Raw genomic sequence first — 54949 nt, 5'->3', positions numbered from 1 at the left:
GAAATCTTTGTTGATGGCCGCCTCAACCTTGTCCTTGGCGAAACCAAGATTCCTTCCGCCGTAAGTGGTGTCCGCGGCATTTTTGTCGCCATCTGGAAGGTCGGTGTTGGGCACCTCCAGCCACACCACGTCGCGGCCTTCGACAAGAATTCCGCCTACCCACTGTGGCAGCCAGGCATAGTAGAAAACAGGCTGACCTTCATTGAAGCGGGCAATGGTGTCAGCGATCAGGGCGGTGTAGGACCCGCGCACATGATTGATGGAGCCATTAAGGCCATAGGCTTTGAGGTGGTGCTCAATGACTAGCTCACACCCCCAGCCTGGGTTGCAGCCCGTGAGGTCAGCCTTGCCATCGTTGTCGGTGTCGAACAGCTTGGCGATTTCCGGCTTTTTCATGTCGGTGAGGTACTTGATGTTGTGCGCCTCAGCCGTTTTCTTGTCGATCATGTAGCCCTGCACCAGTCCTGGCACCATGTCGCCCACGCGCACCATGGTGTCGTCGCCGCCTGCGCGTTTATAGAAGCTCGCGTGCAGCTTTTCCCACAGGTTTACCGTGTAGTCTGCGTCCCCGTAGCTGACCGACAACAGCATGGTCGGGATCTCGGTTTCGTTCGGTGTTTTTACCTCGTAGCCCAGTTCCTTCAAGCCGGCGATGACCACTTCACCGAGAACGCGCTCTTCCATGGCCAGCGGGTACGATGGCCTGACGGTCACGCCATCGCCCGGTTTTTCATAGGAAGCATTGGCGTAGACCGAAGCGAAGCTGATTGCACAGACTGCGAGGCTCTTCAGGAATGCTCGGGGGAGGGTGATCTGAGACATCGTCGTATACCTTTTTATGATTGTTGTTGCGGTTCAACTGATCGAATCTGTTATTTTTCAGGCGGTCGTGCGAGGAGTTGGAACTGGGCCTGCGCCCACAACTCGCAGAACCACGCCGATTGGGCCGGTGTGATACCAGCGCCGGCTTGGGTCGCTGCTACTGCGTTCACCCATGGCCTGTGTCAGGCGATCAAGGAACACTGCGAGGAGCACCAGGCCGATTCCCCCAACAGTAGCTACACCCATGTCCAGCCGGCCAATCCCGCGCAAAACCATCTGACCGAGGCCGCCTACGGAAATCATCGAGGCAATTACGACCATCGAGAGTGAAAGCATCAGTGTCTGGTTAACGCCGGCCATGATGGTCGATGTCGCCAACGGCAATTGGACCCGCACCAGCATCTGCCACGGAGTGCATCCGAAGGCGCGAGCAGCCTCGATTTTTTCCTCAGCAACTTGCCGGATACCTAGGTTGGTCAGACGTACGAGCGGGGGGAGGGCAAACACGATCGTCACCAGCACTCCTGGCACGTTGCCGATCCCGAACAGCATCACCACTGGAACCAGGTAAACGAATGCTGGCAATGTCTGCATTGCATCCAGAACAGGCCGAACGATGCGTTCAGTTCTATTGCTACGAGCGCTGAGGATTCCCAGTGGGATACCAATCACCGCGCAGAAGAAAACCGACGTCAGGACCAATGCGAGTGTAGTCATCGACTCAGACCACACGCCGATAAGCCCTAGCAAGGTCAAGGTTACAAAGCACAGGGCAGCCATTCGCTTGCCAGCCAGCTGCCAACCAAGCAGTGCAGAAAGCAAGATCCCGATGCTTGGCGGGATGCTTTGCAGCGTCCACTCAATGCTGTTGAGCACTTGATCGATGGGCCAGCGGATCGCGCGGAACACATCGCGGAAATTGTGGACCATGTAGTTGAGGGTGCTTTGCACCCAGTCACCCAGGGGGATGGTCGCGGATTGAAACGGATCAAGAAGGCTGAACTCAGACATCGCGGCTTACCTTTTTTGTTTTTCAGTACACGCATCGCATGCTGACAGGGGCTTAGTTACGACTCAGGGTCTGGAGTAATTGGCTCTTGGACAGAGTCCCTGCCAGCGCTCCGTTTCGATCGAGGACGGGTACTGGGTAAGGGAGGTTGGCTGCAAGGCTCAACACTTCGTGTAGCGGGGTATCTGTGTAGATGGGTTGCTGCTCGTGCACTCGGCAGCGATCATCGATAACGCTGTGGCTCTCGACTACGCCCAGCAGTTGGTTGTGTTCATCAACCAGATAATTGAAGGGCACGCCAGCGTTGAGCTGTGGCGCCTTGCCGTTTACTCGGCACACGGTTTCTGGATCGAGTTGGGCGATATCGCCCGCTCGCAGGATCCGAGAGCTATCGAAGCCCTTGAAGAAGGTGCGGACGTACTCATTGGCGGGCTGACTGATCAGTTCCTGGGGAGTACCAATTTGCACGACGCGCCCGCCTTCCATGATCGCGATCCGATGGCCGATCCGGATGGCTTCTTCGATGTCATGGGAAATGAAAATGATGGTGCGCTGTTGCTCGGCTTGCAGCTTGATCAACTCGCCTTGCATCTCGCTGCGGATTAGCGGGTCAAGCGCCGAGAAGGCTTCGTCCATCAGCAGGATATCGGGGTCGTTCGCCAGCGCCCGGGCCAGACCTACCCGCTGCTGCATCCCGCCGGAAAGCTGATGGGGATAACTATTCTCATGGGCAGCGAGCCCGACCTGGCTCAATGCCTCTCGTGCCCGAGCGTGGCGCTCGCTAGCGGGCACGCCTGAGATCTCAAGGCCGAACGCGGTGTTTTCCAGCACGCTCATGTGCGGCATCAGGGCAAACGACTGGAATACCATTGCCATCCCTTTGCGACGTACGTCGAGGAGGGCTTTATCAGAGAGGCCAGTGATCTCGCGTCCATTCAGATGGATGCTGCCAGAGGTTGGCTCAATTAAGCGATTGAAGAGCCGTACCATGGTGGATTTGCCTGAGCCGGACAGGCCCATGATTACGAAAATTTCTCCGCGCTTGACCGAAAAGGTGGCGTCAAATACGCCAACCACATGCCCGGTTTTTTTGAAAATTTCGTCTTTGTTTGCACCTTGGCGGAGCATATCCATCGCGGTTTTAGGGTCGGGCCCGAAAACCTTATAGATGTGCTTTACCGAAAGGATTTCGTTGTTATCACTCATACGACCCTCTTTATTATATTTGTCATCAGCAAGCGTAACCCTCCTTGGCGTAAAACAGGTTACACGACTGGTAGGCTGCTCCATTTTTATGGAGCTGTTACAGAGTGAAGCATTTTTGTGCGGGGGTCGCACTCTATCGATAGATGGTTAGGTAGGTAAGAGGCGTTCGTCTCGTGTTGATGGAGAACTTTGCTGGCATTTACATCATTTACTCTAGGCTGCAAAAGCCCGGTGGAATTGGATGTTGCGGTCTAAAAATATAATGTTTAGGTCTTTGGTCTGTTTTTGGCTTTATAATATTTGTGGTGGAAAACTTAGGGTTATATCTGAATAACCTCGGGGTTATAGATAATGAAGGTATCAGTTGCTCGGATTCGAAATCGCATCTCTGCTAATGATTTTTATATCCAGAACGGTCAAAAACTGATTTTATCTTCAGCGGATTGGGCCAGCTAATCATGTGGGTGAGAATCATTATCCTTTGTCCCTGCTGGTCTTGAATTGGACACGCCTTGTCGAGATAAAAATGAATAATCAAGAGTCTGGCGCTAAGCAAAAAGGGTATCGGCGAATCATCCCGTCCATGACCGCCCTGTTGCAGTTTGAGTCGGTCGCCCGCCTGAACAGCTTTACCCTGGCGGGCAAGGAGCTTGGGGTGTCGCAAGCTGCTGTCAGCAAGCAAATCAAGGTCCTAGAGGAGAATGTGGGTGTGCAGCTTTTCCAGCGCATGCACCGCAACATCTACCTGACAGAGGCGGGTGAAACGCTGTTTGCGATCATCTCTGATGCGCTACAAAACATCGCCAGCGGCTTTGATCAGGTTGTTCAAGGGAGCGAGAAGGAAGAGATCGTGTTGGCCTCTACGGCGCCAGTATCCCAATTTCGAATCATGCCGCGCATCAACACCCTGGTAGACGCTTTGCCCCATGTGAGACTGCGGCTATCCACACAGATGTTCTCAGGCGGCCTACGTGCCCCTGATTACGACATGGACATCCGGTTCGGCAACGGCCATTGGCCGGATGGAGAATCCATTTTGCTGTTCGAGGAGGAGGTGTTCCCGGTCTGTTCGCCCGCCTGGCTTGCGCGAAATTCCATGCCTTCTACTCTTGAGGAGCTTGCCAAGGCAGGACTATTGGACGCTGACTCGACATCCGAGGGCTGGGTAACCTGGCCTAGCTGGTTCAAGGAGCTAGGGATGCCTTCAGGGCGCTTGAACATCAACTTGCGCAGTAGTCTATACACCGATGTGATTCACGCCGCCTTGAACGGCTATGGTATAGCGTTAGGCTGGGGAAGAATGGTGGATCACTATATCGACAGTGGAGCATTGGTAAAGCTGGAGCCATTTGTCGTGCGCCCGAAGGACTCCTATTATCTTGTTCTGCCCAACGGACATACAGTTACACCTAACGTGACGGCGATTGTGCAGTGGCTGCAAAGCAAGGCAGTGCCTGTTACCAATCAACTGGTCCGTGAATAACCTTAGGTTATGCATTTTGGAAAAATAGTGCTTTGACGTACCCCCCCATGGGCTCGAATAATTCAGTCGTTCCTGGCGAACTAAAAACAAGAGCCCGTGAGGATTATAATGAGCACTTCCCCTATTAAATCGCATCGCGAATTGCTGGATTCGCGCAAGCCTGGTTTTGGTATGCCTGGCGAACTCTACAGTCGCCAGGACGTATTCGAAAACGACCTTCAAGTTTTCTTCCATAACCACTGGATCCTCGTTGCTGTTACCGCAGACGTTGAAGAGCCTGGCGACGTCTATACCGTTGATATTGGCAAGGCTTCGATCATCGTTGTACGGGATGACGACGAGCAGGTGCGCGCCTTCCGAAACGTATGCCGTCACCGTGGTGCTCGTTTGAAAGAAGCGGGTAAATCAACGGTCGGCATGCTGGTGTGCCCATACCACCAGTGGACCTACGACCTGGATGGTAGCCTCAAGCATGCTAAGCACATGGGTAAGGCATTCGACCCTGAGTGTCGCAGCCTGATCCCCGTGCACTGCGAAGTCATCGGCACCCACGTGTTTGTGTGCCTGAGCGACAACCCGCCAGAAGATATCAACGTCATGGCTGAAGTCATGCGTCCACGCTTTGAACCGTTCGACCTTACCAACACCAAAATTGCCTACGAACTCGATTACGTCGAGAACGGTAACTGGAAGCTGGTAATGGAGAACAACCGCGAGTGCTATCACTGCGAAGGTACTCATCCTGAGCTGATCGTCTCCTATCAGTCGGAAGACCTGGGCGTCAGCCTTGAAGAGATGAACGAAGAGCAGCGCGCCTCTTACGATGCCTATCAGGTTCGCAAAGCTGGCATCGAAGCTAACTGGGAGAGCGAAGGGCTGCTCTATGAAACATACGAGCAGTTGGCAGACGATGCGCCTACCCAATTCCGCACTCAGCGCATGATCATTGCCGGAAGTGGGGAATCGCAGACGCTGGACACCAAAGTGGCCTGTACCAAGCTGCTCGGCAACCTGACTCGTCGTGATCTTGGCGATACGCACATGTGGGGCAACAACGCCTGGTCTCACGTGATGAGCGATCACGCGATGATCAGCTGGATTTTCCCTCTGTCGCCGGACCGCACCATGGTGCGAACCAAGTGGCTGGTGCACAAGGATGCCGTAGAAGGTGTCGATTACGATCTGCAACGCCTGACCGAGGTGTGGATTGCTACGACGCAGCAGGATGCAAGCCTGGTTGCCATTACTCACAGCGGTACCCAAGACCCTGGCTTCGTGCCTGGTCCTTATTCAGAATTCACCGAGCCGTACGTGGACCAGTTTGCTCGCTGGTATTCCACTCGTCTCGCAGCTAACGGGATTTGACGGTGATGGGTATGGTCGAGAATATTGCTAGCCTCCGGGCTGATCAGCGTTTTGCCGACACTGACCATTGGGCTGCCTTCGGTGTGCAGTGGGCAAGCGGCGAAAGCAAGCGGATTGAATGCCTAAACGTTGTGGATGAAACGCACGACGTGAAGACTTTCATCTTCCATTGTCCGGACTATCACGCTCTGGCTTATGAGCCAGGGCAATTCCTGACCATCTCCCCTGTGATTGAAGGTCAGAGCGTCTCCCGCTGCTACACCTTGTCGTCGACGCCTACAAGGCCGTTCACGTTCTCCATCACGGTTAAGCGTGTACCGGGAGGCGCGGTCTCTAATTGGTTGCACGATAACCTTCGTGCCGGGGATGCTCTTGCGGCGTCTGGGCCAGCGGGGATCTTCACGCCGGTCACCGCGCCGGCGAAGAAACTGCTGTACCTCTCGGCAGGGTCAGGCGTGACGCCGGTAATGGCCATGACCCGTGCAGCAGCTGATCTTCAAGCTGACCTGGATATTGTTTTTGTCCACAGTGCTCGTACGCCTAAAGACATCATCTTCCGGGATGAGCTGGCGCGGCTTGAGCGCTCCATGCCAAGCCTTCGCACCGTTTTCTTCTGCGAAGGGTTGGGCGATGAGCCCGATTGGACTGGTCCCGTCGGCCGACTCTCGGTCGAAGAATTGCAAAGGTTGATCCCTGATTTCAAAGATCGGGAGGTGTTTACCTGTGGCCCTAAGGGCTACATGGATGCCGTGAAAAATCTGCTTGGTTCCGCCGGGTTCGACCTCAAGCGTTATCACCAAGAAAGCTTTGATATCAATGCCGAGGAGGTTGTCGAGGCGCTCGCCGAGCCGGCAGCACCTGGCGTTGCACAAGACACCTTCACCGTGCGACTCGCCCGATCTGGAAAAGAGTTCACCATGACTCCCGACCAGACCGTACTCAGCGCAGCTAAGAAGGCAGGGGCAGTCGTTCCGTCTTCTTGCAGCCAAGGCGTATGCGGGACCTGCAAGACAGCCATTCTTGAGGGTACTGTCGAAATGAAGCACAACGGCGGGATTCGCCAGCGGGAGATCGACAAAGGGCTGCGTTTGCTGTGTTGCAGCCGGCCGACATCAGATCTGGTGGTCGACCTCTAACTCTATAAGCGGCGCCCGGCTACGAAGGCGTGGGCGCCAGTCAATATGAAATTCCTAAGGAGACGTCTGCGTTGTTCTCCAGGTGCTAATTACCTGGTTGTTGGCTGGTGCATGGCTTGCGCCTAGCACCGGCCTTTTTTCATTCGTAAATAGCTGTCATCGAATACGCCGAGCTGGGCTTACCAGCGCTTCAAAAATAAGAAGGATATAGCCGATGCGTGCAAAACAAGGCCTGTTAAAGGGCCTGAACCCGACCGTGACCTTGTGGTCGCTTTCTATCGTCATGGCTTTCGTCGCCTTCTGCGCCACCTATGGAGTAGAAGCAGCCGGGGTTTTCAAAACCGCTTCGGACGCCATCCTTGATAACTTCAAATGGTTTTATCTCGCACTCGTGAGCGGTGTGTTGGGTGTGCTGATTGTCATCGGCTTCAGCCGATACGGCTCCTTGAAGCTTGGGCGGCCAGAGGAAAAGCCGGAGTTCAGCTTCCCTGCCTGGATCTCCATGCTTTTCAGCGCCGGAATGGGTGTTGGTCTGATCTTCTGGTCGGTGGCCGAACCTGTACTTCACTATGCCAATAACCCTTTTGTGCCGGGCTTCACCGACGAAGCCGCCACCGTGTCCATGCGCATTACGATGCTGCACTGGGGACTGCACCCGTGGGCAATCTTCACCATCATCGGCCTGGGATTGGCTTACTTCGCTTACCGTGAAGGCTTGCCGCTGGCGCTGAGGTCGATTCTTTATCCACTGATCGGCAATCGAATCTATGGCCCTATCGGGCACACAGTCGACATCATCGGTGCTGTGGTGACCGCTTTTGGTGTTTCCCAGGCGCTGGGGCTGGGGGTCGAGCAGATCAACATGGGCCTGAACCACGTGTTTGGCTTCCCAGTCAGCCTTTCATTCAAGCTTGGCATCATCGTGGTCGTAACGCTCGTCGCCTCTGTATCGCTGCTGGTTGGCGTTTCTAAGGGCATGAAGCGCATGTGCACGCTGAACATGTGGCTCTCGCTTGCTCTGATGGGAATTGTTCTGGCGCTGGGGCCGACCAACTACATCATGAACCTGATGTTCGAAACGACCGGTGACTACCTTCAGCACATCGTGGGCATGAGTTTCTGGACCGATGCCCAGGCTAATACTCCATGGCAGAAGACTTGGACGGCGTTCTACTGGCCGTGGTGGATGACCTGGGGGCCATTCGTAGGGCTGTTCATCGCGCGTATTTCGCGCGGCCGTACTGTCCGTGAACTGATTGGTGGGGCATTGGTAGTGCCTACCTTGGTAACCCTGATCTGGATGTCTGTATTCGGTGGTACTGCCCTGAAGGATGAGCAACAGGCACGTCATGCTTACGCCAGCCTTCCAGTTGCAGAGCAAGCCGTCGCAGGTCCTTTTCAAGGTGGCCCAATCCTAGAGGAAACTCGCCGAGAAACCACCACTGCGATGTTCACCTTCCTCGGCAGGTTGGACGGCCCGTTGATAGGTGGGATCTTGAGCCTTGCGATCTGCTTCTTGCTCGCCGTTCACTTCGTCACGGCCGCTGATGCGGGCACTCAGGTGATTTCCACACTCAACTCATCCGGGGCGATTAATTCACCGAAATGGAACCGGGTAATGTGGTGTGTGTTGGAGGGCGCGATTGCGGGCAGCCTTATCGTGGCGGGTGGTTTAACAGCGATTCAGCTGGCAAGCATTGTGGTTGGATTGCCTATCGCAATTTATATGATGATTACAGCGTACAGCCTCACCCGTAGCTTGTTCTCGAATGCAGATTTAATTTCACCAACCGCTGTCATGGAGTCTCAGGCATCCTCCCAGCTAGAAAGCGTCCATCCATGAGAAATACCGTAGAAAATAAGTGATTTAGGCGTGCTACCCAAATGAACGATAAATATGCCGCTCTCATTTAAGACATTATTGAAGTACGCATATCAGGAGTAGCCAGACAGAGCCTTGGCTCCCGAAGGGGGCCAAGGAAGCTGTCACTGGCCATGTCACACTTCCAGCGCTCGCCTCCCTCCTCACCGCGGCGGGTCTGCTGGCCTTGAGCCTGTGGCTTACGGGAGGCGACTGCTGGGTGGCCCAAGCTCCACTCTCGGCGAATCTTTAGACTCTTCTAATGGAAAAACCTTATGACTAAGGTTTGCGTGTCTAAGCACCTTCTGGCAACGTCATGTCCAAAGCTTGCCGCGACAAGCTTTAGCATCATCGCGGAGCACTGACGTCCGTCTGCCCGGAGGCGAGCAAAGCGCCACGAACGAACCCCTCTCGGAGCCTTCGTTCAATGAAGTCCCGAACGTATTCGGCACCTGCTGGCTTGTTGCAAGGAACTGCCATTGCCTGGCGGATGGCCGTGAAAGCATCAGCTAGAACGCGGTAGCGTGGGTCGCGAGCCGCGAACTGCTCCAGGGGCTGGCGGACTCCGGCCGCAGCATCGAGATGCTGGTGAATGAATAGATCGACTGCCCCGATCGATGTCTCTGCACGCTCCAGTGACGCATGCTTTAACGTCCTGGTCAGATATAAATCATATGCCGCGCCTTTGCCTACGCCGAGTCGCAGACCGGGGCGATCTAGCTCCTCTACTTGTTGAAAAGGCGAGTTCTGCCCAACTAGATAAGTGCCTTCGATGAGCACATATGGAGCACTAAACAGGATCTGCTCTTCGCGCACCGGCTCGATTGCTAGGAAAGCCACTGTCCAATGCTCCTCTTCCTCCAAGGCAGCGAACACCTTTCCCGCTGCATCGTAGGTGCGCATCTCTAGCCTGCTGCCCAGTTCTTCAGCGAGAGATTTGGCTAGCGCGACCGATACGCCTCGCGCTTCACCATCCTCACCATCCTCACCACGTTGAGCCAGAACAGGGTTACCGTAGTTGATCGCAGCGCGCAGGATACCGTCAGGTGCGAGGTCGGCGAGCACTTGCTGGATGGTGAAGTTCATCGTTACTCCAAGGTCAGAAAATGGGCAGGGTGTAGGTGAGGATCAAACGGTTTTCGTCGGCGCCGCGTGCAAAGCTTGAACGGTAGCTCGCGTTACGCCAACGCACGGCGAGGTTCTTCAGCGACCCGGACTGGAACACATACTGGATTTCTGTATTGCGTTCCCATTCATGGCCATTGCCATTACTGATAGCCGCGTCTGCGTGGTCACCGCTGACATATCGAGTCATGAAGGTCAGTCCGGGGATGCCCATTGCGACAAAGTTATAGTCGTAACGCAACTGCCAGGACCTCTCATCTGGTTCAGCGAAATCGTTGATCTGAATGTAGTTGGTCAGGTAGGGGTCAGTACCGTTGAGATAGGGCATTGAAGTGCCGCCGAGCATCTTCTGTAAACCCAGTCCAAAGGCATGGCCACCCAGGCTGTAGGTGAACATACCGGACAGTGCGCGACTGTCGATGTTGCCTCCCAAGGCACGGCCCTTGTCATCACTGTCCATGAATCGCAGATCAGTTTTGAGCGTGCCTGGACCAATCGAAGCACTATGATTCAGGCCGAGGAAATGCTGACCGTACACCTCTTCTAGCTCAGCGTATTGATAACTCAATTGCAGGTTTTTGCTTGCTTGATAGTCGGCACCCCCAACCCAGAATGCATCCCCCTCAGCGTTGCCAGCGAAGCGACGATTCTTGTTGTTCAGCGTGATCGGCACGGCGTCGGTGGAGTCGCGATCGGTCAGTCGATCGAAGCGCGCGGCCGTGAAGCTCAGCGCATCGAGTTCCTTGACGGTGAGCACGCCTCCTTCGAAGGTCTGAGGAAGTATCCGACCGGTGTTGGCTTGCACAGTGACTAACTTGGGAATGTGTGTGCCGTATTTGAGTTCGCTCTGCGAAATGCGCACCTTGCCAGTCAGCCCGAGTCGACTGAACTCGTCGGCGGCACGTCCATCATCGTGAGTAGGCAGGAGGCCTGTACCCGTTCGGTCAGGGCTGGAGTCTAATTTGACGCCGAGCATAGCCAGCGCATCGAGGCCAAACCCAATGGTGCCTGCGGTGTAGCCGGAGCGAGCATCCAGGGTGAAACCTTGAGCCCATTCTTCTCGCTTGTTTTGCCCTGCACCATCGCGGAAGTAGCGGTTTACGTAGAAGTTGGTGGTTTGAAAGGTCAACTTTCCTTCGTCTATGAACCCCTCTGCACTGGCACAGGCTACGACCAGGGTAGGGGACACAGCGAATAGCTTACGTGCAATTTTGTTTTTGTTACGCACGGTCAACTCCAGTGAGTCACTGATGTGTTTTAGAAAGGTAAGGAGTAGATGGCGGTAACAGGTGGTTACCGCCAGATGAGTCACGTCAGGACTTGATCAGTCGACGGAGCACCAGGGTCAACAGGGCGGAAAGCAGCAACATGCCACCCATGAAGAGCGTGCCAACAGTGAAGGAGCCGGTGAGATCTTTCAGCCAGCCCACCATGAACGGGCCAACGAAACCACCAAAGGTGCCGACTGAGTTGATGAAGGCCAAGCCGCCGGCAGCCGCAGCGCCGCTGAGGAAGCTGGTGGGAATGCTCCAGAAAATTGCACGAGCGGTGGTCGCCCCCAATACCGCGATGCAGATCCCGAGCAATGCTGGCACCAGTTGAGAGAACATCGCCGCTGCGCCCATGCCAACTGCGCCCAGCAGGCAGCAGAGCATAAGGTTCAGTGTCTTCTTCCCGTTGCGGTCGACTTTCTTTGCCCACAGCAGCATGCCGATGGTGGCAAAAATGTACGGTACCGAGGAAAGCATCGCGGTGCTGGTAACGTCTAAGCCATGCGATCTCAGAATGGTCGGCAGCCAGATACCGATGCCGTAGGAACCCAAGACGAAGCCAAATTGGATCACGGTCAGCAGAAGGACTCGCGGATCTTTGAATGCGCCTAGGAGATCTTTCTTTTCTTTCTGCCGGTTTTCGGCAGCCAGCATTTTCTCCAGTGCTTCACGTTCATCGTTGGTCAGCCAGTGTGCTTCAGATGGCTTGTCTCGCAGTTTGAACAGAACCACTATACCGATCAGCGACGCGGGCAGACCTTGAATGATGAACATCCACTGCCAGCCATGCAGGCCGCCGATGCCTTGCATGTTCAGCAGAAGAGCCGAGAACGGTCCGCTGATGATCGACGACACCGGAACGCCGACCATGAACCAGGCAAGGATGCGGGTGCGGTACTGAGCCGGGAACCAGCAAGCGAGGTAAAAAGCCACTCCAGGGAAGAAGCCTGCCTCCGCCACGCCTAAGATGAAGCGGGCAAGATAGAACGTGTATGGGCCGATCACGAAGGCAGTAGCGGCAGCAGCAATGCCCCAAGTGATCATGATTCGGGCGAGCCAGCGGCGGGCGCCGTAGCGATACAGCGCCAAATTGCTTGGAACCTCCAACAGACAGTAACCTGCAAACAAGATCCCTGCGCCCCAGCCAAACTGGGTTGCGGTCATGCCGAGGTCAGCATTCATGGTTAGAGCGGCAAAGCCAACGCTTGTCCGGTCGATGTAATTGAACACAAAAGCAAGAATCAGCAGGGGCAGCATTTGCCACGCGCATTTGTTGACGGCGCGACGTTGCAGTTCTTGCTCATGCGGGGTGGCCTGGCCGGCAGGGGCGGCCTGAATTGTTACGCTCATGATGCATCTCCAGGGCGGGCTCGTGGCCCGCCAAGTTTTTATAATTGGAATCTGTGATGAAGCGTCGGAAGCGAACTCCCGTTAAAGCTGAACTGCCTCGGTCTGCGCGGCATTGGCCTGCTGTGCAGGGGCCAGCAGGCTGTCGAGTACATACGGCAGGATGCCGCCATTTCGGAAGTACACTGCCTCGATCGCAGTATCGATGCGTGCGAGCAGGGTTACGTCCTGTTGGCTGCCATCCTTGCGGGTGATGCGCAGGGTCACGTTTTGCCCGGGCTCGACACCGTCCTCGATGCCCAACAGGTCAAATGCTTCCGAACCCTCTAGGCCCAAGCTACGGGCGTCCTCGCCCGGATTGAATTGCAGCGGCAGCACGCCCAGCCCGGCCAAGTTATTGCGGTGAATGCGCTCGAAGCTCTTGGCAATCACAGCGCGTACTCCGAGCAGGCGGGTTCCCTTGGCTGCCCAGTCACGGCTGGAGCCGGTACCGTATTCTTCGCCGGCGAAAATCAATGCCGGCACGCCTTGCGCCAAGTAGTCGCGGGATGCTTCGAATAGGCCGGTACGCTCCCCGGTGGGTTGCAGCAGCGTATACGGGCCCTCGTCTGCCGCACCGTCGGCCTTGACCGGCAGCATCAGGTTCTTCAGTCGGACATTGGCAAAGGTGCCCCGTACCATCACTTCAAAGTGGCCACGACGTGCACCGTAGGTGTTGAAATCGTGCGGCTCAACGCCGTGCTCGGCCAACCAGCGGCCCGCGCTGGAATCGCGCCCAATCGAACCGGCCGGGCTGATGTGGTCAGTTGTGATTGAGTCGCCGAGGATAGCCAGCGCGCGAGCATTCCTGATCGGCTTGCCGGCGTCCTTCGTGTCAAAGAAGTCCGGCTCGGCGGCGTAAGTGGAGGCCGGCCAGTCATACACATCGCCAGTAGCGGCAGCGATGTTGTTCCACAAGTCGTGGTCGCGGGTCAGGTCGGCGTACCATTCCTTGTACAGCTTCGGATTGGCAGCGTTGACCGATAGAGCCTTGATCTCATCATTGCTCGGCCAAAGATCATTCAGCATGACCGGCTTGCATTCAGCGTCGAAACCAAGCGGCTCACGTGCCAGGTCACAACGAGTGCTCCCGGCAAGGGCAAAAGCGATCACCAGAGGCGGGCTGGCCAGGAAGTTCGCGCGCAGGTTGCTGTGGATGCGAGCCTCGAAGTTGCGGTTGCCAGAGAGCACGGCGCTGCACACGAGGTCGTTGCCGACTACGACTTTCTCCAGGGCCGGGTCCAGTGGGCCGATATTGCCCACGCAGGCGCCACAGCCGTAAGCAGCGATATCGAAGCCCAGCTGGCTCAGCGGCTCGGTCAGGCCGGCGTCCTGCAAATAGGCGGTCACCACACGCGAACCAGGAGTGAACAGAGTCTTTACCCAAGGCTTGGCCTTCAGCCCGCGGCGCGCAGCGTTGCGGGCCAACAGGCCGGCCGCAATCAGCAGCTCCGGGTTAGAGGTGTTGGTGCAAGAAGTGATGGCAGCAACTAGCACGTCGCCGTGGCCTACTTCATAGGTGTGGGCATTACCCGCAGCGTCGTGGGCACTGACAGGGTAACGCTCTTCGAGCTGCTCGGCCTGCTTGGAGTAACCGCCGCTTTTCGCGTCTTGCAGCATGACTTCGTCGAAGCGCTGACCCAGTGCGCTCAGGTCGACACGGTCCTGAGGGCGCTTGGGGCCCGACACGCAGGGGATGATGGCGTCAAGGTCGACTACGATGACCTGGGAATAGTCGATCGAACCGCTGGCCGGCGATCCGAATAGCCCCTGGGCTTCAAAGTAGCTACGGATCAGCTCGACCTGCTCGGCGCTACGGCCGGTTTGGGCGTAATAATCGAGGGTCTTTTCATCGACCGGGAAGAACCCGGTGGTGGCGCCATATTCCGGTGCCATGTTGGCGATCGTGGCACGATCGGTAGCACTCAGAGAACCGGCGCCTGCGCCGAAGAATTCCACGAGTTTACCCACTACTTTAGCGGCCCGCAGTGTCTGAGTGATCTGCAATACTGCGTCTGTCGCGGTGACACCTGGTCGCAATTGCCCTTTCAGTTCTACACCGACCACATCCGGCATCAGCATGTACACCGGCTGGCCGAGCATGCCGGCTTCGGCCTCAATACCACCTACGCCCCAGCCGAGCACGCCGATGCCATTGATCATAGTGGTATGGCTATCGGTGCCGACCAGTGTGTCGGGATAGACGAGACCTTCTTTTTCGATCACGCCTTGGGCCAAGTATTCCAGGTTGATCTGGTGGCAAATCCCGATGCCAGGTGGAATCACCTTGAATGTCTCGAAGGCCTGCATACCCCATTTCATGAGTTCGTAGCGCTCACGGTTGCGACGGAACTCGACCTCCATGTTTTTGCGCAATGCGTTCGGTACGTTCGAATATTCGGTCTGGACAGAGTGGTCGACCACCATGTGAACAGGCACCAAAGGTTCGATCGCCTTCGGGTTAGCTCCGCGTTTTTCAGCTTGGCTACGCATTGCGGCCAAGTCTGTCAGCAGTGGAATCCCGGTGAAATCCTGTAGCAGCACTCGGCCGACAACGAACGGAATCTCGGTCTCGCGTACAGCGTTCGGTTTCCAGGTGGCCAGATCCGTCACATGCGAAGTCAGAACTTTTTTGCCATCACGGTTGCGCAGCACCGACTCGAGCAAGATACGGATGACCACTGGCAACCGGCTGATTCCGCCAAACCCCGCATCTTCGATTGCGGCCAAGGCATGGTAGGCATAGAGACGGCCATCGGATGTGTTGAATGTCCGCAGGCTGGAGAAGTGAGAGGTCTCGTTCATCGTTTATCTCGGCAGGCTAATTCTTGTGGGGTTCAAAACTGGAACAGCTTGGCAGGGGTTTTCCAAAGCACTGCATCGCGCAGCTCCTCGCTGTTGAGCCAGGTGCGCTGTCGTTCAAGCTGTAATGGGTAACTTTCGGTACTCTCATGCTGGGTAAATGGCCAGTCACTCGCCCAAAGCAGCCGTTCACCTCCAAGCGCCTGTATCAGCATGGGTGCAGCCTGGTCGGCAGTCTCGGGGCCAAAACGAAAAGCGCCGGACAATTTGACCCAGACCAGCCGCGAAGCTGCGGCATCAAGCAACCATTGAAATCCAGGGTCTTCAATGCCGAGCTTTGAATCCGGCATACCGAAATGATCGACTACGACGAAAACGCCGGCGTCGATGAGTGGCTGTACGCTTTGCGATAAGCGTGAGGCACGGTCGTTGATCTCGATGTGCCAACGGTGCTCTCGGCAGAAAGCGATGATTTTGTTCCAGGCAGCGGAGGTGAAGTCTGGGATGGGTAAATTGCCCGTGAGGTTGATGCGAATCCCAACGACGCCTGCTGCGGCATAGTCTTCGAGCCGGTTGAAATCCGTATTCGGATTGATAGCCACCACACCTCGCAGACGACCAGAGGCTCGGCGCAGGCAGTCGAGCAAGTAACTGTTATCCGTGCCCAGAATGCTCAGGGCAACCAGAACGCCATGCTCAGTGCCGTTGTCGTCGAGCTGGGCGATGTAATCTGAATAGCTTGCGTCATAGCGCGGCGTGAACCGTCGGCTCTGAATGAGCGGCAGGCCACGATGGAAAGCGTGAGCGTGCGTATCTACGGTGGGGCGAGCGTTGCGGATCATCAAGGCTACCTCTCTGTCGGCATGATTGTTTATTTTTCGACGAAAGCGCAATTAGATTAGACGCAACAAATTGTGTTTGTCAACGCACAAGCGCAGAGGTGTCTTTTGGCCGCAAAAAAAAGACCGCCTGGGCAGGCGGTCTTTTTGAGAGATTCTAGGAAAATCAGTGAGTAGGGGCTGGGTGCTCGAAGATTGTGGACACCGCCTTCTTCCGACGAGCTGCCTCGATGTGCTGACGCATGAGGCTTGCAGCAAGCAGGTTGTCGCCTTGTTCGATAGCGGAAAGGATGTCCAGGTGCTCACGGGCGAGGGCCTGGCGCGGCAGATCATGGCGAGATTGCCGGTACTCGGCCAGCCGGCGCATTTGGTCGAGTCGACGCAGTGTTTGCAACGAAAAACGGTTGCCGGACCATTGAGCAATGGTTTCGTGGAATCGCGCGTTCGACTCGAAGCGCTCAATGCTGGTCATGGTTTGATATCCGCCGTCCAGGATGGCTTGCTGCTCCAGGCGCAAGCCTTGCAGTTGCTCCATATCCGGTGTGAAGCGGGCGCTGAGGATACCCGCCGGTTCGATTGCCAGACGCAGGCTGTACATATCGTCATAGGCTTCCAGCGAGTCGATCATGGGCAAGAATTTCCAGCCATAGCCCACTTCCTTTTCAGCCCATCCCTCGCTTTGAGCGCGGCTCAGGACTTTGCCAATCTCCGCTCTGGAGGCATCCAGAAGTCGAGTGAGATCCGCTTCGGTCACTGAATCGGGAACCAATCCATCAAAGCGCGCTTCGGCCAAGCGCAGATAGAGAGGATCGTCCACCTCTTGCAAGTGGACCTTGAGCGTATGAGGGAGGTTATCAACGTCCCCTTCGAGGTGGTATCCCCGATTGCGGTCATAGCGCATAACACCAGCATCCACGAGGCACTCCAAGGCTACCTTGACCGGTGAGCGCGACGTACCGATCAGTTTTGCCAAAGTCCATTCGGGCAGGTGCGTTCCTTGCGCGATGCGTTCACGACGCACGTAATTGATGATCTCGCGTAGCGCTTTGCGTTGGCTGGTTGTGAGGTCGAGTGTCATGGCGGGACGTTCAGCAATGGTGATGCTGATGAATATACACAGGGTTGTTCATTTTGTGGCGACCCGACAAAGCTACGAATTTGTTACTTGATCTGAGATTGCCTTTGCGCTTGAATAAACGCAAACAATGTCCAGCCAGTCTGAGGTCGTACCATGTCCCAACAGTCTTTCAAAGCCGTGTACATGCGCGGCGGTACCAGCAAGGGCGTTTTTTTCCAGCCCGATTGGCTACCGGCTGAACCTGCTTTGCGGGATCGCATTCTCCTTCGCGTCGTGGGGAGCCCTGATCCGTATGGTCAACAAATTGATGGCATGGGCGGCGCAACTTCGAGCACCAGCAAAGTGGTCCTGGTTTCGCGTTCGGAGCGAGAAGACTGTGACGTCGACTATCGCTTTGGTCAGGTCGCCATTGACCGCCCGGTGATCGACTGGTCTGGCAACTGCGGCAACCTAACGTCCGCGGTCGGGCTGTTTGCCATTACTCAAGGATTGATTGACGCTCCCCGCGATGGCCATGCGGTCGTTAGGATCTGGCAGGCCAACATCGGAGCGAAAATTGTTGCCCATGTGCCAATGAAGGACGGTCACGCCCAGGAGGAGGGGGATTTCATACTCGATGGCGTGTCGTTCCCTTCCGCCGAAGTGAAGCTGGAATTCATTGATCCCAGTGGGGACGGTGACGATGACGGTGGGAGCATGTTCCCGACTGGGAACTCCATCGATTTGCTGGAGGTTCCGGGTGTTGGACAGGTCGAAGCAACCCTGATCAATGCCGGTAACCCGGCTATCTTCATCCGGGCCGCCGCCCTCGGCCTGCAAGGTAATGAGCTGCAAGCTCAGGTCAACGGTAATGCTGTGCTGCTGGCGCAGGCCGAAGCTATTCGGGCTCATGCGGCGGTGCGCATGGGTTTGGCCGCCACGCCGGAGCAAGCTACGGCGGAGCGTCCGCACACGCCTAAGTTGTCCTTCGTCGCGCCGGCCAGCGCCTATGTAGCGGCCAATGGTGAAGCGATTGATCCAGCGACCCTGGATTTGAACGCCCGTATCTTCTCAATGGGCAAGCTGCACCATGCCATGACTGGGACTGGTGCGGTGGCCATTGCCGTTGCTTCGGTCATCCCGGGTACGCTGTTGAGCGCTCTGGTGCCTGATGCCGCTGGCCGGCAAGTGCGCTTCGGTCACCCCTCAGGAACCTTGGCCGTGGGCGCCGAGGCTCACCAGGAACAAGGCACTTGGAAAGTGTCCAAGGCCGTCATGAGTCGCTCAGCACGTCGCATCATGAGTGGCGAGGTACATGTGCCTGCGCAGCTGCTGAACAACTGATTCATCTCCCCAATCCTTTGCGTTTTGAGGTCGCTTCGCCAGTCCCACACTCCTGGCGAACCGGCCTCTTTTTTTACGACATCGCTGTTCATCAAATAAAGGAAACAACAAGATGATCTCGAGACGCTCGATTCTACGTGCTTTGCCTGTCGTTGCCGGGTTGGCGATTCTCGCTCCACGCTTTGCTATTAGTGCCGTGTCACGTTCACTGGCATATGCAGCCACGCTGCAAAAGCTGCCAGCGCTCTCCTGTGACTGCCATGTCCATGTGTTTGACCCGGATCGGTTTCCGTACGCAGAGTCGCGCACGTACATGCCTGACAAATCGCCGGTGACCGTCCTCGAACAGCACCTGAAGGCGCTAGGCCTCGATCGTGTCGTCGTCGTTCAGCCGAGCCCCTACGGTACTGATAATCGCTGTTTGACCGACGCGCTCGCACGGCTGGGAACACAACGTGCAAGAGGAGTCGCAGTGGTTGAAGAGGGCATTGAAGATACGAAGTTGGCAGAGCTACATGCAGCAGGCATTCGTGGTGTGCGTTTGAATCTAGAGGTCAAAGGTGGCGCTGACCTCACCGCAGTATCCGCTAATTTGGACAGCTTGGCTGAGCGCCTCGCTCCATTGGGATGGCACATTCAGATGTACGCCAACCTTGAAACCATCAAGGCTCTGGCGCAAACCCTACGCAAGCTGCCGGTACCCGTAGTATTCGATCATTACGGGCATCTCGATGCTGCCAAGGGCCTACACCAAGAGGGCTATGAGGAGATGGTTTCTTTGCTGAGGGAAGGACGGATCCACGTCAAACTATCAGCGCTGTATCGGGTGTCTCTCCAGGATGACTATGCAGATGTGGAGCAGTTCGCCAAGGCTTTGGTCGCCATCCGCCCCGATAGGCTTCTGTGGGGTAGTGATTTCCCTCACACCATGCCACCTGCCGGTACGACACGAAGCAAGGACAAGCTCGAACTCTTCCGTAACGAAGATAATGGGCGTGCCCTCAACTGTCTGTTGAAGTGGGTCGACGATCAGGCGGTGATACGCCAGATCCTTGTCGACAATCCTGCGCAACTGTACTGGAAGGTTTGATCGAACAACGCCCATGATCAAGAACTTCAAATTCTGGTGGGCCACACCATTCGTTGGCGTGGCTGGCGCCTTGCTAGCGTTGTCCGTGAACTGGCCGCTGCCTTGGATCATTGGGCCCATGCTGATCATGATTGTGGTCCGCTGCACTGGCTGGATGATCATTGAGGTGCCACACGGTCGGCCTGTCGGTCAGTGGCTGATCGCAACATCAATCGGATTGCACCTTACGCAGTCTATGGTGGCCGACATTGCAGCTCATTTACCGTTGATGCTTTTTGCGGGCTTACTCACGCTGCTTCTAGCGTTGCTCGGTATCGCTTTAATGCGGCGTCTCGGTATGGATCTGACTACTGCTTATCTTGCGTTCATGCCGGCAAATTTTGCTGAAATGGTCCAGATTGGTATGCGCTACGAAGCTAATGTAAGTCACATCGCCGCGGCGCACAGCATTCGCATCGTGGTTATCGTACTGACTGTGCCCGCAGTGATGTTCTTTCTGTCGGGCGCCTCTCCGAATGCATCCCGGCATCAACTCGCGACTGATTGGCAATGGGTGGCTCCCATACTGCTGGCCGGGCTGGCGTCGGCAATCGCCTGGAGGCGTGTGGGTTGGCCCAATCCGTGGATGTTCGGCCCGCTGGCATTAACGGCCTTGGCAACGGCTAGCTTCGATCTTCACACAGCGCTACCCATAGACTTCGGGCACTTTGCACAGTTGATGATCGGTTGCTCTCTGGGTAGCTTCATCGACCGTCAGTTTTTCAGTCGTGCGCCAACGTATCTGTTGAAAGTATTTGCGTTCACGCTCTGCATGATCGCCGGAACCTTTGGTTTCGCCTGGACGCTTGGTTCACTGACTGATTTCGCAAGGCCGACACTGGCGCTTGGAATGATGCCTGGGAGCAGTACTGAGATGTATCTCACCGCGGAAGCATTGCATCTGGCAGCAGGCATGGTCACGGCCATTCAAATAATGCGGTTGGTGGTCGTGATGGCCTGTGCGGAACCGGTGCTGAAGATGTGGCTGCGGTACGAAGCGAGCAAGGGTGAGTAAGGCGCGGCTAACGGATCATGCTTTGTTGGAGCTGAAGTGAAAAAGCCACCGAAGGACATCGGTGGCTTTTTTCATTTTGCTTGGCTCACAAGCCTCTATACAAAGGGAAGGCGCCAAACAGTATGCCGCCCACAAGCAGTGCGAAACTAGAGAGGCATGCCCACTTCAAAGCGAATCGCTGGTGGTCGCCCAGTTCGACCTTCGCGAGTGCTACGAGCAAGTACAGTGAGGGTACCAAGGGGCTCAAAAGGTGAACAGGTTGGCCGACCACCGATGCCCTGGCGATCTCGAGCGTGGTGAATCCGTAGTTGACGGCAGTTTGAGCGACTACTGGCAAAATGCCGAAGTAGAAAGCGTCGTTAGACATGAAGAAGGTGAACGGGACGCTGATGACCGCAGTGAAGAGCGCCATGTAAGGACCAAAGCTTTCAGGAATCACTCGAAGCAGGCTGTTCGCCATCGACTCGACCATGCCGGTGCCCGAAAGGATGCCGGTGAAGATACCCGCTGCGAAGATGACAGCGGTCACCGCGAGAACGTTTGAGGCGTGCGAAGCGATACGCTCTTTCTGTTCTTGTAGGCGAGGATAGTTGAGCATCACAGCAATACCGAAGGCCACCATGAACAGGACCTGTAGCGGCATCAAGCCCGTGACGAGGCAGACAAGCAGGCCAGTTGTAAGCAGTAGGTTCGGCCAGAACATTTTTGGACGGCGTGCGGCAGCACAAGCTTCTGCATCACCATTACCCAGCGCAAGTTCACCGTGGTGATGATCCCCTAAATCAATGACCCCCAGCCGCGAGCGTTCACGCAAACCAATGAGCATCGCGGTCATGAGCAGGGTCACGATCGCCAGGCCCATTGCCGGAATCATGGGCAGGAAAATCGCCTGTGCGTCGACTTGCAATGCCGCTGCTGCCCGAGCAGTTGGACCACCCCAAGGGGAGATGTTCATGATGCCACTCGCGATATTCACCACGCAGGTGAGCCCGAGCACGCTCATACCTAGCTTCTGATAAAGCGGAAGGAACGCTGCGATGGCAATCATGTAGGTTGTCGAACTGTCGCCATCCAGTGACACGAGTAGCGTCAAGATTGTGGTGCCCATGACGACCTTCAGAGGATCGCCTTTGACGATCCTCAGAATGAAGCGAACCAACGGATCGAATAGTCCCGTGTCGATCATGATCCCGAAGTAGAGAATGGAGAAGGTGAGCATCACACCCGTTGGAGCGAGATTTTTGATGCCGTCGAGCATCATCTGACCCAGGTCCGACCAAAATCCTCCCAAGAAAGCGAACAGTATCGGGACCAGTATGAGAGCGATCAGCGCTGTCATGCGCTTGGTCATGATCAGGTACATGAAGCTGCACACCATTGAAAAGCCCAGGATGGTCAGCATGGCTGGACCTCCTTGGATGCGGACTCAAATGGGGAGGGGTGATCGCTACCAAAATCAGGGTAGTGGATGAGCATGGGTTACAGCCTCAGTTCTTGTCTTTGTCGAGGTCCGGGCTACCGATGTAGCCACCAATTGTGTATTTGCGCCAAAAAACGCACCTTTACTATATGCCTTGGTATGCTTATTTGCGCTCAAAAACACAATTTGTCATAAAATTTCATATCTATAGCCCAGTTTTATTGGGGGTCGCCCCGGCATAGAAAACCCGGCAAAGATTTTTTTTGTGAATATGCGCATTTCATGCTTGGTTTAGACGGCGTCTGGCGGGCAGGGCGGAGCGAGTCGAGCAGAGAGATTGCTTTCCTTGGGGAAGGGTAGAGCTGCTATAGAGGGCGAATGGGGAGTGGTATGAGGGATCGATTTTCTGCGGCACTTTAGTGAGGAGATATGTGCTTGCGGGCGAGGAGAGTTTTCGAGCCCCCTGGCGCATATCTGCCGTAGGATGAGTGGACTGCACATGAAATAGCGCGGAGCACCATGCGGCTGGGTGTCGCTCGATAAATCTGACGAGCATTTTTCCTCAGTAGTTTCCGCACCGATTCCGAGACTTTTGTCTCGCATGGCGAGAGCAGTCATGATCGCTCGTCACATCCTGTCATACTGACGCTGCATAATCCGCTCGCCGGTAATAGTGCAGCCGCTTCGCTGCGCTATGGTGAGAGCACCCCACAAATAAGACTAAAGTCGAAGGAGGTCGGCATGCGGATTCGCGGTGACGTTTTCTGGAAATGGTCAGATCCAACGCTTCACCACAGGTCTCACGATGAAGCCCTGGACGATGGCACTACCATGGATGTTCAGGTGCGCCTGTCGCGTACAGGTGCCACTCAGTTATTCATTGGGGTTTATGCCGGAGCGGGTATGGCAATGTATGAAGAGGCTTTCCTATCGCGCCCAGGTGAGTCAATGACTCGGGCCCTGGCATGGGGCGTGGGACGCGCCCGGTGCCTTGCAACTAATCAGCAGCCTGCTGAACGGCAGGTAGCTTAAGACTCGGGTTAAGGTGGCGGCGACGACTTAGTGGTCGCCACCCATGTGACTCCAATCGCTATACGCCGACTTCAGCACTTGTGGAAGACGAGGCAGCTCGCGCTTGATTTCGCTCAACGCTTCAGGGCTTCGAATCCATTCAGTCAACCAGGCGATGAGCATCGGTCGCGTAGTGGGGCAAGGCGCGATTTGCTGTTCAAGCTGGTCCGCTATATGGGCAAGCAGCTCCAAGTGCGCATCAAGCTCTGTAATCTGATTTGCCATCCACACTGACCTATTTCAATTTCTGGCGGAAGCTAGCACCACCGTTTTCTGCTCCAATCTCAGCCAAGGCACGTCCTCTGCCGGCGCCCCATGCCATCGCCCGCGTAACCGTCTCCCCAGGCCGCTTGGCGTAAGCCTCTTCAGTCCGCGCCAAGCCGGAGCGCTCATAGATCCCAATGAACAATTGCGTGTCGCCGGTACGAGAAAGCCTGACCTGGACATCCAGTCGTGCTCCGTCCGCGAGCACCTCTTCATAAGAATGGTGTTCCAGACTCGGATCTGCCCAAGCCCAGAATACTGATTCACGATGTCGCATCCTTGCCTCCCTGAATACATCTCCATCAGGACAGCCTAGCTCGTATCGCCTGTACCAGGATTTTCAATCATCTCGGGACATTTCATGGCCAGTCCGCCACGAGTTTCCTTGATGCTTTCACATAGCGGAACTAATACTAAAGGACTGCTGCGAAGAGGGATGGTCATGCAGACACGCTTTGTTGTAGTTCCCGCCGTACCCCAAGAGAAAGAGCAATTTCCTCGCCGTATAGGTGTCCCGGCTGCCATCGGCGCTGGCTACGACCTCTACGATACCCATGGCAAAACACGACTGGCTTTGAACTATCCCACGCGGGCGGAGGCAGAGTTCGACTGTGCGAGTCGGAATACCCAGGAAGGTGCAGGTGATGCTTGCTTGGTCGGGCAAGGCTAGAATTAGCTCAACCAGCCAAATTGGCCTGTTGCTGCCATGCCTGGGGCGTCGTACCTTCGGATCGCATAAACGTCCGACAGAAATGTGGCTGATCATAGAAGCCACACTCAAGGGCGATCTCGGCGAGCATCATCGTCGATGCCTCCAGCAATTCTTTACTCTTCCTGAGCCGCTGCTCACGCAACCACTGCTGCGGTGAGACATGTGTGGATTCCTTGAACAATCGCGAGAAATGGCTGCGCGACAGTCCGCAGGCTTCGGCCAGTTCGGTGACCGATATGCCGGTATCCAGATGATCCAACATCATTCGCTTGGCCGTTGTTACTTGCCAGGGTTTGAGCCGCCCCGTCGACGGAATCGCGACGGTGGCTATAACGATGCCGTTATCACTGTTCATGGGGATCAATTCATCCTGAAAAATCTGAAGATGGTTTGATCCGGGCAGCACGGCATAGCTGATGCCTCTGCTAAAGCCTCAGTAGACGCCGTCTTGATTGTCTAGCCCGGACCAGCTCGTGCCAGCCCCTGCTTGTTGATAAACCAAGCCTGGGGCTGAGGAGATCTCAGATCGATGCGGCTACAGGTGCCAGGGTGGGGCCGTGCTGGACGCGCTCTGGCGCTTTGTGCACCATGGTGTAGGCATAGTCGACGCCCATGCCATAGGCGCCGGAATGCTCCTTAACCAGTTCCATCACAGAATCGTAGGTGTCGCGGTTCTTCCAGTCGCGCTGCCACTCCAGCAGTACCTGTTGCCAGGTCACCGGCACCACGCCTGCCTGGATCATGCGCTGCATGGCGTAGTCGTGAGCCTCCTTGGTCGTGCCACCGGAGGCATCGGCAACCATGTAGATCTCATAGCCTGCATCGTGCATGGCGGAGAGTGCGAAGGTGGTGTTGCAGACCTCAGTCCACAAACCCGAAACGATGATCTTGTTCCGACCGTTCTTCTTTAGCGTGTCACGCACCTTCTGATCGTCCCAGGAGTTCATCGACGTGCGCTCAAGCAACGGAGCGTCAGGGAAGACCGCGAGCAGTTCGGGGTAGGTATGCCCGGAGAAACTCTCGGTTTCTACCGTGGTGAAGATGGTGGGCACATTGAAGATCTTGGCCGCTTTGGCCAGGCCTACGGTGTTGTTCTTCAGCGTCTGCCGGTCAATGCTCTGCACGCCAAAAGCCATTTGCGGTTGCTGATCGATGAAGATCAGTTGGCTGTTGAGCGGGGTCAGGACTTCAGTGTGTGGATTGCTCATTGTTCTTCCCTTTTGCTGAACGGTGGCGAGATTTTTTTTGCGGCGGGTTGTCGCCGAGTGCCAGCAGAAGATAGCGAATCAATCAGCGAAGCGGTGGCGCACTTTTGCGCCCTTAGCGTTGCATTAATGCACCGCAGATCTCGTCCAATCCGATGCTAGGATCTCGGCCAATCGGATCAGGTCGATCCATTTTTCGCTAGGGAGATTCCAATGGCTGCATCAAGACCTTTCAACGACGACACCGCCTACTGGGGCGTTCCATGGGAAGAGGGCTACGGCTATCCGCAGGCGCGGCGAGTTGGGAACGAGATCTTCATCTCGGGACAATTCAACCATGACGAAGAGGGCAATCTGGTAGCGCCGGCGCCACTGGATGCTGACGGTCGTCCGAGCGATTTCTCGTCGATGGGCGAACAGATGCGGGTTTCTTACGACAACATCGCCAAGTTGCTCACCCTGTATGGCGCCACGATGCAGGATGTTGTTGAAGAGACACTGTATGTGTTGGACATGGACGCGGCCTTTGCCGTTGTCGGCAAGGTACGCAAGGCGGCGTACGGTACAGAGCGTCCGCAGGCGGCCAGCAATATCATCGGTGTGTCGCGGCTCGCCCAGCGTCCCCAGCTAATCGAGATCGTGTGTCGTGCGGTGATCGGCGCCCAGGCCGAAAGACCGGCTGTCCCGGTTTCAATTAGGGAACCGGGATAGCCTGCTGACCTTCGACCAGCGGTTTGAGGTCTGCTACGGCAGCTGCACAGAACGTCATGAATGCTTTCACTCGCCAGGACTTCCTGATGTCCTGGTGGGTAAGCAGCCACAGCTCATCCTGAAGCTCCGGCACCACCGGGCCGACCCGAACCAATCCTGGGGTAATGTCGCCCAGCATGCAGGGGAGGAAGCCAAAACCCAGGCCCGCCGCAATGGCGGCACTTGCTGCCGCAACTGAATCGGTGCGGTAGGAAATGTGCTCCGGGGGCACGCGACATTCGACGTAGCTCGTTGCCTTCAAACCGCACAGCCCTCCCGAGTAGGATACCCACGACTGTCCGGCAGCGAAGGGATCGGCAATCCCCGCGTGCTTGACGCTGCGAAAGGGTGCCCAAGCGATGTTGGCGAGCTTGCGACCCACCAGAGTATCTGCCGGTTTTCGCGTTGCTCGCACCGCGATGTCCGACTCGTCCCTCGCGAGGCTTAACGTCTGGTTGCCAACCAACACTTCAATGGTGATCCCTTCATTGAGGGCCTTGAAATCCGCGATGATCGGCGTGAGAAAGTACAGCAGCAGCGAGTCGCTGGTGGTGATTCGCAGTTTCCCCAGCGGGCCCTGACCAGCACGGGAAACCCTGCGGGTGACGCTTACGATGTCCAGTTCGACCCGTTCGGCTAGCTCCCGCAACTCTGCACCTTCGGCAGTGAGCAGATATCCGGCCTTGCGATGATCGAACAGCGCAACCCCGAGCGCCGTCTCGACCTGTTTGACCCTGCGCGAGACCGTGGAAACATTAATGCCAAGCTGTTTGGCGGTGTCGGCGCGGCTGCCGCAGTCACTCAGGGTCTTGATGATCCGCAAGTCGTCCCAGGAAAGCTGGCTGACAGCCTCGCCGACATCCCACTTCGGGTCATTGGTAACAGCAGGGATCGGAGGGGCACTTCCAGGTGGCGGCTTCACGAAGATCATTCCAGGTGGGGAGGGCTGATGATACGAGAAGGGGCGGGGTCAACCAAGCTAGCGTTTGTAGCGAATGCCTGCCTTCTGGGCACAGGAATATTGCCGTTAGAACGAGCTTTTTGCGGCTTGCTAAATAGATCATCAACAGTTTTTTAACGCAAAAGAAAGCCCGCTGCTAGGAGGCCAAGGTCTATCACGTAGGGAAGCTTGAGTGTGGCTGGCTGTTTGTGAAAATTGGGTGAATGAAAAAACCGTCATGATTTGATCTGCGTGGTGCCTGAATGGCTGTCAACAATTTAGGTCGTCTCGCCCTGCTAGACACGCTGGCAGAAGTAAGTAGATGATATCCTACGGCGCGAACACTTCATGGTAGCTATTGATCCAGGCTGTGTGAAAATCCAATTGATTCTTGAGGGGCGCGGGTGTACTTTCAATCTTGAGAAGATTGGCTGTTCATGTAATCCAGAATTTACGTAGGACGCAAAATCTGATTTTTCTGGCCAAGCGTCTCGCGCCGCTTTTTCACTCTGCCTATACCGGAAGCGAGCACTCTCCTGCGTGTTCAGAGAGTGACAGCAATCAGGCGACTTTAAGAACGACGACCGCATAAACACATAGATCACTGCTGTCGTTGAAAAATGCGCAATCTGTAGGCGGACCTAACTCTAGGCAGTCACCTTCGCTCATGCGGTGTTGCACGGTGCCCTCCGTAAATACTAGCTCTCCTTTAATTACCCATATCAGCTGCCGTGAAAACGCATAGGCGGATGCCGGCATCGGTACTTGTTTACCCGCCGGTAGCTTCACTTGAACGAGATCCAGCGGCATTTCGGAGCGTGGAGAGACATGCCTGCGCTCGTATCCGGTATCGGGGTCAATCCAAAGCGGTTGATCTGCTGCTCGGAGTAGCTTCCCCTGGCGCAGTTCCGCGCGCGCCATGAGTGTAGACATGCTCAGGCCGAAGGCGCCGGAAAGCTTCCCCAACAGGTTGGCTGTTGGACTGCTTTCTCCACGCTCTACCTTGTAGATCATCGCCCTCGATACACCAGCCTTGGCTGCCAGGTCTGTTAGAGACCATCCACGGCTTTCTCGCTCGATCCTCACCCTATCGCCAATTTGCAGGTCAATGTCATTACTCATCAAGGAATTCGCTTCAGAAGGTAGGGGTGACACTATAGTAGTACGATAGGAATGCCGCCACAACGGCGTTGAGCCGGGTTGACCGCGCATTACCAGATTCCATGAGCAATCTGTCGGACTTTGTTCGGTTCTGCGAGTAAAATATATTGCCAAATCGTCTACTATGGTGTCACAGTCTGTCCATCATAGTGACGCCGTAGACTGAGGGTTTGCCATGGAAATTGTAAACGCAGCAGAAAGCCATATTGAGGGGATCACTGCCATCTACAACGAGGCGGTGGAGCACTCTACTGCCATCTGGAATGACGTAAAGGCAGATGCTGACAACCGCCGGGCTTGGGCTGCTGATCGAGCGAGAGCGGGCTACCCGGTATTGGTAGCCATCGATCCTGATAACAGCGTTTTGGGCTACGCATCCTTTGGTGATTGGAGGGCGTGGGATGGCTACCGTCATACCGTTGAGCACTCTATCTATGTTCGTGCTGATCAACGTGGCAATGGCATCGGCAAGCACCTGCTGATGGCTCTCATAGACAGGGCACGCAGCATTGGTAAGCATGTCATGGTGGCAGGCATAGAGGCGGAAAACGTTGCCTCGATTCGTCTGCATGAACGGCTTGGATTCGAGCATGCTGGTACCTTGAAAGAGGTGGGGGTGAAATTTGGCACTTGGCTTGATCTGACCTTCCTCCAATTGAAGCTGGATGCTCGCCCTGCCGACTAACCGGTGATCTCAATGCCATGACCTTTATAATCTTGGGGCTACTCATTGCGGCAGGTGCAGCTTTAGTCGCGCAAAACTTGCTGATGGTGCAAATCATGGGAGGCGTATCCACTGCCCTCATTGCGCTGTTAATCAACTCAGCTGTCGGCTTTATGCTTCTACTGCTTCTGCTAGTTGGCAAATCTGGGCTATCTGGCATCAGTGAAGCCTTAAATGGGCTCCGCTACTGGCACTTGTTGCCAGGCGTACTGGGATCGTTTTGTGTATTTGCCAGTCTCCTTGGCTATCAGCGTTTGGGACCTGCAACAACGGCGTCAGTTTTGATTGCAAGCCAAGTGCTCGTTGCCTTGCTAGTGGATGTGTTTGGCGCAGGTCGCATCGCCACTCAGGACCTACTTGTGCCGTTGATTGGTATTGCATTTCTTATAGCGGGAGTACTGCTAATTGCGAATCGAGGCTTCTGAACTCACCTGCTATACCTCACTGAAAGATAACGGGAGGACAGGACTTATATGAGAAGTGCAAATGGTGCGCAACAGACCAGCGAGCAGTCATGGCTGTTGATTGCCGCGACGATCTTCAGCTTGATCGCCTTTGCAGCGAATTCTGTCTTTTGTCGTTTGGCGCTAAGGGGGGGCGATATCGACCCTGACTCTTTCACCGCTATTCGTTTGCTGGGCGGTGCACTTGCTCTGCTGCCGCTCTGTCTCAAACCCATGAAAACCGGTTCCCCCAACGGAACTTGGCGGGGTGGTTTCTATCTATTCGTGTATGCGTATCTATTCTCGCTTGCCTATGTGCAACTAGACGCAGGCGGAGGTGCACTGATCTTGTTTGGCGCCGTGCAGATCACGATGTTCGCTCTGGGCATGAGAGGAGGGGAGAAGCTTCAAATTTGGGTGGTGTTGGGAATGTTGATGGCGTTCTCTGGCCTTGTCGTACTGCTCGCCCCAGGTGGCAGTGCGCCAGATCTTGAGAGCGCGCTGTTCATGGCAGTTTCCGGCATTGCCTGGGGCTGCTACTCGGTATTGGGTAAACGCTCAGAAAGCCCTGCCCAGGTTACCGCAGGAAACTTCCTGCGCAGCCTGCCACCAATGGTAGTTGTCGCTGCAATAGGACTTGCCAAGGCAAGTCTGCATATCACTCCGGCGGGGGCCATTTACGCTATTGCTTCAGGAGTTCTTGCCTCCGGGGCAGGTTACATCGTGTGGTACGCGGTCGTGAAACGGATTCGCGCGCAGACGGCCGCAACGCTACAGCTGAGCGTTCCGGTGCTTGCCTCGGTTGCGGGAGTGGTACTGCTCAGCGAGCCACTTTCTACTCGAATGGTGGCCGCCTCCCTGATTGTGCTGGGAGGAATTGCACTTGCTCTCCTTAGTGCTAAGCGCTGAGGGAGGCGGGAATGCCGGTCGCAGGCGTCCGCCTTGAGGGCAGCTGACTCTGTGAATGGGTCGATAGCTGCCTTAGGGCTGGGCGTTTGCATCACGAATTGGCTTTAGCACTAAGCTCCCGTCTATCAGTTCTATGCTTAGGGAATCACCAATTTTGACACCCATGCGTTCGAGGATATCGTCCGGGAGGTCAATGATGGAATCCCCAGAACCATCAACGGGGTCTTGGCATTTCACGGTTGTCCGCATGGATTCATTCATAAGGGGCGGCTCTTTCTGAACTGATGGGAAAGCCTCCATCCTACGCCCACATCCCCCTACTGACAGCATCCGACCCACGGCGAACGCTGGATATTGGGGCCGGCGCCGGCAAGCTCGGCTTTCGCAAGTGTGAAGGAGTTTAGTGGTAATCCTTTGGTTTCCGGCTTGCGGCGATGGCGCTGGCAACTCAGCTTTGGGCGGTGTCTGCTTGGGGTCGGAAGCTGTCCTTCGATAGGACCGCATCCGACTCTAAGTTGCCTTCCGCAGATAACTGCTCTTCCTGGTCATTGGTAGTCCAAGTACCGGACACGAATAGTCAGGCTTCGGTAACCTCCAGCACCACTTCCAGCGGATGTCTTAGTTTCTTGTCCGTCATCCGCTTCACCTGACTGCGGCATGAGTACCCGGTCGCAAGCGCCTCCTCTTCCTTGTCCAGCTTGGTCGCCCAGGACTGCTCGAAGATGGTCCGCGAAGTCTCCTGATTGCGCGCTTCGTGCCCGTAAGTCCCGGACATACCGCAGCAGCCCGTCGCCTCGGTCACCAACTTCAGCCCCAACCGAGCGAACACCTGTTCCCACTGCCGGGTACTGGCCGGCACGTTGGTCTTCTCGGTGCAATGCGCCATCAGTCGGAAACTGCCTGGCTTGGTCGGCGCCTGCTCCGGTAGCACATTCACCAACCACTCCTGTGGCAGCAACACCTGCGGGCTCTCCTCCAGGCCAGGCACCTTCTTGTACTCCTGTCGGTAAACCAGGGTCATCGCCGGGTCCAAGCCCACCAGCGGCACGCCACAGTCGGCCAGGGTTTTGAGCTGGGTGGCGTTGCGGATAGCCGCCTTGGCGAAGGCACCGAGGAAGCCTTGCACGTGCAGCGGCTTGCCGTTGGCGTTGTACGGCGCCAGGAACACCTGGTGACCCAGGCGGTGGGCCAGCTCGATGAACGCAGCCAGCAGCGGCGTCTCGAAATAGCGGGTGAAGGCATCCTGCACCAACACGATGCTACGCTCGCGCTCTTCCAAGGTCAGTTTGCTCAGCATGCGCACGCTGGCAGCACGCACGCCGCAGCGAGTCAGTGTTGCCTGGAAGTTGAATCGGCTGATCAGCGGGCTGTCGACCATGCCAACCTGCTTCTCTAGCAGGCGGCTGACGAATTTGGAACCCATCACCGCGTTGTACAGCCTTGGTGTGTAGGCCATGTATGGAATGGTGAACTCAAGCGAGCCAATCAGATAATCACGCACCGGACGCTGATATCGACCGTGGTAAAGCTCCAAGAACCGCGAGCGGAAGTCGGGTACGTTGACTTTGATCGGACACTGTCCGGCGCACGACTTACATGCCAGGCAGCCAGCCATAGCGTCGTAGACTTCGTGAGAAAAATCTTCTTCACCGCGGTCGCGTCCAGCATTGTTGCGCAGTCGTGCTGGTAATCCTTTAAGCCAGGAGACCTTGTTACGTGCTGCCGCAAGAACGTCGATATCCGCAGCGCCCTGGAGGCGCAGCCATTCACGGATCAGCGATGCACGACCTTTCGGAGAGTGTTGGCGCTCCCGGGTAGCTTTCCATGATGGGCACATAGCATCGTTGGGGTCGTAGTTGTAGCAGGCTCCATTCCCGTTGCAGTGCACCGCGCTTCCAAAACTCTGCCATACGCGCTCATCGATGGTTCGATCTAGGTCTCCACGCATAGGCGCTTCGTTGACCTTGATGAGGCTTTCTGCACTATCTTGTGGAGTGCAAATCTTGCCTGGGTTGAGTTGGTTGTGTGGGTCGAACGCGCCCTTCAGCGCCTGAAGAGAAGGGTACAGTTCGCCAAAGAAGTCCGGTACATACTCTGAGCGCAGGCCCTTGCCATGTTCGCCCCAGAGGAGACCCCCGTACTTGTGGGTCAGCGCCGCCACCGCGTCGGAGATCGGTTTGACCAGCGCGGCTTGCGCCGGGTCCTTCATGTCCAGTGCCGGGCGAACGTGTAGCACACCCGCATCGACGTGGCCGAACATGCCGTAGGTCAGGCCGTAGCCGTCGAGCAGCGCGCGGAACTCGGCGATGTAGTCGGCCAGTTGCTCCGGTGGCACTGCGGTGTCTTCTACGAAGGGCTGTGGGCGCACTTCGCCGTCGACGTTGCCTAACAGGCCTACCGAGCGCTTGCGCATGGTGTACACGCGAGTGACCGCCTCGGCGCCTTCGGCTAGGGTGTGGCCGAGGCGCTCGACGCTGTTGTCAGATTGGAGGTGCCCGACGAACGCCGCCACCTGCGCATTCACTTCGGACGGATCGTCACCGCAGAATTCCACCAGGTTGATACCCAGGGTCGCGCGCTCGGGATTCTCCGGGAAGTATTCGGCGACGCTGTGCCAGACGATGTCCTTCATCGCCAACAACAGTACTCGCGAATCCACCGTCTCGATCGATAGCGGCTTTTTGGCCATGAGCGCATTAGCGTCACGCAGCGCGTCCATGAAGCTGGCGTAGCGCACGTTCACCAGTACGGCGTATTTCGGAATTGGCAACACATTCAGCTTGGCTTCGACCACGTAGCCCAGCGAGCCCTCGGCACCGCACAGTACGCTGTTGAGGTTGAAGCGGCCCTGGTCATCTCGCAAGTGCGCCAAGTCGTAGCCGGTCAGGCAACGGTTGAGTTTCGGAAAGATGGTCTCGATCAGATCAGCTTTGGTTTCCTGAATTTCACGTGCCATACGGTAAATGGCACCCACGCGGTCTGCGCGCGCGCAAGCCTTGTCCAGCGCCGCGTCGTCGATCGGCTGGCTGTGCAGGCGTTCGCCGCCGAGCAGTACGGTGTCAAGTTCCAGCACGTGGTCGCGCGTCTTGCCGTATGTGCAACTGCCCTGACCACTGGCGTCTGTGTTGATCATGCCGCCGACGGTGGCGCGGTTGGAGGTCGACAATTCCGGGGCGAAGAACAGCCCGTGGGGCTTGAGCGCGGCGTTGAGCTGGTCCTTGACAGTACCGGCCTGGACCCGCACCCAGCGTTCCTCAACGTTGATTTCGAGGATCTTGTTCATGTGTCGCGATAGGTCGACGACGATGCCGTCGGTCAGCGACTGGCCGTTGGTACCTGTGCCGCCGCCCCGCGGGGTCAGCTTGATCTGCTGGAAGCGTGGCTCGGCCATTAGCGCGGCGACTCGCGCTACGTCGTCTGCGTCCAACGGAAACACCGCAGCCTGGGGCAGGCGCTGGTAGATCGAGTTATCGGTCGCAAGCACCGTACGAGTGGCGTAATCGGCACTGAACTGGCCTCGGAAGCCGGCGGCACGCAGGGCGTCGAGGAAAGCGGAATAATCTGCCGCAGGTGCATTGGTCGAGAGCTGGGCGATCATCAGGGGATGGCCTCTTGTAGGAAACTAATCACGGATGCGTTGAACTGTTGCTGCCGAGACATGATTGAATCGACCCTTAAGCAGCAGTGACACCGATGATCTCGGACCTTCAGGCATGATACAAACGGATATTCTTGCCGCTATTAATGACTTTTATGAATGTGTCAAAGCCAATGTTGTGGCCTTGGGATTGTCAAATCTACTCGCTGAACGCACTGACCTAGCGGACTTTCTGTTTTTCGGGACTGTTGGCTGAATGTATTCAGTTACCCTCGTAGCGCCCGAAAGGCGGGTAGGAAGTGAGGTGGGATACTCATTTTTTTGACTACGACAAGCTTCGATCTACAGTGATGGCCAAGCGCTTTCAGGGCAGGGAAATCATGCGGATCGAACGAGTCGAGATTGAGAATTTCAAGCTGCTCCAGAATGTGAGTCTAGGTCTTGAAGAGCGCACAACGCTGATCGTTGAACGCAACAACTGCGGAAAAACCTCTATCGCTAAGGTTTTTCGCAGGTTGCTACCTGCCCATCCCGGATAGCTAGCTGGACAATTAGGTTTTGGAATCGCTTCTTTCAGGGCAGTGAGGACGTCTATGTAATAATGAGACCGTCCTTTCCTGCCCGGATCACACCAGTGTTCGATTTCAATGAGCTGTACTTCTTTGCCCAAGTGGTTGAACACAAAGGTTTTGCCGCGGCCGCCAGAAAGATTGGCATCCCAAAGTCCAAGCTAAGCCGTCGAGTTCTGGCCCTCGAGGAGCGGCTGGGTGTACGTCTGATCCAGCGGTCCACCCGCAAATTCACCGTAACTGAGATTGGCCAGGACTACTATCGCCACTGCGTCGCCATGCTCGTTGAGGCAGATGCTGCCGAGAAGGTCATCGAGGAGTCGCGGTCCGAGCCTCATGGTTTGATACGCGTCAGCTGTCCGCCTGCGTTAGCAGCTATGGGCGTGAGTGATGCCATGGCGAAATTCATGGTTGCCCATCCGAAGGTGCAGATCCAAGTAGAGAGCACGAACCGGAGAGTAGACGTTCTGGGGGAGGGCTTCGACATTGCCTTGCGAGTGCGCTTTCCACCACTTCAAGACGAAAACCTATTCCTTAAAGTCTTCGGCGAAAGCTACCAGAAGCTTGTGGCGAAGCCTTCACTGGTTGAAGACATTGAATTGGAAGCGCCAGGCGATCTGATTGGTCTACCGAGCATGGACCTGGCTCCAGCCAACCGCGACCACCGCTGGGCCTTTATCGATCCCTTTGGGGATCGAGTAGAGGTACCTCATACACCACGCTTTGTCACCGCTGACCTAGATGCATTACATCGAGCTGCGGTCCAGGGTGTCGGGATCGTCCAGATGCCAGAGGTTATGGTGAGACATGATCTAGAGGCTGGCATGCTAGTGGAGGTGTTGCCGGCGTATCGACCTCCTAGCGGGTTAATTCATGCTGTCTACCCCTCCAAACGCGGATTGCTTCCGTCCGTCCGTGGGCTAATTGATCTTCTTGCCGAGGAGCTTGGGGCGAACGCTGAAGCTGATCGGAAGGCCTGTAAAGCAGCAGGCAAGATATCCAAACCGTAGTGATCGGAAAGCACTCAGACAACGTGGGATGACGAGGCTTAGGATCAGATCTGCCCATCGAGCATGTCGCCATATAGGCAGTCCAACCCGCAAATCTGCCAGATATCTCCAGCGGGATAATCGCAATACATGACCCGGGATTGATCCCAAGAGGGAGACCGTTCGTCGGGTTTGCCAGATGAGTAACTGAACAAAAAGTGTCTGATTGTTCACGTGCCTCCTGATTTTTCAAGGCCATGTAAATTACTTTGACATAGTAACAACATTTCTAAGTTTAGTTTGCTCAGCGTGTTAGCGATTTTATCGCTAGCCAAAACGGCAGGAGTGGCACACGCACCCAGAGGACTATCCATCACCGTCCGGCATCGATTTGAGAGAGTGGAAGATCTCAGCAGCGAAGCGCACGGATGGTCGATCGGTGATTGGGTTGATCGTGGGCCGGAAGGGGATCTATATCCAAAGCACCTCTGCTACGGGAAAAGCCCTCGTTTACCAAGCACTGCTGGAAAATTACCCTGCACTTGGCCAATGATTTTCATCGATGCTGATCACCGTTTGCATTCGATCTGACCGGTCAGTTGCAGGCGATCTGAACCGTCGCCAGGATGGCTAGGGGGGCGAATTGCCGCCTGTCGTTACAGGCAGCAATCGACAGCCCAATGTGGACATCCTTGAAGCAGGCTAGCGCCGCTATTCAGTCGCGGTCAAAGCCAGGCTTTGATTTGAGCACAAATGGCTTGAGTGGAAATGCCATAGCGATCATGCAGCGTTGGCAAGGCGCCGGCATCGAGGAACGCGTCAGGCAAGGCGATCTGCCGGAAGGCTGGCGCCACGCCGTTGCGCAGCAGCACCCCGGCAACGGCCTCGCCGAGACCGCCGATAATTGAACTATTTTCTGCTGTTACCACCAGCCGCCCCGACTTCCTTGCCTCGGCAAGAATGGTTTGCTCATCCAGCGGCTTTATCGTCGGTACGTGCAGCACGGCGACATCGACTCCGTCCGCTTGTAGTTCCTTGGCTGATTCCAGTGCGCGCATGGTCATCAGGCCGGTAGATATGATCAGTACATCGTTACCAGTGCGTAGGGTCTTGGCTTTGCCGATCTCGAATTTGTAGCCGTACTCGTCTAGCACAAGCGGTACGTTGCCGCGCAACAAACGCATGTACACCGGTCCTTGATGTGCGGCGATCGCTGGTACGGCCTGTTCGATTTCCAGAGCGTCACAGGGGTCGACGATCATGAGGTTGGGCATGGCCCGGAAGATTGCCAAATCGTCGGTGGCCTGATGGCTTGGGCCGTAACCGGTGGTGAGGCCGGGCAGGCCGCAGACGATCTTGACGTTGAGGTTTTCCTCTGCGATCGCCATGCAGATGAAGTCATATGCGCGGCGCGACGCAAACACGGCGTAGGTGGTGGCAAAAGGTACGAAGCCTTCCCGGGCCATCCCCGCGGCCGCACTCATCAGCAATTGTTCGGCCATGCCCATTTGATAGAACCGGTCCGGATGTGCCTTGGCGAAAATGTGCAGGTCAGTGTACTTGGACAGGTCGGCGGACAGCCCGACGATGTCCTGACGCTGATCTGCCAGAGCCGCAAGGGCGTGCCCGAAAGGCGCGGATTTCGTGGCTTGGCCTTCAGAAGCAATCGAGGCGATCATCGCCGAGGTGGTCAGACGCTTCTTGGTCGGTTCGGCAATCGGCGTGTTGGCAACTTTATTCATTGGTTTTTTCCTTCTTCAAGATTGCTCAGTGCCAGGTCCCATTCATGTTCTTCCACGCGGATGAAGTGCGTCTTCTCGCGGGTTTCCAGGAAGGGCACGCCTTTGCCCATTTTGGTGTCGCATATGATCACTCGTGGCTGAGTACCAGGATGATTCCGCGCGGCATCGAACGCGCTGACCAGCGCCTCCAGATCATTGCCATCGACGCGCTGGGTGAACCAGCCAAACGCCTGCCAGCGATCGACAATGGGCTCGAACGACAGGATTTCACTGGAGTAGCCGTCGGCTTGCTGATTGTTGACGTCGACGATGGCGATCAGGTTATCCAGCTTCCAGTGTGAGGCCGACATCACGGCTTCCCAGGTCGAGCCTTCGTTCAACTCGCCGTCGGAAAGCAAGTTGTAGACGAAGGAGAGTGAGCCTTTGCGCTTGAGGCCCAAACAGGCGCCGACCGCAATGCCCAAGCCCTGGCCAAGCGAGCCACCGGTGATTTCCATGCCTGGGGTGTAGGCGGCCATGCCCGACATGGGTAAGCGGCTGTCGTCCGCACCGTAGGTTTCTAGCTCATCGAGCGGGATAATGTCGGCTTCGATCAAGGCGGCGTACAGGGCTATGGCATAGTGACCGATGGACAGATAGAAACGATCCCGAGCTTCCCATTCCGGATCTTCCGGGCGATAGCTCAGCGCATGGAAGTAGGACACGGCCAGGAGGTCGGCTGCGCCCAGAGCCTGGCCGACGTAGCCCTGACCCTGAACTTGCCCCATACGCAAAGCGTGGCGGCGGATGTTATGGGCACGCTGCTTGAGCGTCCCGGTGATAACGCATGAAGGATTGGCAGTCATGGTGAATACTCCTGTGAATCAACGATTGACCAAGGCGGCGGGAATTCGCAGCACCAGGGTGGCACCGGCGAGCAGCACGCCAGTGATCAGATACATACCGATGGCGCTGGAACCGGTGGTCGTGGTGATCCAGCCGATCAGATAAGGCGAGCAGAAACCTGCGAGGTTGGCGAAGCTGTTGACCGCCGCGATGCCCGCGGCAGCGGAGACTCCACCTAGCAGCGTGGTGGGCAACATCCAGAAAAGCGACGTGGCAGACAGGATTCCGGAGGCGGCCAGGCACAGGCTGAGGATGGAGAGCGTCATATTGCCGCCCATCAATGCCGCCAGGCTCAGCCCGATGGCACCAGCGATCATTGGCACGATGAGGTGCCAGCGGCGTTCGCGATGTTTATCGCCGCTACGTCCGACCAGCAGCATCGCCACGATTGCGCAGAGGTAGGGCAGGCTGGTCAGGCAACCGATGTGCAGCGGGTCGGAAACCCCGGCGTTGCGCACCAGCGTCGGCAGCCAGAAGGTGATTGCGTACTGGCCCATCACTACGCAGAAGTAGATGCTGGCCAGCAACCACAGGCGGCGGTCGCGAATGAACTCGCCCACAGACGCGTGGGTGACTTTCTGCTGGTTGTCCTCTGTCAGTTCCCGGGTAATCAGCGCCTTTTCTTCGTCGTTGAGCCAGTTGGCCTGGTGCACGCCGTCCTTGAGGTAACTCAGCACCAGCAGCCCGACCACCACCGTTGGCACAGCCTCCAGCACGAACATCCACTGCCAGCCGGCCCAGCCATGCACGCCGGCAAAGTGGTTCATGATCCAGCCGGACAGCGGGCCGCCGACCATGCCCGACAGTGGGATGGCGATGAACCACAGCACCGTCATGCGGGCACGGCGGTAGGACGGGAACCAGTAGGTCAGGTACAGCAGCAGGCCCGGGGCCAGGCCCGCCTCGGCGATCCCCAGCAGAAAGCGCAGCGCATAGAATTGCCACGCGGTTTCAACGAAGGCGAACAGCGCCGAGATGATGCCCCAGGTGATCATGATGCGGGCGATCCACACCCGGGCACCGATCTTGTGCAGCATTATGTTGCTGGGCACTTCGCAGAGGAAATAGCCGATGAAGAACATGCCCGCACCCAGCCCATAAACCGTTTCGCTGAGCGCCAGATCGTTCATCATTTGCAACTTTGCAAAACCGACGTTCACGCGATCGAGATAGGCGCACAGGTAGCACAGCATTAGGAACGGCATCAGGCGCCAGGCCGTTTTACGGTAGGCGGAGGAGCGCACGGTCGAAACCGCTTCGAGCGACAGGGTAGTCATGATGGTCTGATCTCTTATTTTTATTGACCGCCAGGCATTCAAGCCCGGCGCATCGTCGATCCAGAACCGCACGGGCCGCGCAGGCCCGCCCAGATGTAATCAGTGAATCAGCATGCCGCCGTTCACATCCAACGTGATGCCAGTCAGGTACGAGGATAGGTCGCTGGCTAAAAACAGGGCGGCGTTGGCGACATCCTGAGCTTCACCCAAGCGTCCCAGCGGGATGCTGTCGATGATGGCGTGGCGACGTTCGTCCTGCATCAGCCCGCCGGTGATGTCGGTGTGAATCAGGCCGGGGGCGATGGAGTTGACGCGGACATTGTCCGGTCCCAGCTCCCGTGCCATGGCTTTGGCCAGACCTAATACGCCGGCCTTGGCGGCGCTGTAATGGGGGCCACCGAAAATGCCGCCGCCGCGTTGTGCCGAAACGGAGGACATGCACACGATGCTGCCGCCCGACTGCTGGCGCATCATCGGAATGACTGCCTGGGACATGAGGAGGGTACCGCGCAGGCTGACGTCCAGCACTTTGTCGTAATCAGAGGGGCGGATATCGAGGGTCTTGAGGGGCTGGGTGATGCCGGCGTTGTTGACCAGAATGTCGATTCGGCCGAAGTGCTCGATGATGGTGGCGACAGCCCGTTGAACCTGCGATTCGTCTGCGACGTTGGCCGCTAGGCCCAGATGACCTTCACCCAAGGAAGCCGCAGCATCCCGGGCGGCGGATTCATCCAGATCCAAGATCACGACGCGTGCGCCTTGATGCGCGAAGGTGGTCGCTGTTGCGCGGCCAATGCCACGAGCGGACGCTGCACCGGTGATGATCGCGACTTTGCCTTGAAGAAGCATGGAAGAGTACCTCTGATGATTGTTTTTATGGGGCGGACCGTAAGGACCCGTTGACTCAGCTTGTTCTTCAGGGGGAGCCTGAGCAATAAGGCGAATGTCAGTCGATGCTGAAAAAAATTCAGCACTCGCAATGGCGAATATCAAGTGGTTGAATGGCTCAACGCCCGACTTATGCAACCTACAACGGAATAACAACAATCATGAGTTCATCCGGCGATGCACCTGCGGTACTGCCACCCCTGAAAGCCATTCAGGCCTTTGAACAGACGGCGCGCTTTGGGAATGTCGCGCGAGCGGCGGAAGTCCTTGATTTGACGCCGTCGGCGGTCAGTCATCAATTGGCCAAACTGGAGGCGATGATTGGTCGTCAACTGTTTCTGAGAACGGCCAGAGGAGTGACTCTGACGCCGGTGGGTGAGCAATACCTCGCTGAGGTCTCCGGCATCCTACATAGCTTGGCGGTGGCGACCGAGCGCGCCACCAGCGATGTCAGCCTCGATTGTTTGCGTTTGCACTCATCTCCCAGCTTCGGCCTGTTGTGGCTGATGCCGCGCCTGGAGCAGTTTCGACAGAGCCATCCCGACATACAGCTCAACCTCTCGTGTTCCTACGAGTCGCTGCATTTCAGTCGTGACAAGATTGACGTGGACATCCGCCACGGCATGCCCAACTGGCCCAGTTACGAAGTACGGACCCTTCGTAACGAGAAAATCGCGATCATGGCGTCACCCCGGCTCCTGAAAAAACGCCCGATCCGGACGGTCGCGGATTTGCTGGACTGCAACCTGATTTTGTCGGAGGCGACGCTTATAAAGTGGCCGCAATTGTTCGCCCAACATGGCCTGTCACGCCCGGAAAGGCCTTACACCCTGAGCTTCGACCGCTCCTACATGACGCTGGAAGCTGCCAGCCACGGCCTTGGATTCGCCCTGGAAAGCACGCTTCTGGCGCAGGATTATCTGGCTCGTGGAACTCTGATAGAGGTCGCGCCGCAATTGAGTGCGCCCATCACCGCACACCACTTGGTGTTCCCGCGGGCGCATGCAAACTTCCCGCGGGTCAGACGATTTCTAGAGTGGATGCAGAAGGAGCTGGGGCATGACTTCGATTACTGATTTCGATGTCATGACACGCAAACATCTCATCAGAGTGGCTGCTGAGTGACTGCTTTTGGCCGTTAGCTGCCCGTCTCAGCAGGTAGCTTGGGGCAAAAGTAGCCGGCAGCGAGTGGCTGCCTTCGACCCATTGCTGACATCGGCACGATTAGGCAAAACCGGACACCAGCTATCCAGCCGAAATTTTCGGTTGGCTCCTGTAAAAAGTCAGTTCTGACTGAGGGGAGTGAAATCATGGCGAACAACGCCGGGCTAACTGGGTTGGCGGCATTGTCCGCGAAAGTGAAGGGCGAGCGCCAACGATTACTAGACCGTCTGACAGCTTTCGATAAAAAGCTCGTGGAGTATTCGGGTGGCCTTGGCTGCTGCGGCTCTAGCAAGGGAGTAACGCTTGAGCATTGGGAGATTGATGATATCGGCGCAAGTGGGGGTAGCGTTGGCTGGTTGTTCTTCAGCGGAGAGAGAATGATTGTAAGGGTTGAGCGGTTTGCAGACGGCTGGGCAGAACCTGACTGGAATGATTATGAGAGCAGAAATCAAGCCTGAATGGCTGCGATCGCTGAGCACCCCGGCAATTCTAGAATCGCTGGTAGCAGATATCTCAAGGAGCCTGGAAGAAGAGCACATCACCATTAGCACCACGAATGAATGGTTGACCGAATTTGTCTTAGCAGAAAAAGCGGCCATTGACTCAGACATTGAAAAGCAGTTCGAGCCCCATCAGACTTTGCTTGAGTCATGGCAGACAGCTCAGAAAGCTGTAGAGATTGACCCAGAGGACTCCATCGCTCGCAGCAGTTCCCATACAGAAACAGTCTTGAAAGCGTGTCTAAAGCAGCTTGGGGACACTGGTCATGAAACCTTGGCGATTCAGAGTCTCACTTCTCGCACGGCAAAAAAGCTGCATGACGTCGGCATGCTGGATGAAGGGGCTAAGCAGGCTCTGATAGGTATCGGAACTGTATTTCACGGGATCGGGACTTTGAGGAATTCCAGCAGCACCGCCCATGGCAAAAACGATGGTTACACTCCTCCAGGCTCTGATCTGGCACAGCTTATCAATCACCTTTCAGGGGCTTGCTCGGCGTTTGTACTCAAGCAGACTGAGGAGGTCTTGAAGGGCGAGCAGAAACCGCGATAGATGAAGCGAATCGGCCAGTAAATAGCTGCTACGAAGGGCTTCCTCTGGCCGTAAGCTGCCCTTCTTGTTAGACCCAATTGCACCACGATGAGGACATTGAGGGAGGAGACCCAAAATGTGCTCGGACGGCTACTGCCTTTGGTGTCTCTAGGGAAGAGAAGGGCTGAGCATTTTGACCTTTTCCTCCCCTAAACTGGCATTCCCCACAAAACGTTAAGGTCTTGCATGGGAATGTCTCACTGTTCCACCTGTGGGACAAACTAACGCATTTTTGCCTGCTTATCAGCCATTGCTCATCCCGGTAGGATTCTTCCCATCGTGATCGCTTGACACCGCGGTCTTCAATCACAGGAGATTCCTATGAAACTGTTGCACATCGATTCCAGCATCCTGGGCGACAACTCCGCCTCCCGCCAGCTGAGCCGTGAAGTGGTTGAGGCCTGGAAAGCCGCTGATCCGAGCGTGGACGTGGTGTACCGCGATCTGGCCGCCGACGCCATCGCCCACTTCTCTGCCGCCACCCTGGTCGCCGCAGGCACCCCCGAAGGCATGCGTGATGCAGCCCAGGCCTTTGAGGCCAAGCTGAGCGCTGAAACCCTCGCAGAGTTTCTGGCCGCTGATGCCGTAGTAATCGGTGCGCCGATGTACAACTTCACCGTGCCGACCCAGCTCAAGGCCTGGATCGACCGCGTTGCCGTCGCCGGCCAGACCTTCCGCTACACCGAAGCGGGCCCGGAAGGCCTATGCGGCAACAAGAAAGTGGTGCTGGTGTCCACCGCGGGTGGCCTGCACGCTGGCCAGCCGACTGGCGCCGGGCATGAAGACTTCCTCAAGGTATTCCTCGGCTTCATCGGTATCACCGACCTGGAAATCGTCCGCGCCCATGGCCTGGCCTATGGCCCTGAGCAGCGCAGCCAGGCGATTGATGCTGCCCAGGCGCAGATTGCCAACGAGCTGTTTGCTGCTGCCTGATCCTGCAACTCAGAATGTCGGCGGCGTAATTACCCAGATCACTACGGCATCCACTTCACCGGGGTTGCCGTAGCGGTGGGGTTCCTGGCTGGAAAAGCTGAAACTGTCGCCTTCACCCAGCTGAAAATGCCGCTCGCCCACCCACAGCTCGAAGCTGCCGCTGAGAATGTAGCCGGCTTCTTCGCCCTCATGGCTGTAGCTTTGCTGGCTGTAGGTGCCCGGCGGGAAGCGTGAGTGCAAGATCTCCAGCTGGCGGTTGGGCTGGGGCGTGAGCAGCTGATCGACGATGCCATCCTCGTAATGCACGCTCAGGCGGCTGTTGCGCCGCACCACATAGCCCTGGTCCTCGGGTGCGGTGGTGGCCTCACTGGCGAAGAACCACTGGATGGTCACGCCCAGGCTGCGGGCGATGTTGAACAGCGCCGGGATCGACGGATAGGAAAGGTTGCGCTCCAGTTGGCTGATGTAGCCCGCGGTCAGTTCACTGTGCGCGGCCAGCTCCGCCAGGGTCATGCCGCGGCGCTTGCGCAGGCCGCGGATGCGGGTGCCCAGAAACTGCGGCGCAGGGCCCCCGGCTTCGCTGGCGGGGGGCTGGGGGAGTTGGCTCATGCACGTCGGTCCATCGTAAAAGCCGCAGTATGTACAGCCTCAGAGCGACCAGGCAACCGTCAGGCCGTCGTGAATCGCTTCTTCAGCGGTGCGCGGCGCCAGGCAGTCGCCAACGCGGCGCACTTCCACCAGGCCCGCCAGCTCGCTGGCCAGGCTGTCTTCCGGCTGATGCCCCAGGCACAGCACCAAAGTGTCGATACCCTCGAAGATCATCGGCTCGCCGCTGGCGGTGTGCTGCAGGTACACCGTATTGTCGTCGCTACCATACAGGCGCGCATACGGAGTGATCGGGATGCCCAGGCGATGCAGCTCGCCGGCCAGCTGGTCACGTACGTACAGCGGCAGGCTTTCGCCGCAATGGGTGCCGTTGACCGCAAGCTGCACCTGATGCCCTTCGCGTACCAGGCGTTCGGCAATACCGGGGCCGATCCAGTCGCAACGCCAGTCAATCACCAGCACCGAACGCCCCAGCTTCACTTCATTGCGCAGTACTTGCCAGGCGTCGACCACTTGCAGCTCGCCGGTGCGCTCGAACGCCGGCCAGTAGGGGGTGGCACCGGTGGCGGCGATGACCAGGTCGGGGCGTTCGCGCTCGACCAGGGCGCGGTCCACTCGCGTATTGCGGACAACTTCCACACCGGCCAGGGCCATTTCCCGTTGCAGGTTGGTGCTGGCGCCACCGAACTCGCTGCGCCGTGGCAGTAGCTGGGCCAGCAGCACCTGGCCACCGAGCTGAGGGCCGGCCTCGTACAGCGTGACCTTATGCCCGCGTGCCGCGGCCACGGCGGCGGCCTTCATGCCGGCGGGCCCGCCACCGGCGACGAGGATGCGTTTGGGCGTGGTGGTGGGCGTTAGCTGGCCGTATTGCAACTCGCGACCGGTTTCGGGCCGCTGGATGCAGGAAATGGCCAGGCCGCGATGGAAATGGCCGATGCAGGCCTGGTTGCAGGCGATGCAGGCGCGCACGTCCTCGACCTGGCCGCGCTCGGTCTTGCTCGGCATCAGCGGGTCGCAGATCAGTGCACGGGTCATGCCGCAGACATCGGCCTGGCCACGGGCCAGGATCAGTTCGGCTTCCTGAGGCTGGTTGATGCGCCCGGTCACGAACAGCGGGATATCCAGTTGCTGCTTGAAGGTGGCAGCCTCCCGGGCCAGGTAGGCCGGCTCGATGGCCATGGGTGGAACGATATGCACCGCACCCCCCAGGGACGCCGAGGTGCCGGCAACGATGTGCAGGTAGTCGAGCTGGCTTTGCAGGGCTACCGCTGCGGCCAGCGATTCGTCCTCGCTCAGCCCTTGGTCGTCGCGTTCGTCGGCACTGATACGCACGCCGATGATGAACTGCTCGTCGGTGGCGGCGCGCACGGCGGCCAGCACCTCACGCAGGAACCTCAGGCGCTGTTCCAGTTCGCCGTTGTAGCCGTCGCTGCGCAGGTTCACCCGCGGGTTGAGGAACTGCGCGGGCAGGTAGCCGTGGCTTGCCACCACCTCGACCCCATCCAGTCCGGCCTGATGCAGGCGCCGGGCGGCGCTGGCGTAGCCGTGGACGATTTCGTCGATCATCGCCTGGTCCAGTGCGCGTGGCATTACCCGGAAGCGTTCGTTGGGCACCGACGATGCGGAGTAGGCCACCGCCAGCAGCCCGTCTGCCGACTCCATGATCTCCCGCCCGGGGTGAAACAGTTGCGACAGCACCACGGTGCCGTGCGCATGGCAGGCCTCGGCAAGCTGGCGGTAGCCGTCAATGCAGGCATCGTCGGTAGCCATCAGCACATGTGAGGTGTAGCGGGCACTGTCATGCACCCCGGCAACTTGCAGCACGATCAGGCCAACCCCGCCGGCAGCGCGGTCGCGCTGGTACGCGATCAGTTTGTCGTTGACCAGATTGTCGGTGGGCAGGCAGGTGTCGTGGCCGGTGGACATGATGCGGTTCTTCAAGCGTTTGCCGCGGATCTGCAAGGCTTCGAACAGGTGAGGGAAGGCGGTCTGCATACAGGCGGCTCCGGTGCGGTGTTGTTCTTGTTTTGTTTATGAAAGTGTAGCTCCAGTAAAAAATCAACTTGTTTTTTAACTGATGCGCGACTAGCTTCTGTTCACCCTCACAGCGAGGGCGTGACCTCACAACAACAAGAAATCGGGCCCTCCGGGCACCGGCAGGAGGCAACTACGATGCAGGTATTCCCACGCGTGAATGGCCTTTGCGCAGCATTGCTCGCGCTTGGCCTGGGTTGTGCGCAAGCCGCACCAGAGATGGTTGTAGTCGCTTATGGCGGCGCGGGTCAGAAAGCCCAGGACGAGGCGATCTTCAAGCCGTTCAGTGCGCAGGACGGCAGCAAGCTGATCCAGAGCGAATACAACGGTGAGATGGCGCGCATCCAGGTCATGGCCGACACCGGCAATGTCGACTGGGACGTGGTGCAGATCGAAGGCCCGGACCTGATGCGCGGCTGTGACGAAGGTGTGTACGAGCACCTGGACTGGCAGCGCCTGGGCCACGCCGCCGAACTGATCCCCGATGCAGCACAGGACTGCGGTTCGGCTGCGTTGGTATGGAGCGTGGCCATTGCCTATGACCGCAACAAGCTGGCCCAGGCACCCACCTCGTGGGCCGACTTCTGGGACGTGAACAAGTACCCGGGCAAGCGCGGCCTGCGCAAACGTGCGGTGTACAACCTGGAGTTCGCCCTGCTGGCCGATGGGGTCAAGGTCGAGGATGTCTACCAGGTATTGTCGACGCCAGCCGGGGTTGAACGTGCCTTCGCCAAATTGAGTGAACTCAAGCCCTACATCCAGTGGTGGGACGCGGGTGCCCAGCCGGCGCAATGGCTGGCCGCCGGCGATGTGGTAATGACCTCCACCTACAGCGGGCGTATCGCGGTGGCGGCGCAGCAGGGCAGCCCGCTGGCAGTGGTCTGGCCCGGCAGCCTGTATGGCATGGATTACTGGGCAATCATCAAAGGCTCGCGGCATGTCGACCAGGCCAAGCGGCTGATCGCCTATGCCAACCAGCCCGATACCCAGCTGCGTTATGTGCAGCAGATCCCCTATGGGCCAACCAACATCCAGGCTGCTGCCAGGCTCGACCCGGCCTTGGCCAGTTGGGTGCCTACTTCACCGCAGAACCTGCAAGGGGCGCTGGCAATGAATGTGGCGTTTTGGGTGGACCATGGCGAAGAACTGGAGCAACGTTTCAATGCCTGGGCGACCAAGTAGTCTCTCGCCACTTCATTTACAGGGGCAACAACCATGACCGCAATGGAACAGCGTTTGCGCCAGGAGCTGGCAGCCTGTTATCGGTTGATCGCGCACTTTCGCATGAGCGACCTGATCTTCACCCATATATCCCTGCGCTTGCCTGGGCCGGAGCATCACTTCCTCATCAACCCGTACGGCCTGCTGTTCGACGAGATCACGGCCTCCAGCCTGGTGAAAATCGACTTGCAGGGCAGGCCGGTGGAGCCCACCCCGCACCCGGTCAACCCGGCCGGGTTCGTGATTCACAGCGCCATTCATGCCGCCCGCGAAGATGCCCAGTGCGTGCTGCACACGCATACGCGCACAGGCTGCGCGGTGGCGGCGCTGGAGTGCGGGCTGCTGCCGGTCAACCAGATGTCCATGGAGTTTTACGGCAAGGTGGCTTACCACGCCTACGAAGGGATCGCGCTGGATATGGATGAGCAGCAGCGGCTGGTGGCCGACCTGGGCGACAAGCCGGTCATGATCCTGCGCAACCATGGCCTGCTGACCACCGGCCGCAGCGTGGCCGAAGCGTTCCTGCGGATGTACTACCTGGAGAAAGCGTGTGAGATCCAGTTGGCGGCGCAGAGTGCCGGGCAACTGGTTCTGCCACCCCAGGCGGTGTGCGCACATACCGAGCGGCAGTTCAACGAGCCGGGCAGGGGGTTGAAGCAAGGGGAACTGGCAGACCCGGATGCGCTGCAACTGGCTTGGGCAGCGCTGTTGCGGATGCTGGACAAGGTAGCGCCTGGCTACCGGGACTGACACGACTTTGCAAAACCGCACGGCTGCTCATACGGCGGCCGTGTAGCCGCACATAAGATAACAGTCGCACTGTTGCGCAACCCTTAGCCTCAACTGTACTGCTGCCTGCAAAAGGAATAGCCTTATGCTGTAACGAAATATGTCTAGAAAAGCCTGAAGAAGGAAGCCGCAATGCCGCTCAAGGACCTGCTCATCGCCCTGGTGGTGATTGTCGCCTGGGGAGTCAACTTCGTGGTCATCAAGGTTGGCCTCGACGGCCTGCCGCCGATGCTGCTGGGTGCGCTGCGCTTCTTGTTGGTGGCGTTTCCGGCGATCTTGCTGGTCAAACGGCCCAAACTGCCCTGGCGCTGGTTGATTGCCTACGGTGCGACGATATCGCTGGGTCAGTTCGCCTTCCTTTTCCAGGCCATGTACAGCGGCATGCCACCGGGGCTTGCCTCGTTGATTCTGCAGTCGCAAGCATTCTTCACCCTGGGCTTCGCCGCGTTGTTCCTCGGTGAGCGGTTGCGCCTGGCCAGCGTACTGGGGCTGCTGGTGGCCGCCAGCGGCCTGGCGTTGATCGGCAGTGAAGATGGCGGCCATGTGCCCATGCTGGCGCTGGTGCTGACCCTGTGCGGTGGTGCCATGTGGGGCTTGGGCAACATCATCACCCGGCGTTTTGGTTCGGTCGACCTGGTGGCGCTGGTGATCTGGGGTGGCCTGATTCCGCCACTGCCGTTCCTGGCGTTGTCCTGGTGGCTGGAAGGGCCTGAGCGTATTGGCCATGCCCTGGCCAACATCAGCTGGAGCTCGGTGCTGGCCCTGGCGTATCTGGCCTTTGTCGCCACCATGCTCGGCTACAGCCTGTGGAGCAAACTGCTGTCGCGCCACCCGGCTGGCAAAGTGGCGCCGTTCTCGCTGCTGGTGCCGGTGATTGGCTTGAGTTCGTCGGCGCTGCTACTGGGTGAGCGCCTGACCGCAACCCAGGGCTGGGGTGCCCTGCTGGTGATGGCGGGTTTGCTGGTAAACGTGTTCGGTGCGCGTATTGGCCAACGCCTGCGGGCGGCCAGCGCGTAAGCCACACAAATAGGCAGGGCGGCGCTCTGTTAGAATCGGCCTCTTTTGCCAGGCCAATGGAGCGCTTTCATGATCATTTCCACCACCAGCCAGCTCGAAGGCCGCCCGATTGCCGAATACCTGGGCGTGGTCAGCTCCGAATCGGTGCAGGGTATCAACTTCGTGCGCGATTTCTTTGCACGGTTTCGTGATTTCTTTGGTGGCCGCTCGCAAACGCTGGAGAGCGCCCTGCGCGAGGCCCGCGAGCAGGCCACCGAAGAACTCAAGGCGCGGGCACGCCAGTTGCAAGCCGATGCGGTAGTGGGTGTGGATTTCGAGATCAGCATGCCGTCGGTGCAGGGCGGCATGGTCGTGGTATTCGCCACTGGCACGGCGGTGCGTTTGAAGTAGAGCGGTCTGCCACTGGTCGGCTGTCGGGCGCTTGCCCGGGCAGTCCGCAAATGACCGGCTAGTCTCACTTTCACAGGCCGCGTTTTCTTGGCAGCTTTTCTGGCTGCTGGCGCGTCCGCCACTGGAGGGAGACAGGGCATGAGCGAATCCTTTTTCGAAGACCTGAATGACGCGTTCCCGATCAACAGCCAGGTGCGTTGTGGCCAGGCGGCCTTCCGTCTGGGCTTCGCCCATATGACGCTGGATGATTCCGAACAACTTCAGCCTGCACACCTGCAGCGCAGTAAAAAAGGCCGCTTCATGCCGCGGGTTCCGCTGAAGAAGTGAACCTGCATCCAGCTCAAGACCCCGCCCAATGGCGGGGTTTTTATTGCGCTTTGTTGATCCGCCTCATGGCATCGCCCGGTAGCACTCGCCGGCTGGCCGAGGTTGTGCTTTTCTGGTGGGGCATTCCAGTAACGGAGGATTGAATGCTCATGCGAGTCAGGGAACAGACCTATTGGCAGTGGGCCGATGCCCAACTGCATAGCCGCAGCCACGACGAAGCCCTCAGTGACGGTACCACGCTGGATGTGCAGGTACGCCTGTCACGCCTGGGGGCGACCCAGCTGTTTCTGGGGTTGTATGCCAAGGATGGCCGCGCAATGCTGGAGGAGTACTACCCCGCACGCCCCGGGGAGACCATGACCCGCGCCCTGGTATGGGGTGTCGACCGTGCCCGGGCCATGGCAACCGGAGCCTTGCCTTTGCCGCAAACCCGCAGCCACCGGCGCCAGGCATGAAAAAGCCCGGCCAAAGTGGGCCGGGCTCAGGTAAAGGCGGGAACCCTCAGTTAAGCGGTTCGATCACCTTGACTGCCTGCTGCTCACGGGCAGCGGGCCATTCTTGTTGCAGGGTCTGCAGCACGCGGCCAACGAACTCGGTGTCGGCGGCGGCCTTCTTGCCGACGTAGCCCTGGCCACGGCGGTAGACCTTGAAGCGGGCACGCATGCTGGGCAGGTGCTCTTCAAATTCATCTTCGATAGTGTTCGGTGGCAGGCGGTCGAGCCGCACCTCACCGGTTTGGCTGACCCACAGCAAGTGGTCGTCAAGGCTGTCCTTGCGTACGGCAAACAGCTGCGCCAGTTGATCGATGGTCGGATTGTTGTTCAAGTTCATCATAAAGCCCCCATTACCCATTCGTAGGTGATTTTTCACAGTTGGCGCTACCACGGTGTAGCGCACTACCAAGGCTGCTACAGCAGCATCGCAACAGGGGCTTTCTCACGCTGCCTTTTGGACAGTTCCCTCTCCACGGACGGCCTGCGTTACCGCGCAAGCCGTCTGGAACACCCTTGCCACCGCTCCCGATCAGGGAGACGGCTTCATCATGCACAAGGGCGATGAGCGGCGTCAATCATTTTGTAGTGAATATTTTTTGGCACTACATTTTTGTCATTTTGTTCGACAATCGCTGCTCCTGCTAAAGCCCGGACAGTATTTCGAAGGCGGCGCGAACCCGCGCTTCGTTCGGGTAATTTCGGTTAGCCAGCAGCACGACAGCCAGTTGCTCAGAGGGCACAAACGCGGCATAGGCACCGAAGCCGTTGGTTGAACCGGTCTTGTTGTACCAGGCGGCCGCTTGTGCCGGCAGGGCCGGTTGCAAGCGCGTGGTTGCCTGCGGTTCACGGATCAGCCGCGGGCTGTTGCCATCGATCAGGGTGGCCAGCGTGACGGGGTAGGGGTAGCGCTCCCAACCCAGGCCCTGGGTCATGGCGCCGACCTGGAAATAGCCCTGCCGGGTGATCTCGGTGGCTTTGACAAGCGCCGGTGGCAGGCCCTGTGGCTGCATGTTCAGGCGCACGTAGCGCAGCAGGTCGCTGGCGCTGGTCTTGATGCCGTAAGCCTCGTCGGCGTAGGGGCCGGGGCCGACGCGCACCGGTTTGTCGGCGGCGTCGTAGCCTTGGGCATAAAGCCCCTTGGCGCTGGCCGGGACATGCAGGTAGGTGGTTTTCAGGCCCATTTTCGCCAGCAGGCCGTCAGTCATCAGCGTGGAAAACGGTTGATGCTGTGCGCGTGCGGCCAGGTCGCCGAACAAGCCAAGGCTGGGGTTGGAGTAGCAGCGCTGCGTACCGGGCTTGGCGCGGGGTTGCCAGTGGCGGAAGAAGTCGACGACTTGTTGCGGGGTCTGTACTTCGTCAGGGAACTGCAACGGCAGGCAATCTGCACTGTAGGCACCGAGGTCCAGCACGCTGGCGTCACCAAGGGGTGTTCCGGCCAGTGCCGGGTGATAGCGCTTGGCCTGGGCCGCGAGGTCCAGCTTGCCCTCGGCACTGGCCAGCGCGGCCAGTGTGGCCGTGTAGGTCTTGCTCAGCGAGCCGATCTCGAACAGCGTGTCTCGGCTTACCGGCACATTGTCGGCTTTGCTGGCCACGCCGTAGCTGAAGTAGTGCGCGTGGTCGCGGGCATAGATGGCCACGGCCATGCCGCTGATGCCTTGCTCCTGCATCAGTGGGCGGATGATACGGTCTACCTTGGCTTGCAGCTGGTCGTCAGCCTGGGCGCTGGCGTGGCCCAGTGCAAGGGTGATGGCGGCCGCAAGCGCGGCCAGGCGAGAGAGGAGCATGGCAGGGTCCTTTTGTGGAACGTGTCCGTTGAGCGATACCGGTGGGGGTTCCGGCGTTAGCGGTAAAAAGCCGAAGACCTTATCGTCTGCCCTTGCACAATGACAAGATGGACACAGTGATGAAGTACTTGCGCATGTTATTCGACAATTTCACCCTGGCGTTGCTCGGGGTGGTTCTGATCGCCACCGTGCTGCCTTGCTCGGGTGGCGGCGCAGTCTATTTTGGCTGGCTGACCAACCTGGCCATCGGCCTGCTGTTCTTCCTGCATGGGGCCAAGCTTTCGCGTGAGGCGATCATTGCCGGTGCCGGGCACTGGCGTCTGCACTTGCTGGTGTTCTCCTGCACGTTCGTGCTGTTCCCGCTGCTGGGCCTGGCGTTCAAGCCCCTGTTCCTGCCGCTGGTGGGTAACGAGCTGTACCTGGGTGTGCTCTACCTGTGCGCCTTGCCGGCCACCGTGCAGTCGGCCATCGCCTTCACCTCGCTGGCCCGCGGTAATGTGCCGGCAGCCATTTGCAGCGCAGCGGCGTCCAGCCTGCTGGGCATCTTCCTGACCCCGTTGCTGGTGATGATGTTGCTGGGCGCCAGTGGTGACACGGGTTCTGGTCTGGATGCCGTGCTGAAGATCACCCTGCAGCTGCTGGTACCGTTCGTTGCCGGGCAGATTGCGCGGCGCTGGATTGGTGCCTGGGTCAAGCGCAATGCGCGCTGGCTCAAGGTGGTGGACCAGGGCTCGATCCTGTTGGTGGTGTACACCGCTTTCAGCGAAGCCGTGGTCACCGGGTTGTGGCACACAGTATCGCCGCAGCACCTGGCCGGGTTGTTCGCCGTATGCGGGATTCTGCTGGCGGTGGTGCTGTTCGGCACTCGTGTGCTTGGCAAGCTGCTGGGCTTTGACCTTGAAGACCGTATCACCATCCTGTTCGCCGGCTCCAAGAAAAGCCTGGCCACCGGGGTGCCCATGGCCCAGGTGCTGTTCGTGGGCAGTGGTATTGGCGCGATGATCCTGCCGCTGATGCTGTTCCACCAGATCCAGCTGATGGTCTGTGCAGTGTTGGCGCAGCGCTATGCCAGCCGTGAACAGGTAGCTGAAAAGGCTTCGGCTGCGTCCTAAGCACATACGCGGTCCCTTGTAGGAGCGGCCTTGTGTCGCGATGGGCTGCAAAGCAGCCCCTTATTCAGAGTCGCTGCTGATATTGCCGGGGCTGCGTTGCAGCCCATCGCGACACAAGGCCGCTCCTACACAGGGATCGCGTAGGAACGGATATCAGCGGGCTTGGCCCGAAGCGCGTTCGCGCAAGGCCTTGCCCACCTCGGCCTCGATCTTGTAGGCCGGCCCCTCTAGCGCGTCATAGTCGCGCGTGTAGCGCCGGGCAAATTCCTCCACGCCCAGTTCCTGATACTGCTGCACATGCTTCAACTCGTGCGCCCACAAGGCCACGTTGTCTTCGGCATCGCCCGCCCGGCGGAAAATGATCGTATCGATCAGCGTCACGGCATTCACGTCGGGGTTTTGCAGCAGCGCATTGGCCGCGCTCATCTGCTGCTCGTCACCTACCCGGTAACGGGCTGCGTCGAGCACGGCAAAGTCGTACCAGGCTTCGAGCTGCGCGCGGATATGAAGCGGGATGGGCTGCACGCCGCTGGCGGTGGCCTCGTCCCTGGCCTGGCGCAAAGCAAACGCCAGGCTGGACGAAGCCATGACTTCTACATCCTTGAGAATCTGGCCGGCCTGCCCTGGGTCGATCGGCGCACAAAAACAGCCCATCAGGCACACCTGGTACTGGCCTGGCGGACAAGCTTGTTCGGCGAATGCAGGCAATGCCAGCAGCAACCCCAGCGCTGCACTAATCCACTTCATGCAAGGCCTTTTCGACAAACTGGCGGCTCGCGTCCAGCACTTGCGACTGCACTGTTTCAGTGGCCAGCATGCGGCCGACCATCAACGCACCGACGCACTGGCTGATCAGCACCCAGGCTAGTTGCTCATCCTCCAGTGTTGCGCTCCAGGCCTGGTGCAGTTCGACCAGCCAATGTTCGGCCTCTTCGCGCACCGGCGCTGGAGCCCTGGCGATTTCGACCCCCAACGGCGGTAGCGGGCAGCCACCTTCGGCGTTGTACAAGTGGGCCAGGCTCAGGTACTGCTGCAGGCAGCGACCCAGGCGTTCACGGCTGGCACCTTGGTTGGCCAGGCGCGCCAGTGGGCTGTTGCACAGTTCTTGTCGCACGACTTCGGTGAACAGGTCGTCCTTTGATGGGAAGTGGTTGTAAAACGCGCCGCCGGTCAGGCCGATTGCCTTCATCAGCCCGGCCACACCGGTGCTGGAAAAGCCCCCGCGCTTGGCCAGCGCGCCGCTACTGCTCAGCAACCGTTCGCGGGTCTGTTGCTTGTGTTCGTTGGAATAACGCATTCACTTGCCTCTGCAGGCGGGCTTGACGATGACGGGGATCATAACATAGCGTTCGTTTACTAAACGATCATTCACCAATGGAGGCAGGCATGGCAGAACAACAAAAAGTGGTGCTGGTGATCGGTGCGGGCGACGCGACCGGTGGCGAGATTGCCAAGCGGTTCGCCCGTGAGGGCTACATTGCCTGCGTGACTCGGCGCCAGGCTGAAAAGCTGCAACCGCTGCTGGACGAAATACGCGCCGCGGGCGGCCAGGCCCACGGCTTTGGTTCCGATGCCCGCAAGGAAGATGA

Annotated in this window: 54 protein-coding genes (2 of these 54 running past the window's edge); 27 read left to right on the top strand and 27 right to left on the bottom strand. The window is 57.7% G+C overall.

Features of this window, described 5'->3' with window-relative positions; translation table 11 throughout:
* The 3 genes in view from proX to ACQKPZ_RS07645 are tightly spaced (at most 57 nt apart) and all read right to left on the bottom strand, a layout consistent with a single transcriptional unit that may run on beyond the window.
* On the bottom strand, nt 1–822 hold the 5' portion of the coding sequence (gene proX, locus ACQKPZ_RS07655) for a glycine betaine/L-proline ABC transporter substrate-binding protein ProX (RefSeq protein ID WP_427536624.1). Its footprint begins 210 nt before the window's first position; only the first 822 of its 1032 coding nucleotides appear in the window; the start codon lies at nt 820–822; its stop codon lies beyond the left edge, outside the window.
* A gap of 57 nt (nt 823–879) precedes the next feature.
* Nucleotides 880–1833: a glycine betaine/L-proline ABC transporter permease ProW gene (gene proW / locus ACQKPZ_RS07650; RefSeq protein WP_427536622.1), complete on the bottom strand. Its 954-nt coding sequence runs from the start codon at nt 1831–1833 to the stop codon at nt 880–882.
* A gap of 52 nt (nt 1834–1885) precedes the next feature.
* Entirely contained in the window at nt 1886–3037 is a 1152-nt protein-coding gene (locus ACQKPZ_RS07645) for a quaternary amine ABC transporter ATP-binding protein (RefSeq protein WP_427536620.1), read from the bottom strand.
* Between the two features lie 526 nt (nt 3038–3563).
* Here ACQKPZ_RS07645 and ACQKPZ_RS07640 point away from each other — a divergent pair.
* From ACQKPZ_RS07640 to ACQKPZ_RS07625, 4 genes are all read left to right on the top strand, one after another.
* Nucleotides 3564–4520 carry a LysR substrate-binding domain-containing protein gene (locus ACQKPZ_RS07640; RefSeq protein ID WP_427536618.1) on the top strand — a complete coding sequence of 319 codons (957 nt, stop codon included), beginning with the start codon at nt 3564–3566 and terminating at the stop codon, nt 4518–4520.
* 108 nt (nt 4521–4628) lie between these two features.
* Entirely contained in the window at nt 4629–5885 is a 1257-nt protein-coding gene (locus tag ACQKPZ_RS07635; protein WP_427536616.1) for an aromatic ring-hydroxylating oxygenase subunit alpha, read from the top strand.
* A 5-nt stretch (nt 5886–5890) separates the two neighbouring features.
* Nucleotides 5891–7021 carry an FAD-binding oxidoreductase gene (locus ACQKPZ_RS07630; RefSeq protein ID WP_427536614.1) on the top strand — a complete coding sequence of 377 codons (1131 nt, stop codon included), beginning with the start codon at nt 5891–5893 and terminating at the stop codon, nt 7019–7021.
* Nucleotides 7022–7235: 214 nt separating this feature from the next.
* Complete coding sequence (locus ACQKPZ_RS07625) at nt 7236–8864, top strand: BCCT family transporter (RefSeq protein WP_427536612.1); 1629 nt, start codon at nt 7236–7238, stop codon at nt 8862–8864.
* A 366-nt stretch (nt 8865–9230) separates the two neighbouring features.
* Here ACQKPZ_RS07625 and ACQKPZ_RS07620 read toward each other — a convergent pair whose 3' ends face one another.
* From ACQKPZ_RS07620 to ACQKPZ_RS07595, 6 genes are all read right to left on the bottom strand, one after another.
* Nucleotides 9231–9968: a transporter substrate-binding domain-containing protein gene (locus tag ACQKPZ_RS07620; protein ID WP_427536610.1), complete on the bottom strand. Its 738-nt coding sequence runs from the start codon at nt 9966–9968 to the stop codon at nt 9231–9233.
* 13 nt (nt 9969–9981) lie between these two features.
* Complete coding sequence (locus tag ACQKPZ_RS07615) at nt 9982–11235, bottom strand: OprD family porin (RefSeq protein ID WP_427536608.1); 1254 nt, start codon at nt 11233–11235, stop codon at nt 9982–9984.
* Between the two features lie 85 nt (nt 11236–11320).
* On the bottom strand, nt 11321–12628 hold the full coding sequence (locus tag ACQKPZ_RS07610) for an MFS transporter (RefSeq protein ID WP_427536606.1): 1308 nt from the start codon (nt 12626–12628) through the stop codon (nt 11321–11323).
* 81 nt (nt 12629–12709) lie between these two features.
* Nucleotides 12710–15469 (bottom strand): aconitate hydratase AcnA, encoded by a 2760-nt coding sequence (acnA, locus tag ACQKPZ_RS07605; RefSeq protein WP_427536604.1) that lies wholly within the window; start codon nt 15467–15469, stop codon nt 12710–12712.
* A 32-nt stretch (nt 15470–15501) separates the two neighbouring features.
* Nucleotides 15502–16308 carry an amidohydrolase family protein gene (locus ACQKPZ_RS07600; RefSeq protein ID WP_427536602.1) on the bottom strand — a complete coding sequence of 269 codons (807 nt, stop codon included), beginning with the start codon at nt 16306–16308 and terminating at the stop codon, nt 15502–15504.
* A gap of 163 nt (nt 16309–16471) precedes the next feature.
* The gene (locus ACQKPZ_RS07595) at nt 16472–17383 is read right to left on the bottom strand and encodes a GntR family transcriptional regulator (RefSeq protein WP_427536600.1); all 912 of its coding nucleotides are present in this window, start codon (nt 17381–17383) and stop codon (nt 16472–16474) included.
* Nucleotides 17384–17536: 153 nt separating this feature from the next.
* On the opposite strand from ACQKPZ_RS07595, the gene prpF reads away from it, so the two are divergent.
* From prpF to ACQKPZ_RS07580, 3 genes are all read left to right on the top strand, one after another.
* The gene (gene prpF, locus ACQKPZ_RS07590) at nt 17537–18706 is read left to right on the top strand and encodes a 2-methylaconitate cis-trans isomerase PrpF (RefSeq protein ID WP_427536598.1); all 1170 of its coding nucleotides are present in this window, start codon (nt 17537–17539) and stop codon (nt 18704–18706) included.
* 112 nt (nt 18707–18818) lie between these two features.
* On the top strand, nt 18819–19796 hold the full coding sequence (locus tag ACQKPZ_RS07585; RefSeq protein ID WP_427536596.1) for an amidohydrolase family protein: 978 nt from the start codon (nt 18819–18821) through the stop codon (nt 19794–19796).
* A 13-nt stretch (nt 19797–19809) separates the two neighbouring features.
* The gene (locus ACQKPZ_RS07580; protein WP_427536594.1) at nt 19810–20850 is read left to right on the top strand and encodes an AbrB family transcriptional regulator; all 1041 of its coding nucleotides are present in this window, start codon (nt 19810–19812) and stop codon (nt 20848–20850) included.
* Nucleotides 20851–20935: 85 nt separating this feature from the next.
* Here the strand turns inward: ACQKPZ_RS07580 and ACQKPZ_RS07575 are convergent, their stop codons facing one another.
* The gene (locus ACQKPZ_RS07575; protein ID WP_427536592.1) at nt 20936–22252 is read right to left on the bottom strand and encodes a CitMHS family transporter; all 1317 of its coding nucleotides are present in this window, start codon (nt 22250–22252) and stop codon (nt 20936–20938) included.
* 759 nt (nt 22253–23011) lie between these two features.
* On the opposite strand from ACQKPZ_RS07575, the gene ACQKPZ_RS07570 reads away from it, so the two are divergent.
* Entirely contained in the window at nt 23012–23302 is a 291-nt protein-coding gene (locus ACQKPZ_RS07570; protein WP_427536590.1) for a hypothetical protein, read from the top strand.
* 274 nt (nt 23303–23576) lie between these two features.
* Here ACQKPZ_RS07570 and ACQKPZ_RS07565 read toward each other — a convergent pair whose 3' ends face one another.
* A complete protein-coding gene (locus ACQKPZ_RS07565; RefSeq protein ID WP_427536588.1) occupies nt 23577–23882 on the bottom strand; it encodes a hypothetical protein in 306 nt (101 codons plus the stop codon).
* Between the two features lie 159 nt (nt 23883–24041).
* On the opposite strand from ACQKPZ_RS07565, the gene ACQKPZ_RS07560 reads away from it, so the two are divergent.
* The gene (locus tag ACQKPZ_RS07560; protein WP_427536666.1) at nt 24042–24275 is read left to right on the top strand and encodes a hypothetical protein; all 234 of its coding nucleotides are present in this window, start codon (nt 24042–24044) and stop codon (nt 24273–24275) included.
* 7 nt (nt 24276–24282) lie between these two features.
* Here the strand turns inward: ACQKPZ_RS07560 and ACQKPZ_RS07555 are convergent, their stop codons facing one another.
* Both ACQKPZ_RS07555 and ACQKPZ_RS07550 read right to left on the bottom strand, forming a co-directional pair.
* Complete coding sequence (locus tag ACQKPZ_RS07555; RefSeq protein ID WP_427536586.1) at nt 24283–24672, bottom strand: helix-turn-helix domain-containing protein; 390 nt, start codon at nt 24670–24672, stop codon at nt 24283–24285.
* A 166-nt stretch (nt 24673–24838) separates the two neighbouring features.
* Nucleotides 24839–25525, bottom strand: a complete 687-nt coding sequence (locus ACQKPZ_RS07550; protein ID WP_427536584.1) for a hydrolase — start codon at nt 25523–25525, stop codon at nt 24839–24841.
* Nucleotides 25526–25735: 210 nt separating this feature from the next.
* Here ACQKPZ_RS07550 and ACQKPZ_RS07545 point away from each other — a divergent pair, with 210 nt between their 5' ends.
* Entirely contained in the window at nt 25736–26233 is a 498-nt protein-coding gene (locus ACQKPZ_RS07545) for a RidA family protein (protein ID WP_427536582.1), read from the top strand.
* Here the strand turns inward: ACQKPZ_RS07545 and ACQKPZ_RS07540 are convergent.
* Nucleotides 26217–27203, bottom strand: a complete 987-nt coding sequence (locus ACQKPZ_RS07540) for a LysR family transcriptional regulator (RefSeq protein WP_427536580.1) — start codon at nt 27201–27203, stop codon at nt 26217–26219. The two genes, ACQKPZ_RS07545 and ACQKPZ_RS07540, sit on opposite strands and share 17 nt — an antisense overlap.
* Before the next feature lie 570 nt (nt 27204–27773).
* Entirely contained in the window at nt 27774–28334 is a 561-nt protein-coding gene (locus tag ACQKPZ_RS07535; protein ID WP_427536578.1) for a helix-turn-helix domain-containing protein, read from the bottom strand.
* A gap of 214 nt (nt 28335–28548) precedes the next feature.
* On the opposite strand from ACQKPZ_RS07535, the gene ACQKPZ_RS07530 reads away from it, so the two are divergent.
* From ACQKPZ_RS07530 to ACQKPZ_RS07520, 3 genes are read left to right on the top strand one after another with little or no spacing between them, the layout of a single operon-like run.
* Nucleotides 28549–29058 (top strand): N-acetyltransferase family protein, encoded by a 510-nt coding sequence (locus tag ACQKPZ_RS07530; protein ID WP_427536576.1) that lies wholly within the window; start codon nt 28549–28551, stop codon nt 29056–29058.
* Nucleotides 29059–29075: 17 nt separating this feature from the next.
* Nucleotides 29076–29522: a DMT family transporter gene (locus ACQKPZ_RS07525; protein ID WP_427536574.1), complete on the top strand. Its 447-nt coding sequence runs from the start codon at nt 29076–29078 to the stop codon at nt 29520–29522.
* 48 nt (nt 29523–29570) lie between these two features.
* Entirely contained in the window at nt 29571–30449 is an 879-nt protein-coding gene (locus tag ACQKPZ_RS07520; RefSeq protein ID WP_427536572.1) for a DMT family transporter, read from the top strand.
* Nucleotides 30450–30521: 72 nt separating this feature from the next.
* Here the strand turns inward: ACQKPZ_RS07520 and ACQKPZ_RS07515 are convergent, their stop codons facing one another.
* Together ACQKPZ_RS07515 and ydiJ are read right to left on the bottom strand one after the other, a co-directional pair.
* Nucleotides 30522–30698, bottom strand: coding sequence for an AbrB/MazE/SpoVT family DNA-binding domain-containing protein (locus tag ACQKPZ_RS07515; RefSeq protein WP_427536664.1), 177 nt, complete (start codon nt 30696–30698; stop codon nt 30522–30524).
* Between the two features lie 328 nt (nt 30699–31026).
* Nucleotides 31027–34047, bottom strand: a complete 3021-nt coding sequence (gene ydiJ / locus ACQKPZ_RS07510; RefSeq protein WP_427536570.1) for a D-2-hydroxyglutarate dehydrogenase YdiJ — start codon at nt 34045–34047, stop codon at nt 31027–31029.
* Between the two features lie 350 nt (nt 34048–34397).
* On the opposite strand from ydiJ, the gene ACQKPZ_RS07505 reads away from it, so the two are divergent.
* Nucleotides 34398–34586 (top strand): AAA family ATPase, encoded by a 189-nt coding sequence (locus ACQKPZ_RS07505; protein ID WP_400693093.1) that lies wholly within the window; start codon nt 34398–34400, stop codon nt 34584–34586.
* A gap of 95 nt (nt 34587–34681) precedes the next feature.
* The gene (locus tag ACQKPZ_RS07500) at nt 34682–35626 is read left to right on the top strand and encodes a LysR substrate-binding domain-containing protein (protein WP_400693090.1); all 945 of its coding nucleotides are present in this window, start codon (nt 34682–34684) and stop codon (nt 35624–35626) included.
* A 704-nt stretch (nt 35627–36330) separates the two neighbouring features.
* On the opposite strand, the gene ACQKPZ_RS07495 is transcribed toward ACQKPZ_RS07500, so the two are convergent.
* The 4 genes from ACQKPZ_RS07495 to ACQKPZ_RS07480 form a co-directional block, all read right to left on the bottom strand.
* The gene (locus tag ACQKPZ_RS07495; protein WP_427536568.1) at nt 36331–37347 is read right to left on the bottom strand and encodes a transketolase family protein; all 1017 of its coding nucleotides are present in this window, start codon (nt 37345–37347) and stop codon (nt 36331–36333) included.
* On the bottom strand, nt 37344–38192 hold the full coding sequence (locus ACQKPZ_RS07490; protein WP_427536566.1) for a transketolase: 849 nt from the start codon (nt 38190–38192) through the stop codon (nt 37344–37346). Before ACQKPZ_RS07490 ends, ACQKPZ_RS07495 begins: the two co-directional genes overlap by 4 nt.
* 18 nt (nt 38193–38210) lie before the next feature.
* Complete coding sequence (locus ACQKPZ_RS07485; protein ID WP_427536564.1) at nt 38211–39509, bottom strand: MFS transporter; 1299 nt, start codon at nt 39507–39509, stop codon at nt 38211–38213.
* A gap of 99 nt (nt 39510–39608) precedes the next feature.
* Nucleotides 39609–40358, bottom strand: a complete 750-nt coding sequence (locus tag ACQKPZ_RS07480; RefSeq protein WP_427536562.1) for an SDR family NAD(P)-dependent oxidoreductase — start codon at nt 40356–40358, stop codon at nt 39609–39611.
* A 200-nt stretch (nt 40359–40558) separates the two neighbouring features.
* Here ACQKPZ_RS07480 and ACQKPZ_RS07475 point away from each other — a divergent pair, with 200 nt between their 5' ends.
* From ACQKPZ_RS07475 to ACQKPZ_RS07460, 4 genes are all read left to right on the top strand, one after another.
* Nucleotides 40559–41473, top strand: a complete 915-nt coding sequence (locus tag ACQKPZ_RS07475; protein ID WP_427536560.1) for a LysR substrate-binding domain-containing protein — start codon at nt 40559–40561, stop codon at nt 41471–41473.
* 234 nt (nt 41474–41707) lie between these two features.
* Nucleotides 41708–42019: a hypothetical protein gene (locus ACQKPZ_RS07470; RefSeq protein ID WP_427536558.1), complete on the top strand. Its 312-nt coding sequence runs from the start codon at nt 41708–41710 to the stop codon at nt 42017–42019.
* On the top strand, nt 41997–42614 hold the full coding sequence (locus tag ACQKPZ_RS07465; protein WP_427536557.1) for an abortive infection family protein: 618 nt from the start codon (nt 41997–41999) through the stop codon (nt 42612–42614). The genes ACQKPZ_RS07470 and ACQKPZ_RS07465 overlap by 23 nt, the downstream gene beginning before the upstream one ends.
* Before the next feature lie 360 nt (nt 42615–42974).
* The gene (locus tag ACQKPZ_RS07460) at nt 42975–43586 is read left to right on the top strand and encodes an FMN-dependent NADH-azoreductase (RefSeq protein WP_427536555.1); all 612 of its coding nucleotides are present in this window, start codon (nt 42975–42977) and stop codon (nt 43584–43586) included.
* Between the two features lie 9 nt (nt 43587–43595).
* On the opposite strand, the gene ACQKPZ_RS07455 is transcribed toward ACQKPZ_RS07460, so the two are convergent.
* A complete protein-coding gene (locus ACQKPZ_RS07455) occupies nt 43596–44195 on the bottom strand; it encodes a helix-turn-helix domain-containing protein (protein WP_403202520.1) in 600 nt (199 codons plus the stop codon).
* 39 nt (nt 44196–44234) lie between these two features.
* Nucleotides 44235–46187: an FAD-dependent oxidoreductase gene (locus tag ACQKPZ_RS07450; protein WP_427536553.1), complete on the bottom strand. Its 1953-nt coding sequence runs from the start codon at nt 46185–46187 to the stop codon at nt 44235–44237.
* Between the two features lie 177 nt (nt 46188–46364).
* Between ACQKPZ_RS07450 and ACQKPZ_RS07445 the strand changes: the two genes are divergently transcribed.
* The 6 genes from ACQKPZ_RS07445 (at nt 46365) to ACQKPZ_RS07420 (ending at nt 50425) form a co-directional block, all read left to right on the top strand.
* The gene (locus ACQKPZ_RS07445) at nt 46365–47408 is read left to right on the top strand and encodes an ABC transporter substrate-binding protein (RefSeq protein ID WP_427536551.1); all 1044 of its coding nucleotides are present in this window, start codon (nt 46365–46367) and stop codon (nt 47406–47408) included.
* Between the two features lie 33 nt (nt 47409–47441).
* The gene (locus ACQKPZ_RS07440) at nt 47442–48197 is read left to right on the top strand and encodes a class II aldolase/adducin family protein (protein ID WP_427536549.1); all 756 of its coding nucleotides are present in this window, start codon (nt 47442–47444) and stop codon (nt 48195–48197) included.
* Between the two features lie 171 nt (nt 48198–48368).
* Nucleotides 48369–49253 (top strand): EamA family transporter, encoded by an 885-nt coding sequence (locus ACQKPZ_RS07435; RefSeq protein ID WP_427536547.1) that lies wholly within the window; start codon nt 48369–48371, stop codon nt 49251–49253.
* 69 nt (nt 49254–49322) lie between these two features.
* Nucleotides 49323–49643: a YbjQ family protein gene (locus tag ACQKPZ_RS07430; RefSeq protein ID WP_003258990.1), complete on the top strand. Its 321-nt coding sequence runs from the start codon at nt 49323–49325 to the stop codon at nt 49641–49643.
* Between the two features lie 138 nt (nt 49644–49781).
* A complete protein-coding gene (locus ACQKPZ_RS07425; protein ID WP_003253897.1) occupies nt 49782–49970 on the top strand; it encodes a hypothetical protein in 189 nt (62 codons plus the stop codon).
* A gap of 143 nt (nt 49971–50113) precedes the next feature.
* Entirely contained in the window at nt 50114–50425 is a 312-nt protein-coding gene (locus ACQKPZ_RS07420; RefSeq protein ID WP_427536545.1) for a hypothetical protein, read from the top strand.
* 46 nt (nt 50426–50471) lie between these two features.
* Here ACQKPZ_RS07420 and ACQKPZ_RS07415 read toward each other — a convergent pair whose 3' ends face one another.
* Together ACQKPZ_RS07415 and ampC are read right to left on the bottom strand one after the other, a co-directional pair.
* Nucleotides 50472–50804, bottom strand: coding sequence for a hypothetical protein (locus ACQKPZ_RS07415; RefSeq protein WP_284353762.1), 333 nt, complete (start codon nt 50802–50804; stop codon nt 50472–50474).
* A gap of 301 nt (nt 50805–51105) precedes the next feature.
* Nucleotides 51106–52248 carry a class C beta-lactamase gene (gene ampC, locus ACQKPZ_RS07410; RefSeq protein ID WP_427536543.1) on the bottom strand — a complete coding sequence of 381 codons (1143 nt, stop codon included), beginning with the start codon at nt 52246–52248 and terminating at the stop codon, nt 51106–51108.
* A 119-nt stretch (nt 52249–52367) separates the two neighbouring features.
* Between ampC and ACQKPZ_RS07405 the strand changes: the two genes are divergently transcribed.
* Nucleotides 52368–53360, top strand: a complete 993-nt coding sequence (locus ACQKPZ_RS07405; RefSeq protein ID WP_427536541.1) for a bile acid:sodium symporter family protein — start codon at nt 52368–52370, stop codon at nt 53358–53360.
* Nucleotides 53361–53513: 153 nt separating this feature from the next.
* On the opposite strand, the gene ACQKPZ_RS07400 is transcribed toward ACQKPZ_RS07405, so the two are convergent.
* Complete coding sequence (locus ACQKPZ_RS07400; protein WP_427536539.1) at nt 53514–54107, bottom strand: DUF4157 domain-containing protein; 594 nt, start codon at nt 54105–54107, stop codon at nt 53514–53516.
* Nucleotides 54094–54657, bottom strand: a complete 564-nt coding sequence (locus ACQKPZ_RS07395) for a TetR/AcrR family transcriptional regulator (protein ID WP_427536537.1) — start codon at nt 54655–54657, stop codon at nt 54094–54096. Before ACQKPZ_RS07395 ends, ACQKPZ_RS07400 begins: the two co-directional genes overlap by 14 nt.
* Nucleotides 54658–54746: 89 nt before the next feature.
* Here ACQKPZ_RS07395 and ACQKPZ_RS07390 point away from each other — a divergent pair, with 89 nt between their 5' ends.
* A protein-coding gene (locus ACQKPZ_RS07390; RefSeq protein ID WP_427536535.1) for an SDR family oxidoreductase crosses the window boundary here: on the top strand, nt 54747–54949 show its 5' end (the start). It continues 529 nt past the right edge of the window; the window shows 203 of its 732 coding nt (coding positions 1–203); its start codon is at nt 54747–54749; its stop codon lies off the right edge, out of view.

Source organism: Pseudomonas sp. NPDC089547, from assembly GCF_050280665.1.
Classification (GTDB): Bacteria; Pseudomonadota; Gammaproteobacteria; order Pseudomonadales; family Pseudomonadaceae; genus Aquipseudomonas.
The sequence above is the reverse complement of the archived record's forward strand: the minus strand, read 5'-3'. Positions and strand labels throughout refer to the sequence as shown.

What these genes read in the sequence shown, in the direction of transcription:
- ACQKPZ_RS07640 (WP_427536618.1), top strand. Translation starts at nt 3,564, where the DNA reads ATGAATAATCAAGAGTCTGGCGCTAAGCAAAAAGGGTATCGGCGAATC.
- ACQKPZ_RS07535 (WP_427536578.1), bottom strand. Translation starts at nt 28,334, where the DNA reads ATGAGTAATGACATTGACCTGCAAATTGGCGATAGGGTGAGGATCGAG.
- ACQKPZ_RS07555 (WP_427536586.1), bottom strand. Translation starts at nt 24,672, where the DNA reads ATGAACAGTGATAACGGCATCGTTATAGCCACCGTCGCGATTCCGTCG.
- ydiJ (WP_427536570.1), bottom strand. Translation starts at nt 34,047, where the DNA reads ATGATCGCCCAGCTCTCGACCAATGCACCTGCGGCAGATTATTCCGCT.
- ACQKPZ_RS07525 (WP_427536574.1), top strand. Translation starts at nt 29,076, where the DNA reads ATGACCTTTATAATCTTGGGGCTACTCATTGCGGCAGGTGCAGCTTTA.
- ACQKPZ_RS07470 (WP_427536558.1), top strand. Translation starts at nt 41,708, where the DNA reads ATGGCGAACAACGCCGGGCTAACTGGGTTGGCGGCATTGTCCGCGAAA.
- ACQKPZ_RS07405 (WP_427536541.1), top strand. Translation starts at nt 52,368, where the DNA reads ATGAAGTACTTGCGCATGTTATTCGACAATTTCACCCTGGCGTTGCTC.
- ACQKPZ_RS07485 (WP_427536564.1), bottom strand. Translation starts at nt 39,509, where the DNA reads ATGACTACCCTGTCGCTCGAAGCGGTTTCGACCGTGCGCTCCTCCGCC.
- ACQKPZ_RS07395 (WP_427536537.1), bottom strand. Translation starts at nt 54,657, where the DNA reads ATGCGTTATTCCAACGAACACAAGCAACAGACCCGCGAACGGTTGCTG.
- ACQKPZ_RS07585 (WP_427536596.1), top strand. Translation starts at nt 18,819, where the DNA reads ATGATCTCGAGACGCTCGATTCTACGTGCTTTGCCTGTCGTTGCCGGG.
- ACQKPZ_RS07595 (WP_427536600.1), bottom strand. Translation starts at nt 17,383, where the DNA reads ATGACACTCGACCTCACAACCAGCCAACGCAAAGCGCTACGCGAGATC.
- prpF (WP_427536598.1), top strand. Translation starts at nt 17,537, where the DNA reads ATGTCCCAACAGTCTTTCAAAGCCGTGTACATGCGCGGCGGTACCAGC.
- ACQKPZ_RS07520 (WP_427536572.1), top strand. Translation starts at nt 29,571, where the DNA reads ATGAGAAGTGCAAATGGTGCGCAACAGACCAGCGAGCAGTCATGGCTG.
- ACQKPZ_RS07475 (WP_427536560.1), top strand. Translation starts at nt 40,559, where the DNA reads ATGAGTTCATCCGGCGATGCACCTGCGGTACTGCCACCCCTGAAAGCC.
- ACQKPZ_RS07620 (WP_427536610.1), bottom strand. Translation starts at nt 9,968, where the DNA reads ATGAACTTCACCATCCAGCAAGTGCTCGCCGACCTCGCACCTGACGGT.
- ACQKPZ_RS07570 (WP_427536590.1), top strand. Translation starts at nt 23,012, where the DNA reads ATGCGGATTCGCGGTGACGTTTTCTGGAAATGGTCAGATCCAACGCTT.
- ACQKPZ_RS07580 (WP_427536594.1), top strand. Translation starts at nt 19,810, where the DNA reads ATGATCAAGAACTTCAAATTCTGGTGGGCCACACCATTCGTTGGCGTG.
- ACQKPZ_RS07530 (WP_427536576.1), top strand. Translation starts at nt 28,549, where the DNA reads ATGGAAATTGTAAACGCAGCAGAAAGCCATATTGAGGGGATCACTGCC.
- ACQKPZ_RS07415 (WP_284353762.1), bottom strand. Translation starts at nt 50,804, where the DNA reads ATGATGAACTTGAACAACAATCCGACCATCGATCAACTGGCGCAGCTG.
- ACQKPZ_RS07490 (WP_427536566.1), bottom strand. Translation starts at nt 38,192, where the DNA reads ATGACTGCCAATCCTTCATGCGTTATCACCGGGACGCTCAAGCAGCGT.
- ACQKPZ_RS07545 (WP_427536582.1), top strand. Translation starts at nt 25,736, where the DNA reads ATGGCTGCATCAAGACCTTTCAACGACGACACCGCCTACTGGGGCGTT.
- ACQKPZ_RS07460 (WP_427536555.1), top strand. Translation starts at nt 42,975, where the DNA reads ATGAAACTGTTGCACATCGATTCCAGCATCCTGGGCGACAACTCCGCC.
- ACQKPZ_RS07465 (WP_427536557.1), top strand. Translation starts at nt 41,997, where the DNA reads ATGAGAGCAGAAATCAAGCCTGAATGGCTGCGATCGCTGAGCACCCCG.
- ACQKPZ_RS07425 (WP_003253897.1), top strand. Translation starts at nt 49,782, where the DNA reads ATGAGCGAATCCTTTTTCGAAGACCTGAATGACGCGTTCCCGATCAAC.
- ACQKPZ_RS07625 (WP_427536612.1), top strand. Translation starts at nt 7,236, where the DNA reads ATGCGTGCAAAACAAGGCCTGTTAAAGGGCCTGAACCCGACCGTGACC.
- ACQKPZ_RS07645 (WP_427536620.1), bottom strand. Translation starts at nt 3,037, where the DNA reads ATGAGTGATAACAACGAAATCCTTTCGGTAAAGCACATCTATAAGGTT.
- ACQKPZ_RS07635 (WP_427536616.1), top strand. Translation starts at nt 4,629, where the DNA reads ATGAGCACTTCCCCTATTAAATCGCATCGCGAATTGCTGGATTCGCGC.
- ACQKPZ_RS07565 (WP_427536588.1), bottom strand. Translation starts at nt 23,882, where the DNA reads ATGCGACATCGTGAATCAGTATTCTGGGCTTGGGCAGATCCGAGTCTG.
- proW (WP_427536622.1), bottom strand. Translation starts at nt 1,833, where the DNA reads ATGTCTGAGTTCAGCCTTCTTGATCCGTTTCAATCCGCGACCATCCCC.
- ACQKPZ_RS07630 (WP_427536614.1), top strand. Translation starts at nt 5,891, where the DNA reads ATGGGTATGGTCGAGAATATTGCTAGCCTCCGGGCTGATCAGCGTTTT.
- ACQKPZ_RS07450 (WP_427536553.1), bottom strand. Translation starts at nt 46,187, where the DNA reads ATGCAGACCGCCTTCCCTCACCTGTTCGAAGCCTTGCAGATCCGCGGC.
- ACQKPZ_RS07445 (WP_427536551.1), top strand. Translation starts at nt 46,365, where the DNA reads ATGCAGGTATTCCCACGCGTGAATGGCCTTTGCGCAGCATTGCTCGCG.
- ACQKPZ_RS07480 (WP_427536562.1), bottom strand. Translation starts at nt 40,358, where the DNA reads ATGCTTCTTCAAGGCAAAGTCGCGATCATCACCGGTGCAGCGTCCGCT.
- ACQKPZ_RS07430 (WP_003258990.1), top strand. Translation starts at nt 49,323, where the DNA reads ATGATCATTTCCACCACCAGCCAGCTCGAAGGCCGCCCGATTGCCGAA.
- ACQKPZ_RS07550 (WP_427536584.1), bottom strand. Translation starts at nt 25,525, where the DNA reads ATGAGCAATCCACACACTGAAGTCCTGACCCCGCTCAACAGCCAACTG.
- ACQKPZ_RS07610 (WP_427536606.1), bottom strand. Translation starts at nt 12,628, where the DNA reads ATGAGCGTAACAATTCAGGCCGCCCCTGCCGGCCAGGCCACCCCGCAT.
- ACQKPZ_RS07560 (WP_427536666.1), top strand. Translation starts at nt 24,042, where the DNA reads ATGGTCATGCAGACACGCTTTGTTGTAGTTCCCGCCGTACCCCAAGAG.
- ACQKPZ_RS07515 (WP_427536664.1), bottom strand. Translation starts at nt 30,698, where the DNA reads ATGCGGACAACCGTGAAATGCCAAGACCCCGTTGATGGTTCTGGGGAT.
- ACQKPZ_RS07600 (WP_427536602.1), bottom strand. Translation starts at nt 16,308, where the DNA reads ATGATCCGCAACGCTCGCCCCACCGTAGATACGCACGCTCACGCTTTC.
- ACQKPZ_RS07540 (WP_427536580.1), bottom strand. Translation starts at nt 27,203, where the DNA reads ATGATCTTCGTGAAGCCGCCACCTGGAAGTGCCCCTCCGATCCCTGCT.
- ACQKPZ_RS07440 (WP_427536549.1), top strand. Translation starts at nt 47,442, where the DNA reads ATGACCGCAATGGAACAGCGTTTGCGCCAGGAGCTGGCAGCCTGTTAT.
- acnA (WP_427536604.1), bottom strand. Translation starts at nt 15,469, where the DNA reads ATGAACGAGACCTCTCACTTCTCCAGCCTGCGGACATTCAACACATCC.
- ACQKPZ_RS07435 (WP_427536547.1), top strand. Translation starts at nt 48,369, where the DNA reads ATGCCGCTCAAGGACCTGCTCATCGCCCTGGTGGTGATTGTCGCCTGG.
- ACQKPZ_RS07420 (WP_427536545.1), top strand. Translation starts at nt 50,114, where the DNA reads ATGCTCATGCGAGTCAGGGAACAGACCTATTGGCAGTGGGCCGATGCC.
- ACQKPZ_RS07505 (WP_400693093.1), top strand. Translation starts at nt 34,398, where the DNA reads ATGGCCAAGCGCTTTCAGGGCAGGGAAATCATGCGGATCGAACGAGTC.
- ACQKPZ_RS07575 (WP_427536592.1), bottom strand. Translation starts at nt 22,252, where the DNA reads ATGCTGACCATCCTGGGCTTTTCAATGGTGTGCAGCTTCATGTACCTG.
- ampC (WP_427536543.1), bottom strand. Translation starts at nt 52,248, where the DNA reads ATGCTCCTCTCTCGCCTGGCCGCGCTTGCGGCCGCCATCACCCTTGCA.
- ACQKPZ_RS07455 (WP_403202520.1), bottom strand. Translation starts at nt 44,195, where the DNA reads ATGAGCCAACTCCCCCAGCCCCCCGCCAGCGAAGCCGGGGGCCCTGCG.
- ACQKPZ_RS07400 (WP_427536539.1), bottom strand. Translation starts at nt 54,107, where the DNA reads ATGAAGTGGATTAGTGCAGCGCTGGGGTTGCTGCTGGCATTGCCTGCA.
- ACQKPZ_RS07495 (WP_427536568.1), bottom strand. Translation starts at nt 37,347, where the DNA reads ATGAATAAAGTTGCCAACACGCCGATTGCCGAACCGACCAAGAAGCGT.